The sequence below is a fragment of the Ruegeria arenilitoris genome (assembly GCF_013032445.1).
GTDB lineage: Bacteria > Pseudomonadota > Alphaproteobacteria > Rhodobacterales > Rhodobacteraceae > Ruegeria > Ruegeria arenilitoris_F.
On the sequence record NZ_WQCA01000009.1, the window covers coordinates 167,646 to 222,487 of the forward strand.

The following is a 54,842-nucleotide window of genomic DNA, read 5'->3' on the forward strand; positions in this document are numbered from 1 at the left end:
GACCTGCATATCAAAGGTCAGTTGTTCGGTCGCGCGGCCGGTGACCAGATGTAGATGAGAGCGGACGGCCCAAATGAAATCTTCGGCCTTTACGAAGGTTTCGAATTCCTCAGGTGTGAAGAGTCCCAAAGGAACCAGTTCGGCCACATCCTGAACACCATAGGTATATTTTGCGATCCAGTAGAGTGATTGCAGATCGCGCAGCCCGCCCTTGCCCTCTTTGACGTTGGGCTCGACCATATAGCGCTGGCCTTGCTTTTTGTGGCGCTCGTCCCGTTCCTGCAGCTTGGCTTCGATGAATTGCCGCTCGCTGCCCTTGAACAGGTCGGCTTTCAGACGGGTTTCCAGTTCAGCCCCTAGGTCCTTGTCCCCCGCCAGATAACGCTGTTCCAGCATGGCGGTGCGGATGGTGAAATCCTCGGCCCCGAGACGCAGGCAGTCTTTGATGGTGCGCGACGAATGCCCGACCTTCAGCCGCAGATCCCACAGGATGTAGAGCATGGATTCGATGACGCTCTCGGCCCAGGCGGTGATCTTGTACGGTGTCAGGAACAGCAGATCGACATCCGATGACGGGGCCATCTCTCCCCGCCCGTAGCCTCCAACTGCCATTACCGCCATTTTCTCACCCTGCGTCGGCGTCGCCAACGGGTGCAGATACACGCTCGAGACTTTCATGGCAGCACAGACCAACCCGTCGGTAAGATAAGTATAAGAATGGGTCAGTGGCCGCGCATCAAAGGGGCGTTTGGAAAAAGCATCGGCAATGGCCTGACGCCCGGCTTTCTGAGCATCACGCAGAACCCGCACAGTTTCATTGCGTCGCGCGGCATTGTCCGAGGTATTGTCGAAGGCTTCCGACAGCTGTGCCATGACGGCGGCGCTGTCGAATATTTCATCGGCCGGGCAAATCAGCTCACCCTTTGGGGTGAGCGTCAGCACCGTTTGATCAGAAACCGGCGCCTGAGAAGCTTTGTGGGGCAGGGTCAATCACTACTACCTGTTTATTCTGGATCGTGGCCACAGCCAGACCACGTTCATTCGTACCGTTCGGACGCAGGCGGAAGATGCCACCGACGCCCTGGAAACCGGCGTTCTGTGTCAGCGCCGAGGCGGTCAGCGCGTTGGATTTTCCCTGACCAACCAGCGCAGCGATAGCTGCTATACCGTCATAAGCCAAGCCGCTGATTGGGTGTGGAGCCTCGCCATAGGTGTTGTTGTACCGCTGGCGGTAGGCCTGCGCCTTGGAAGGATCAGGCAACGCGAACCAGCCACCCTGTACACCCGGCAGGTCCAGTGTTTGTGGCGGGATGTCCCAGCGCGTCAGGCCAATATACTGGGTGTTTGTAGGGGAAACGCCCGCTTCGGGCAGCAATTGAGTGAAAAGCGGTAGCGCTCCTGCCGTGGTCGCTGTCAGGAACAGAGAATCAGCGCCTGAGGCGTCTACGGTCGCTTTGACATTTGGTACAGAGTTAATGACGCCTTGTTGCGACCGATCGTAGCCGATCGAACCAGCGTTGTTCACCCGGCTGCTGCTCAGCGCATTTGCAATGGCGGTCTGACCCAATTGCCCCGCACTATCGTTGCTGTGGACTATGACCATATTGCTCTTGCCCTGCGACCCGGCAAAGCTGACCAGTCGATTGGCCGTGTTGTCAAAGGTCGGGCCAAGCACGAATACATTGCCGCCTGCAATGCTTGTGTTGTTTGAAAAGGACAGCACGTTGACGTTGTTGTTCAACACTGCAAGGCCAGCTGAATTCGCCGCTTGCGCATAGACCGGTCCCAGAATGATTTTTGCCCCATCGGCAACCGCGCGTTGCGCAACTTCGGCCGCTGTATTCGAGCTGCCGCGCGTATCATAGACACGCAGATCGATTTTGACATTCTGCAGATCGGCCATCGCCAGACGAGCCGCGTTTTCAAGGCTGCGCGCCAGTGCTGCGTCGCCAGCCTGTCCCGATCCTGCGGGTACCAGAAGGGCAACAGGGACGGGTTCGGATGTGTCAATCGACGGTCCTCCGCCGATACCTGTGGTTTCACACGCGGTCAGAAAGGCGGCGGTTGCCAGCACGGCGGCGGTACGCGCCAGCTTGCGAACGGGCTTGCAAACGGTAAACATCTGAATGAAAACTCCCTGTCCCGGCGGCTTGGGGTGCCACCTATCTATTGCGCCGCGATAATAAACGTCACGCTGTGAGGGTCCAGCTTTGAATTTCCAAAAAGTCAGATTGGGCGCCGGCCTGTATTTTGTTGCCACTCCGATTGGAACGGCCCGCGATATTACGCTCAGGGCGCTGGACGTGCTGGCATCGGCGGACGTGATCGCCGCCGAGGATACTCGAAGCCTGCGCCGGTTGATGGAGATTCACGGCGTTCCGCTCGAGGGGCGGCGCATTCTGGCCTATCACGATCACAGTGGCGCGGGTGCACGCGGAAAGATTCTGGATGCTTTGGCTGAGGGAAAATCGGTTGCCTACGCGTCCGAAGCGGGAATGCCTCTGATCGCTGACCCTGGATACGATTTGGGGCGGCAGGCCGCCGAGGCCGGGCATGTGGTGACCTGCGCGCCGGGGCCGTCGGCGGCTTTGATGGCTCTGACTTTGGCGGGTCTGCCGACGGATGCGTTCTTTTTCGCGGGCTTTCTGCCCAATGCGTCCGGTGCGCGTCGGTCGCGAATTGAGGCATTGCGGGATGTGCCCGGCACGCTGGTATTCTACGAATCGCCGAAACGTGTGGCCGCCTGCCTGTCGGATCTGGCCGAGGTGTTGGGGGAAAACCGCCCTGCCGCGATGTGTCGCGAGTTGACCAAAAAGTTCGAAGAGGTCCGGCGTGGGTCTCTGGGCGACCTCGCGGCAGAATTGCAAGGGCAGACGGTCAAAGGTGAAATCGTCTTGCTTGTGGATCGTGGTCATTCGGAAACTGTTAACGAGTCCGATGTAGAAGAGGCTCTGAAACGGGCTTTGGAAACGCATTCGGTGCGGGATGCGGCGGATTTAGTGTCAGAAATGTATAAAATGCCGCGTCGTCCGATCTATCAGAAGGCCCTGAAAATGGGAAAGGGATGACATGACCGCGCGATCTGTCCGAAGTTCGGTTTCTTATCACGCCGGACAGGCGGCGGAGCAGCAGGTGGCATCCGACTACGAGCGGCGCGGGTTCTCAATCGCGCATCGTCGCTGGCGCGGGGCCGGGGGAGAGATCGACCTGATCGCCCGCAACGCGGATGGCGTCGTTTTCATCGAGGTCAAGAAAAGCACCAGTTTTGAGATGGCCGCGGCCCGGATCAGCCGCCGCCAGATGGATCGAATTTATGCCTCTGCCGCTCAGTTTCTGGAAACCGAACCCGGCGGACAACTGACCAACGCCCGGTTTGATGCCGCCTTGGTGGATGCCTCGGGGGCTGTTCAAATCATCGAAAACGCCTTTGGCCAGGCCTGACCCCCATTGAACCCATGGCCCTGCTGGGCCATGTATCTGGCGTGAAACTGAGGGACACGCCATGAAAATCGCCTTTCAGATGGACCCGATCGGGGCCGTGGATATCAATGCAGACAGCTCATTCCGCTTGGCCGAAGAGGCGCAAGCGCGCGGGCACACGCTGTTTTTCTACGGGCCAGATCAACTGGCCTATCAGGAAGGGCGCATCACCGCGCGCGGTCATGACATGAAGGTGCAGCGCGTAGCAGGTAACCCGGCAGAGCTGAGGCCAGAGCGCGAGGTTGATCTGGCCGAGTTCGACGTGATCTGGCTGCGTCAGGATCCTCCGTTCGACATGCATTACATCACATCGACCCACCTGCTGGACCGTCTGAAAGGGCAGGCGCTGGTGGTCAACGATCCGTTTTGGGTGCGCAACTACCCCGAAAAACTGCTGGTTCTGGACTTCCCTGACCTGACGCCTCCGACAACGATTGCGCGCGACCTTCAGACGATCAAGGCGTTCAAGGAAAAGCATGGCGATGTCATCCTGAAACCGCTCTATGGTAATGGTGGTGCGGGGGTGTTCCGGCTGGACGCAAATGACCGCAACCTGACCTCACTGCATGAGCTGTTCACTGGTTTCTCACGCGAGCCGCTGATCGTTCAGAAATTCCTGCCCGATGTCAGCAATGGCGACAAAAGGGTGATTCTGGTGGATGGCGAACCGGTCGGCGCGATCAACCGCGTTCCGGCAAAAGGTGAAACCCGATCGAACATGCATGTGGGTGGCCGCCCCGAAAAGATCGGCCTGTCCGAGCGTGATCTTGAGATTTGTGCCGCGATTGGCCCCCTGCTGAAAGAAAAGGGTCAGGTCTTCGTCGGAATCGACGTGATCGGGGACTATCTGACCGAGATCAACGTGACTTCACCCACCGGCATTCAGGAGCTGGAGCGGTTTGACGGCAAAAATATCGCCGAAAAGATTTGGCAGGCGATTGAGGCCAAGCTCTAAGCCGCGACCTTAGCGCTGATGCGAAAGCTCAGCGCCTCGGCCACGTGGGGGCGTCTGACATCCGCTGTGCCCTCCAGATCGGCAATTGTGCGCGCCACCCGCAGAATGCGGTGAAAGGCGCGGGCCGACAGGCCGAAACGCTCGGCGGCCTTCAACAGCAACTCCTTGCCCTCGGGGTCCGGGGCTGCGATCTCTTCCAGAATCGTACCTTCGACATCGGCGTTTTGCCGGGTCGACGTACCCGCAAAACGGTCTGCCTGAATTTCACGAGCTGCCTCAACGCGCGCCGCAACCGTGGCCGAGCTGTCGCCTGAGGGTGGCAGATCAAGGTCCGTAAAGCCCACCGGCGGGACCTCAATCCGCAGATCGAAACGATCCATCAACGGGCCGGAAATCCGCCCCAGATAATCCTCACCGCACACAGGTGCGCGCGAGCAGGCGCGGGCCGGATCGGTCAGGTAACCGCATTTGCAGGGATTGGCGGCGGCCACCAGCATGAAGCGACAGGGATATTTCACATGTGCATTGGCGCGGGCGACCATGACCTCTCCGGTCTCAATCGGTTGGCGCAGGGTTTCCAGTACGGTGCGCGGGAATTCGGGGAACTCGTCCATGAACAGAACGCCATTGTGAGCGAGCGAGATTTCCCCCGGTTTCGCTCCCTTGCCGCCACCGACGATAGCCGCCATCGAAGCCGTATGGTGTGGTTCGCGAAATGGGCGGGTTCGGCTGATGCCACCTTCGTCCAGCAATCCACACAGCGATTGGACCATCGAGGTTTCCAAAGCCTCGATCGGGGTCAGCGGTGGTAGAATACCGGGCAGGCGCGCGGCTAGCATGGATTTGCCTGAGCCGGGCGTGCCAATCATGATCAGATGGTGACGCCCTGCGGCAGCGATTTCCAAAGCACGTTTAGCCCGTTCCTGTCCCTTCACATCGCGCAGATCGCGGGCGCTAGGCGCAAGACTCACCTCGCCCGGTTTGGCGACGGGTAGCGGGGCTTGGCCCGAGAAATGCCGTACCACATCGCCCAGTGACCCGGCCCCGATCACCTGAGTGGCATCGACCCATGCGGCCTCGGCACTGGAGGCGCGGGGGCACAGCAGAGTGCGATCCTCGGCGGCTGCGGTCATGGCGGCGGGTAGGGCACCGACAACCGGCACCAAAGAGCCGTCCAGTGACAGTTCACCCAGCGAAACAGCGCCTTCGGCGGCGTCGGGCGGGATAATTTCCAACGCTGACAGTAAAGCCACTGCGATGGGCAGGTCGAAATGGCTGCCCTCTTTTGGCAGGTCGGCAGGGGACAGGTTGATGGTGATCCGTTTCGATGGCAGGGCGATGGCCATCGAACTCAGTGCGCTACGAACGCGATCGCGGGCCTCGGACACCGCCTTGTCGGGCAGGCCGACGATGGAAAAGGCGGGCAGACCCGGCGAGACGGCACATTGCACCTCGACCGGGCGGGCATCGACCCCTTGGAAAGCAACGGTATGAGAACGGGCGACCATGAACGACCTTTTTGGTTAACAGGTCGTTGCTGCCATGATCGCGGTTTAAGAATCGTTAACGGCGCTCACCATTGCGGTGAATTTCGGCCATGCCCCCGGGTCTGCGACGGTTTTGTCGCGGCAGAACGCGTTGCAGAAGCCCCAACGCTGCCCATCAAGTTCCAGAAAATGAGTGACCGGTTTACCGGAATAGGGGCATTTGGCATTGACCGAGGGGCCGTCTTCGACAGGGCGTGCGTCCGAAGGCTCGCCGATTGGCCATGGCAGTGATGGCAGGTCCAGCGCATAGGGAAAGGGATCATAGGTCAGGGTCAGCCCCATCGCGCGCCATTGCCGAACCGGCGTGTCCGCGAGCAACTCAACACAGTAGGCGCGGTTGGCATCGGAAACCGGCAGGCCATACCCGATGATCCGCGCGGCCACAGGCGTATAGAACACATCCGCCAAGGAATAATAACCGAAGAGCGGGCCACTTTCTGCACCGGATACCGCGCGGGCATGTGCCCAGAGCGTTTCGATACGGTTCAGATCAGCCAGCGTCTCGGGCGACGGGTCAAACCCCTGCCAGCAATGTTTCAACTGCATCGGGCATTCCCCGCGCAAGGCGGTGAACCCGGCGACCATCTCGGCACAGAGCCACCGGGCGGTGGCGCGTGCAGCGGGATCAGTGGGCCACAACCCAGTCTCGGGGTGACGCTCGGCAAGGGTCTCGGCCATGGCGAGGCTTTCGCCAACGACCATGCCGTCCGGCAGGCGCAGGGCGGGCACGAGGCGCGCGGGGGCAAGGGCGCTCATATCCTCGGCCATGGTGCCGGAATAGAGGCCGATCATATGGCTTCGATAAGGCAGGTCGAACTTTTCCAGCATCAGCCAGCCACGCATGGACCAGCTGGAAAACAGGCGGTCTCCGATAAACAAATCATAGGTCATGGTGTAACGATGGCGCGGCAGAACCGATCCGTAAATCAGTGATTTGTGCGGGGTATGATCACGGGAGGTGATTGATCCGCCCTACCGACCAGCGGTCGCCGTGATGGGTAATGTCGGTGACCGAGAGGTTGTCGATCCGGTGGCTGAACGCCTCTTGTGCGTCGATGTCGAGGGCGCGCTGAACCTGCGTCAGGATCACGCCGAAATGGGCGACGATAACCAGATCGCGCGCGGTGTGGTCCGTGATGAGGCGGTCGATCGCGGCATCGACACGGGCGCGCACCTCGTTCCAGCTTTCGCCCTCGGGCGGGCGCACGTCGCCGGGGTTGTCCCAATAGGCAAAGGCCAGTTCGGGGTCTTCGGCCTCAATGTCTTTGAAGCCGCGCAGTTCCCATGTGCCGAAATGAATCTCGCGCAGGTCGCGGTGATGCGGCAGGCGCTGACGCGTCCCCTGAATGGCCGAGGCGGTGTCGGCGGCACGGGAAAGGTCGGAGGAAACAATCAGAGCACCGTCTGGCAGGTGATCATGCAACCGCGCAATGGCCGCCTGATCGCTGAGGTCAGCGGGGATGTCGGACCAGCCGACCATGGTTTTCGCATGGGTTGGGCCGTGACGGACAAGATGCAGGCGGGTCATGGCAATTGACCCTTTAGAACCAGCGGAAGTCCGGCGGTGACCTGCACGGCCAGATCGGCCTGCGCTGCCAGGCCGATATTCAGTCGCCCCTGCGCCTCGCGGAACCGGCGGGACAGGGCATTGTCGGGCACGATGCCGTGGCCGACCTCGTTCGAGACAATGACAATCGGGGCACGGCAGGATTTAAGCGCCTGCAACAGTGCGGACTGCGCCTGTTCCAGATCGTTTTCGGCCAGCAGATGGTTGGTCAGCCACATGGTTGCGCAGTCGATCAGACAGATATGGTCTGGCGTCAAGTCAGCCAGCGCAGGCCCCAGATCAAAGGGGGCCTCAACAGTTTCCCAACCTTCGCCTCGCTGGACAATGTGGCGTTGGACCTTGTCGCGCATCTCGTCATCAAACACTTGTGATGTGGCGATGTAGATACGATTTTTATTAGATAAAACAACAAGTTGCTCGGCAAAAGCCGACTTGCCAGAGGCTGCGCCGCCCAACACAAAGGTTAAATCAGGATACACTGTGATTACCTTTCATGTGATCCACCCGGCTTTGTTCTGCGTATCGACCTTAGGTCGGCAAGGCAAGTCCGGCCCGCGCCTGTGAAAAGGGGAGATTTCTATGGCACTGGACAATGCGAACGATTTTTCGATGTCCCGGCAAGCGATGAAGGCCGAACTGCTGGACGCGGAGACCGAACTGAAACTGGCTTACGCGTGGCGCGATGAGCGTGACGAACAGGCGCTGCACCGGTTGATCACAGCCTATATGCGGCTGGCGATTTCGATGGCGGCCAAATTCAAACGCTATGGCGCGCCAATGAACGATCTGATTCAGGAGGCCGGTCTGGGCCTAATGAAGGCTGCTGACAAGTTCGACCCCGACCGAGGCGTGCGATTTTCGACCTATGCGGTTTGGTGGATTAAGGCGAGCATTCAGGACTATGTGATGCGCAATTGGTCAATGGTGCGAACCGGGTCGACCTCCTCGCAGAAATCCCTGTTTTTCAACATGCGCCGAGTTCAGGCGCGCCTTGAACGCGAAGCTGCGACCGAGGGCATGGATCTGGATCGCCATCAACTGCACCAGATGATTGCTGCCGAGATTGGTGTGCCCCTGCGTGATGTAGAGATGATGGAAGGGCGGCTGTCCGGCTCTGATTTCTCATTGAACGCGGTGCAGTCGGCCGATGAGGACGGGCGCGAGTGGATTGACGCGTTGGAAGATGAACGCGCGCAGGCCGCTGAGACGGTCGAAAACAGCCATGACACCGAACAATTGCGCGAATGGCTGGTGACGGCCATGCAGGCTTTGAACGACCGCGAAAGGTTCATCGTGCGTGAACGTAAACTGCGTGAACCGTCACGCACGCTGGAAAGCCTTGGGCAGGAACTTGGGTTGTCCAAAGAGCGTGTGCGGCAGCTTGAGGCGGCGGCGTTCGTTAAAATGCGCAAGAACCTTGAAGCTCAATCGCGCGAGGTGCAACACTTCATCGCATGAGACAGCTTGCGATTCTGCTTTGTGCACTAGTGGTTATGGCCCAGCCCGGCCATGCCGAAGACCTTATCCCCGATGACGTCCTTGCTGCGATGACCTCGGCAGACGTGGTCATTCTGGGTGAGATCCATGACAACCCGCAGCACCACGTCATTCAGGCCGAGGCATTGAAGGCCATAAAACCATCAGCCGTTGTCTGGGAGATGGTGACCGAAGAAAGTGCGCAGCGTCTTGCGGACAAGGCTGTATCCGATCCCGAAGAGCTGGCGCGCATACTGGATTGGATTGAATCCGGCTGGCCGCCGCTCAGCATGTATTATCCGGTGTTTCAGGCCTCGGACGCGCCGGTTTATGGTGCCATGGTGCCGCGTACCGCAGCCCGTGCCGCAATGGAGCGGGGCGCAGCGACTGCCTTGGGCGCCGATGCGGCACGCTATGGTCTGACCGTTCCTTTACCGGCTGACGAACAAGCCGCGCGTGAGGCTGATCAACTGGCCGCCCATTGCGATGCGATCCCTGAAAGTTCGTTGCCGCAGCTGGTGGCGATTCAACGGCTGCGCGATGCGGTTTTGACCCGTGCCATTCTGCGGGCCACCGATGAAACCGGCGGACCGGTTGCGGTTATTACGGGCAATGGCCACGCGCGAAAGGATCGGGGCATTCCAACATTTCTGTCTCGGATGCGTCCGGGCTTGAAAGTGTTTGTACTGGGGCAATCCGAGGATGGCTTGGTGAACGGAGAGTTTGACGCTGTCATCGACAGTCCGAGTATCGAACGCGAAGATCCCTGCTTGGCGTTTAAGACATCTAATTAACCGCTGGAACTGTCCGGTCTGCTTGCCTAATGTCGGGGCCGACCGGGACGGGAAGGGCTCAACATGCTGGCATCGAAACGCATTCTGCTGATCATCGGCGGTGGGATCGCGGCGTATAAATCGCTGGACCTGATCCGGCGTTTACGGGAACGCGGCGCGACGGTGACACCGGTGCTAACCCGCGCAGCTGAGGAATTCGTGACACCCCTGTCGGTGTCTGCTTTGGCCGGAGAAAAGGTGTACCGCGATCTGTTTGACCTGACGGATGAGGCAGAGATGGGGCATATTCAATTGTCGCGCTCGGCCGATCTGATCGTTGTGGCCCCGGCGACAGCTGACTTGATGGGCAAGATGGCAGGGGGTCTGGCCAATGATCTGGCCTCGACCCTGCTGATGGCGACCGATACGCCTGTCCTGTGTGCCCCTGCGATGAACGTACGGATGTGGGATCACCCCGCCACGCAGCGCAACCTGACACAGTTGCAGGCGGATGGCGTCCGTTTTGTTGGCCCGAACGAGGGCGATATGGCCTGCGGTGAATACGGTCCCGGACGCATGTCGGAACCGCTTGAGATCGTCGCCGCGATTGAGGCGGAGTTGGGTGGCGGTCCGCTGAACGGCAAACGAGTGCTTGTGACCTCGGGGCCGACGCATGAACCCATAGACCCGGTACGCTATATCGCTAATCGGTCCTCGGGGGCGCAGGGCGCCGCAGTGGCGCGGGCGCTTACCGCGTTGGGCGCCGAGGTGGTGTTTGTAACCGGCCCTGCAGATGTGCCGCCGCCCGACGGGGTGCAGGTTGTGACGGTTGAAACTGCCCAACAGATGTCCGACGCGGTGGACGCCGCGCTGCCCGTTGATGCAGGTGTGTTTGCGGCAGCGGTTGCAGATTGGCGCGTTTCCAGCGCCTCGGACAAGAAACTGAAGAAAAGCCGCGATGGTTTGCCGGTGCTTGAGTTCGCCGAAAACCCCGACATTCTGAAACGTGTCTCACATATGGAAAAAGGTCGCCCTGCGTTGGTCGTCGGATTCGCGGCCGAGACGGATAATGTGATCGAACACGCCACTGCCAAACGAGGGCGCAAGGGCTGTGACTGGATCGTGGCGAATGATGTCAGCCCGGCAACGGGGATCATGGGTGGGTCCGAGAATGCGGTGATCCTGATTTCGGACGCCGGTGCCGAGGAATGGCCGCGCATGGGCAAGGACGAAGTGGCCAAGCGGCTGGCGACCAGAATCGCCGACGCGCTGAGCAGCTAAACCAAAGGAGCAGTGATGGTTGCTATTCGTGTGATCCGAGAGGAGGGGTTCGATCCGTCGGTTCCTCTGCCATCCTATGAAACCTCCGGGGCGGCCGGAGCGGATGTGCGGGCGAACCTACCGAAGGGGGCCTCGATCACGCTGGAACCGGGACAACGCGCTTTGGTGCCAACGGGCCTGCGTATCGAAATCCCGCAGGGGTTCGAGGTTCAGGTGCGTCCCCGCTCGGGTCTGGCGTTGAAACACGGCATCACCCTGCCCAATACCCCCGGCACGATCGACAGTGATTATCGCGGCCCGTTAGGCGTGATCGTCCTGAACGCCGGGCAAGAGGCGTTCGAAGTCACCCATGGCGAGCGCATCGCCCAACTGGTTGTTGCCCCCGTGGTGCAGGCCGCGTTCGAGCCGGCGGAGGCGCTCAGCGACACCGCACGCGGCGCGGGTGGTTTCGGCTCAACCGGGCGCGGCTGATGCTGCTGGTCCTGCTCCTGGCTGCGGGTCTGTGGGGGATCGGCTATCTCGCCGGGGTTTCCCGGGCTGCGCGCATGACCTCGGTCGGGGTTCTGCTGCTGGGCGTGATTACGGCCCAACTGGTCCTGCCTGACGGGCATCCGTTGCGCGAGGCGACTGGCGGCTCTGCAGCGCTGTGGCTGATCTTGGGTGGCGTGGCCATTCTGGTTCTGGTTTACGGAAAGGCGTTGAAAGCGCTGCGAAACCGCGCAGCCCCTGCCGCCGCCAAGGAGCCCGCCATGCCATCCGACCAATTCTCTGAGACCGAACTGGAGCGCTATGCCCGGCACATCGTTTTGCGTGAGTTGGGCGGGCCGGGTCAGAAGAAAATGAAAAAGGCCCGCGTGCTGGTCATCGGCGCAGGCGGGCTGGGTGCGCCTGTCCTGCAATTTCTGGCGGCGGCTGGCGTGGGCACAATCGGTGTAATCGACGATGATGAGGTTGAAAACGCGAACCTGCAACGGCAGGTGATCCACCGCGATGCCGATATCGGGGTGCCCAAGGTGTTCTCGGCGCAGCGGGCGATGGAGGCGCAGAACCCCAACGTCACTGTTCTGCCCTATCACCGTCGCCTTACCGACGAGATTGCCCAAGACCTTTTTGGCGACTTCGATCTGATCCTCGACGGCACTGATAATTTCGACACCCGCTATCTGGCCAACCGAACAGCGGCGGCGCTGGGCAAGCCCCTGATCTCGGGTGCCCTGTCGCAGTGGGAAGGGCAACTCAGCGTCTTTGATCCTGCCAATGACGCGCCTTGCTATCAGTGCATCTTCCCCGAGGCTCCGGCCCCCGGTCTGGCCCCCTCTTGCTCTGAGGCGGGTGTGATTGGTCCGCTGCCCGGTGTGGTGGGGTCAATGATGGCGGTTGAGGCGATCAAGGTGATCACCGGGGCCGGGCAGGCTCTGCGTGGCGAGATGCTGATTTATGACGCGCTTTACGGCGAAAGCCGCAAGATCACCCTGTCGCGCCGTGCCGATTGTCCGATTTGTGGGGCCGGGGCGTAACCCTGCTCTGGATCATCCGGCCTGCCGTTCCTAACTCTGTGGTCGAAGGAGACTTGTATGACCAATCCAATCCTGTCCGACTGGACCACGCCGTTTGAAATCGCACCCTTTGCCGACATCGCGGATGACGATTTCGCCCCTGCTCTGGATCAGGCGATGCAGGCCCATAACACCCAGATCGATGCGATTGCAGGAAATCCGGACGCGCCCACCTTCGCCAACACGATCGAGGCGCTTGAGGCCGTGGGCGAGGAAATGGACAAGGTCCTGTCGGTGTTTTTTACCGTTGCCGGAGCGGACAGTAATCCGGCGCGTGAAGAGCTGCAGCGTGAGTTCTCTCCCAAGCTGGCGGCGCATTTCTCGGGGATTTCCTCGAACAAAGCGTTGTTTCAGCGCGTGGCCGATCTTTGGGCGCGAACGGACGCGCTGGACCTGACCGACGAGCAAGCGCGGGTTCTGATGCTGACCCATCGGGGATTCGTACGCTCAGGCGCGGCGCTGACCGGTGATGATGACGCTCGGATGCAAGAGATCAAGGCGCGGTTGGCTTCGCTGGGAACGTCCTTCACTCAGAACCTGCTGGCCGATGAGCGCGATTGGTTTATGGACCTGTCCGAGGACGATCTGGAAGGTCTGCCGGATTTCGTGGTGGATACCGCCCGTGCGGCCGGGCAGGAAAAGGGCGCAGAGGGTCCCGTTGTGACTCTGTCCCGGTCTCTGATCGTGCCCTTCCTGCAATTCTCGCCCCGCCGTGATCTGCGTGAAAAGGCCTATCTCGCCTGGACTGCGCGGGGTGCCAATGGCGGAGGGACAGACAACCGCGAAATTGCCGCCGAGATTCTGCAGTTGCGCGAGGAACGGGCCAAGTTACTGGGCTATGACAGTTTCGCCGATTACAAGCTGGAAACAGAGATGGCCCGCACACCGGACAAGGTCCGAGACCTGTTGATGCAAGTGTGGGAACCCGCAAAGACCCGCGCCGATGCGGACGCGGAAATCCTGACGCAGATGATGCAAGACGACGGTGTCAATGGCCCGCTGGCAGCGTGGGACTGGCGCTATTACGCCGAGAAGCGCCGCAAGGCCGAACATGATCTGGATGAGGCCGCGCTGAAACCATACCTGCAGCTGGATCGTATGATCGAGGCGTCCTTTTCCTGCGCCAACCGCCTGTTCGGCCTGGAGTTCGCCCCGCTGGACGTGCCGCTCTACCATCCCGATTGCCGGGTGTGGGAGGTCACGCGCAACGGTCATCATGTCGCGGTGTTCATTGGAGATTACTTTGCGCGCGGATCGAAACGGTCCGGGGCGTGGTGCAGCGCGATGCGGTCGCAGGCCAAGTTCCCGAAAGTGCAGGCTCCGGTCGTGATCAATGTCTGCAATTTTGCCAAGGGAGACCCAGCGCTGCTGTCCTATGACGACGCGCGGACTTTGTTCCATGAATTCGGTCACGCGTTGCACCAGATGCTGTCGAATGTGACCTATGAAAGCATCTCGGGCACCAGCGTTGCGCGGGACTTCGTGGAACTGCCCAGCCAGTTGTACGAACACTGGTTGGAAGTGCCAGAGGTTTTGGCCGAATTCGCTACCCATGCCGAAACCGGCGAGGCGATGCCGCAGGACATGCTGGACAAAGTACTCAAGGCTGCCAGTTTCGATCAGGGGTTCCAGACGGTGGAATACGTCGCCTCGGCGCTGGTCGATCTGGCGTTCCACGACGGCGCGGCCCCGGCCGATCCAATGGCGAAACAGGCCGAGGTTCTGGCCGGGATCGGGATGCCGCAAGCCATCGGGATGCGCCATGCGACGCCGCATTTCGCGCATGTCTTTGCAGGCGACGGCTATAGCTCGGGCTACTACAGCTACATGTGGTCCGAGGTCATGGACGCCGACGCCTTTGCCGCTTTTGAAGAGGCCGGAGGAGCCTTTGACCCGGAGCGCGCCAAGGCGCTGGAGGAGAACATCCTGTCCACGGGCGGTTCGCGTGAGGCAGAGGAGCTGTATCTGGCGTTCCGGGGCCGGTTGCCGGGTGTTGAGGCCTTGCTGAAAGGCCGGGGGTTGATCGCCGCTTAATACCCCAGGTCGCGGTCGACGAGGTGCAGGAAGGGTTCGCCTTCCTCACCCCGCCGGATGTTGTCGCAGATCACCTGTGCCGCCGTGGCGGGGCGGGTTTCCGAGGCGATATGCGGTGTCACCGTTACGTTCGGATGCCGCCAGTAAGGATGGTCCGCTGGCAGCGGCTCAACCCGGAATACGTCCAGCGTTGCGTGGTCGACCTGACCTGAATTCAGCGCGCCCAGCAGGGCCTCATCGTCGATCAGAGGTCCGCGACCGGGGTTGATGATGCGAGCGCCATTGGGCAACAGGGCCAGTGTTTCTGTGTTCAGCGTATTGGTCGTGGCAGGCGTGTCAGGCAACAGCAGCACCACGATCTCGGCCTGTGACAGAGCAGCGTGCAGCCCGTCTGCGCCGTGCAGGCATGTGATGCCGGCAATCTCTTTGGTCGAGCGGCTCCAGCCCGTGACGTCGAAATTCAACGCGGCCAATGCGCATGAAACCGCCTCGCCCAACGCGCCAAGGCCCAGAACGCAAACCCGGCGTTCGGTGGCCAAAGGCGGCGCGTCAGGTGCCCAGACTCCATCCTGAACGGTGATGTGTTGATCCATCCCAAGGTGATAGCGCAACACATGGCCCACCACCCACTCGATCATGCCTTGGGTCAGCCCATGATCCACCATCCGCGCCAAAGGGACGGTTAGGGTTTCGTTTCCTGCGATCTTCTCGACCCCGGCCCACAGGCTGAGCACGGCTTTCAGCCTCGTGTAGGGGGTGAAATCCAGCAACCCTCCGTTCGGGGCATAGACGACGTAGTCTACCTGATCCGGCTCGAAATCGGTGCTTAGGCGGAAATCCAACCCGGCCTCAGTCAAACCCTTGGTAAGCAGCGGCTCGTATACGGGCCACAGGGCAGGACGCGCGGAAAACAGGACGTTCACGGGCATGTTGGGCCTTTCGGATCAGCGGGGACGGTGGATATGAGCGCTTTGGACAATGCCGAAGGCGGCCATCAAAACCAGCATGGCCGATCCGCCATAGCTGACCATCGGTAGAGGTACGCCCACAACCGGGGCTAGGCCCATCACCATCGACATGTTGACGGCAAAGAACAGGAAGAAGTTCAGCGCGATGCCCAGCGTCACCAGCGACGAGAACCGGTCCTTGGTTGAAAGCGCCGTCACCAGACAGAACACCAGTATCAGACCATAAAGTGTCAGGAGAGTTATGCCGCCGACAAAGCCGAATTCCTCGGCCAGCGTGGTGAAGATGAAGTCGGTGTGTTTCTCGGGCAGGAAGTTCAGGCGTGATTGCGTGCCCTGCATGAATCCGCGCCCGTTCCAGCCCCCCGAGCCCAACGCAATCTTGGATTGCGTGATGTGATACCCCGCGCCCAGCGGATCGGTTGAGGGATCTAAGAACGTGTCAATCCGGCGGAACTGATAGTCTTTGAGCAACTGCCACTCGGTTCCCCGGCTGTTGAACACGGTGGCGATCAGACCAACCACGGCCGCGATGACGGCAGCGAAATAGGCCCAATGGACACCGGCGAGGAACATCAGGCCGCCCCCAGCGGCCAACAACAGGATCGAAGTACCCAAATCGGGCTGTTTCAGAACCATAGCTGTGGGGATCAGGATCAAAGCGACCGGGATCAGCACCCACAGCGGGCGTGAGGTTTTGTGGGATGGCAGCCAATCGTAGTAAGCAGCCAATACCATGACCAGCGCAACTTTCATGACTTCGGATGGCTGCAGGCGCATGAAGCCAAGATCGATCCAGCGCTGGGCGCCCATGCCGATGGTGCCGAAAAGTTCAACAAATATCAGCAAAACGATAGAGCCGAGATAAGCCACGACGGACATGTTGCGCCAGAACCAGATCGGTACCAGCGCGATGATGAACATTACCGTCAAGCCCAGTCCGAAACGTTCCAGCTGCGGTTCAGCCCACGGCATCCACGACCCGCCCGCAACCGAGTACAGCATCAGGAACCCGGCGCTGGCCACGCTGATTAACAGCAGGGTCAGTGGCCAGTTCATATACAAGAACTTGCGAAACCCCGAGGGCGTGGATTTGACGGTATACTCAAGATAGCTCATGCGCGATCCTTCTCGGTCGGACGCGCTTTGGGGCGGCGGTCGCCTTCCAGCCGTTTTTGCTGTTCCTTGATCCGGTCCCGGTCGGCAACCGGGTAGGCCTCGAGCGGCGGGGTACCGTTATAGAGCGCCTGCAGCATGATATCGCGAGCCACAGGGGCTGCCGCTTTGGAGCCGCCACCGCCATGTTCCACCACCACGGCAACAGCGTATTTCGGGTTGTCATAGGGCGCAAAGCTGACGAACAGCGCGTGGTCGCGGCGCTCCCACGGCAGGTCTTCGTTGCGGATCACGCCGGCGGCCCGTTCGGCCTTGGTGATGTTGCGCACCTGGCTGGTGCCGGTTTTGCCCGCCATTCTGAAATCATCAGCGATGATGCGACTGCGATAAGCCGTGCCGCGGCGGTCATTCGAGACCGAGAACATTGCCTGACGCACCTGTTCCAGATTGTTGCGGTTCACCGCCAGCGGTTCACCCGCGCCCGAAGGTTGTTCCACACCGTCTACTGACCGCACCAGACGCGGACTTACGGCACGCCCGGTCGCGATACGTGCTGTCATCACCGCCAGTTGCAGCGGCGAGGCAAGCATAAAGCCCTGACCGATCGAGGCGTTTGCGGTATCACCCACCAACCAGTCCTGCCCGTGCACGCGCTGCTTCCATTCCTGGTTCGGAGCCAGCCCGGCAGCTACAGCAGACATTGGAATGTCGTGCTTGACGCCAAGCCCGAAAATGCGCGCCATGTCCGAGATTTTGTCGATGCCCACCCTCAAGGCCACGTCGTAATAATAAACGTCGCAGCTTCGTTTCAGCGAGGTTTCAAGATCGACCATGCCATGCCCGCCCCGTTTCCAGCAGTGGAAGCGGCGGCTGCCCACCTTCAGGTGGCCGGGGCAGTAAACGGTGTTGGACGGTCCGATCACCCCGGCCTCAAGCGCGGCCATGGCGGTGATCATCTTGAAGGTCGAACCGGGCGGATAGGTACCCTGCACGGTTTTGTTCGCCAGCGGGCGGTAATTGTCCTGTGTCAGCGCCCGGTAATCAGCGACCGAGATTCCACGTACGAACAGGTTCGGGTCGAAACTGGGGGCAGAACTGATGGCGCGGATATCACCGGTTTCGCAGTCGATCACCACGGCGGCGGCGCTTTCACCGGCCAGACGCGCCTGTGCGTATTGCTGCAGGTCCGCGTCGACCGAGAGCTGAAGATCGGCCCCGGCGGTTCCTTCCTGCCGGTCCAGTTCACGCATTACGCGGCCGGTGGCGTTGACCTCGACCCGCTTGGCCCCAGCCTTGCCGCGCAAGCTGATTTCCTGTTTTGCCTCCAGTCCGACCTTGCCAATCTGGAACCGGGGGATGCGCAGGACGGGCTCGGGGTCTTCGATCTGGCTGAGGTCGTAGTCGCTTACCGGGCCGACATAACCGACTACATGAGCGAAATCCTCGTAGCGCGGGTATTGCCGGGTCTGTCCCACTTCGGGAATCACGCCGGGCAGGGCCGGGGCGTTGACGGCGACCTTCGAGATATCCTCCCACGTGACCTGATCGGCCAGTGTCACCGGCAGGAACGGGGCCGAGCGGCGCATCTCGGTTTTGGCGCGTTCGATTTCGTCAGCTGTCAGGGGGATCAGCTTTGACAGCTTTGCGATAACCTCGTCCACTTCTCCCGCGTCCTCGCGCACCATGACGATGCGGTATGAGGGTGAGTTCTGGCCGATGATCTCTCCGTTCCGGTCATAGATCCGGCCACGGGTCGGCGGGATCAGGCGGATGTTGATCCGGTTTTCCTCGGCCAGCAGGCGGTATTCATCTGCCTGATCCACCTGCATGAACCGCATCCGGGCGGCCAGGCCACCGACAAAAGCGGCCTGCAGCCCACCCAGAATCAATGCTCTGCGGGGCAGACGTTTATAGGCGAGGCCCGTGGCCTTGGGTTTGCGTTGCTTCATCCGCGTGCCCCCAATGCACCGGTTTCCGCGCTGGACTTGCGCCGCACTCCGAGTCCGTTTTGCGTGAACAGAACGATCAAAGGATAAACTGCTATTGTCAGAACCACTTGGATCACTACCGGCCCCAAGGCTGCTTGTTGTACCGACAGGATAGCAAGAATGACGCGGTTCAGCAGGAAAATAGTCGTGATTACTGCGGCGACAGTGGACCATTCGCCGACAAAACCCGAGTCCCGCAAGCCAAATGCAGCGGATCGCAGGTAAGTAGCCCCCAGAACCACAAGAGCCGCAAGCAGGCCGGGCGGGCGTTGCAGCAGCAGATCGGCCATCAGCATGACGAAGGCGACCAGCAGAGTTGGAACGAATTCGGGCCGCCGGAGCACCCAGACGAAGGTCAGCGCGATCAGCAGGTCCGGAAACGGCCAGCGGTCCGGTTTTGTATCCAGTGGCAGCAAGTGCAAGAACAGAATAAGAGCCGCGAGAAACAGGTACAGGCCTCGCTTGAGCCAAAGCTGTGAGGTCTGACTATCCATCACCAACCTCCATCGGAGGTAGCGCCGCCGCGGGTTGGGTCGGGCCTACGATGCTGCCCGGGTCCCGAATGGTGGGGGCCGACTGATATCGCAGCACACGCAGGAATTCGAGCCGCTCGAAATCTGCCGACAGACGCACGCGCAGGCGACCTCCGGGATCGGCGGTGATCTGACCGATCAGCAGGCCGGCCGGGAATACGCCACCATCGCCCGATGTCACAACACGGTCACCGGGACGGACCAGTTCGCGGTTCTCCAGAAACTCGACGGCGGGGGCTGGGGTGTTGTCGCCTGTGATCAGCGCGGTTTGGCCCGAGGGCTGAATGGTTGCCGGGATCGCGCTGGAGGCGTCGGTCATCAGGATCACCCGCGCCGTATCCGGTCCCACGCCAGAGATACGCCCAACCACGCCGATCCCATCCATCGTAGCCCAGCCATCGGTGATGCCGTCGCGTTCACCCACATTCAGCAGCACAGACTGCCGAAAGGGCGAGCCGCTGTCGGCCATCACAACCCCGGTGATATAAGTCAGACGCGGATCAAGGCGTACATTGTTGAGGTCCAGCAGCCGGGCGTTTTCCTGCTCTAGCTGCAGCGCGGCCTCTTTCCAGGCGCGCATCAGGCGTAGCTCACTGCGCAATTCCTGGTTCTGTTCACTCAGGCGCTGATAGCTTTGAAAATCTCGCGCCAGATTGACCATGGCGGTGACCGGAACCATCGCCCATTCCATTGACGGCACGACCCGGTCGACGACCTGAGCGCGGAACCGTTCCACCCGTGGGCTGTCGATGCGCCAGACCAGAAAGATGGCCAGCAGACACAGCACCACGATCCCCAACAGCAGGCGGCGCAAGGGGGTGGTGTATTCGTCGCGCTGAGATCGGTCTTTTGCCACAGGTTACCTTCCCGTGCTGCTCGTGCCGAGTTTACCCTATCTGCAAAGGGTGCGCGCCTTAGCTTTCGTAGTCAATCGCGTGGCGCAGTTGTTTTTCGTATTCCAGCGCCTTGCCGGTGCCCAAAGCCACACAATTCAGGCTTTCATCGGCAATCGACACGGCCAGACCAGTCTGTTCGCGCAAGGCGAGGTCCAGATCGCCCAGCAGCGCACCTCCACCGGTCAGCATAACGCCCCGGTCCACGATATCCGCGGCCAGATCGGGCGGCGTGGTCTCCAGCGCGGTCATCACCGCCTCGCAAATCTGCTGGACGGGTTCGGACAGAGCCTCGGCCACTTGGGCCTGGCTGATCTCGATTTCCTTGGGAACGCCGTTCAGTAGGTCGCGACCACGGATATGCATCGACTGGCCGCGCCCATCGTCCGGCATCCGAGCGGTGCCGATGGTGGTCTTGATGCGTTCGGCGGTGGATTCACCGACCAGTAGGTTTTGCTGGCGGCGCAGGTACGAGATGATCGCCTCGTCCATGCGGTCGCCACCAACGCGGACCGAGCGGGCATAAACGATGTCGCCCAGCGACAGAACCGCGACCTCGGTTGTGCCGCCGCCGATATCAACGACCATGTTTCCGGTCGGATCAGTGATTGGCATCCCGGCGCCAATTGCTGCAGCGATGGGTTCCGCAATTAGACCCGCGCGGCGCGCACCTGCGGACATAACCGATTGACGGATAGCGCGTTTCTCGACCGGGGTCGCGCCATGGGGGACGCAAACAATGATTTTGGGTTTCGAGAAGGTCGAGCGTTTGTGCACTTTGCGAATGAAGTGCTTGATCATTTCCTCGGCAGTGTCGAAGTCTGCGATGACACCTTCACGCATCGGGCGGATGGCTTCGATCGAACCGGGGGTTCGGCCCAGCATCAATTTAGCGTCTTCGCCAACAGCAAGCACTTTTTTGACGCCGTCCTTAACGTGATATGCCACCACCGAAGGTTCAGACAGGATAACACCGCGCCCCTTGACATAAACCAGCGTGTTCGCCGTTCCAAGGTCGATAGCCATGTCCGCTGTGAACAGGCCGCCAAGATTGCCAAAGATCCCCATGTTTCCCCTGATCCTGTATGTCAGTTTTTTCTACTGCCCGCGACTCGACGGTTCCGGGACGGATGACTTATAGGGTGCCAACACGCCCGGTAAAAGGGCTGATTCCGCGACAATCAGCACCTTTCCGCCTTATTGACGGGGACTTTAGAAGGCAAAATGCTCTCTTATCAACACATTTACCACGCTGGGAATCTGGCTGATGTGCAAAAGCACGCTTTATTGGCATCTGTGCTGGACTATCTGACCCGCAAGGACAAGCCGCTGACTTATCTGGAAACCCATTCGGGGCGGGGCTTGTACAAGCTGGACGCGGTCGAGGCGGTGCGCACGGGTGAGGCGGAGGCCGGTATCCGGCGCGTCCAGCAGGCCAATTGGTTTGACGTGGATCATCCGCTGGAACGGGCGATCCGCGCGGTTCAGCAAAGGCACGGGGCTGAGGCCTATCCCGGCTCACCACTGATCGCCGCCAGTTTGCTGAGAGATCAGGACAGCTTGCACTTTGCCGAGTTGCACCCGCAGGAACATTCCTCTCTGGCCATGGCGATGTCGCCCTATGGGGCCAAAGTGTATCGGCAGGATGGGTATGAGGTGGCGCAGTCTCTACTGCCACCGACGCCACGGCGCGGAGTTATGCTGATCGATCCAAGCTATGAGGTGAAATCAGAATATGATCGCCTGCCAGGAATAATCGGCAAGCTGCATCGCAAATGGAACGTAGGTGTGCTTGCGCTGTGGTACCCGATCCTTACAGATGATCGTCATGGTGCGATGATTTCCGCTTTAAAATCTCAGAACTTTCCGAAAAACCTGTGCCACGAAGTCAGCTTCGCCCCTGTGAGGGAAGGGCATCGCATGGTGGGGTCGGGTATGTTCATCATCAACGCGCCCTTTGGCCTTGAGGGTGAAATGGCCCACCTGACGACGCTGTTCAAAAAGCTCAGAGCTTAATTTAAAAAAGGGTGAGGCTCCCGCCTCGCTTGCCCGCATCAGAGATGCAGCCAACCGAGTTGGGCCCGGCAGCGCGCCGTAGGCGCGCTGCCGGGCCCAAAACCCAAGAAGGGTCGGCGAAGCCGGGCCACCGCGGGTGCGGGAGCCCTTTTCCGTCGTTTAAGTCAGGTCTTTGTAGCTGATCTCGCGCGCGTCGGCACCGGGGCCGGTTTTCTCGCGGCGCACGATCAGGCGGTTCAGCGCGTGGATGTACGCCTTGGCCGAGGCCACCACCGTATCGGTATTGGCGGATTGACCGGTGGCAATCATACCGTCCTCTTCCAGCCGCACCGACACGGTAGCCTGCGCATCGGTGCCTTCGGTCACCGCGTGCACCTGATACAGTTGCAGCCGGGCGGTGTTTGGATGGATTGCGCGGATCGCCTTGAAGGTGGCATCCACCGGGCCGTCGCCGTGTTCTGTCGCGATCTTGTCCTGACCGTCCACTTCCAGTTCCACTGTCGATTCCGCCTGGCCGCCAGTGCCGCAGGTGACTTTCATCGACACCAGTTGCAAGTGGTCGTTGCCCTCATCATCATCCAGCGTCATCAACGCGATGAGGTCGTCGTCGAACACCTCTTTCTTGCGGTCGGCCAGATCCTTGAACCGGACGAAGATGTCCTTGAGCTGGTTGTCTCCGACCTCATACCCCAGCGTCTCGAGCTTATCACGCAATGCCGCACGACCCGAGTGTTTGCCCAAGGGCAAGGATGTTCCCGACAACCCGATATCCTCGGGGCGCATGATCTCGAAGTTTTCGCGGTTCTTCAGCATCCCGTCCTGGTGGATGCCGCTTTCATGGGCAAAGGCGTTTTTGCCGACGATGGCCTTGTTGAACTGCACGTTGAAGCCCGACACTGTCGCCACCCGGCGCGAGATATGCATGATCTTGGTGGTATCGATGCCCGTATTCCACGGCATGATGTCATTGCGGGTGCGCAGCGCCATGACGACCTCTTCCAAGGCCGTGTTGCCGGCGCGTTCGCCCAAACCGTTGATGGTGCATTCGATCTGGCGCGCTCCGCCTGCGACTGCGGCCAGAGAGTTCGCGGTCGCCATGCCAAGGTCGTTGTGGCAGTGGGTGGCAAAAACCACCTCATCCGCGCCCGGAACCGTCTCGATCAAGCGCTTGATCAGGTCCGCCGATTCCAGCGGTGCAGTGTAGCCGACAGTGTCAGGAATATTGATCGTAGTCGCCCCGGCCTTGATGGCGATCTCGATCACGCGGCACAGGTAATCCCATTCCGTCCGGGTTGCGTCCATCGGCGACCATTGCACGTTTTCGCACAGGTTGCGCGCGTGGCTGACTGTTTCGTGGATCTTTTCGGCCATCTCATCCTGTGTCAGGTTCGGAATGGCGCGGTGCAGCGGAGATGTGCCGATGAAGGTGTGAATACGGTTTTTCCCGGCGTGTTTCACCGCCTCCCAGCAGCGGTCAATATCGGCGAAATTCGCGCGGGCCAGTCCGCAGATGCGACTGTTTTTCGACCGTTGGGCGATCTCGGATACGGCCTTGAAGTCACCTTCAGAGGCGATGGGGAAACCGGCTTCGATGATGTCGACGCCCATTTCGTCCAGCAACTCGGCAATTTCGAGCTTTTCGTCATGGGTCATGGTTGCGCCGGGGCTCTGCTCGCCGTCGCGCAAAGTGGTATCGAAGATCAAGACGCGGTCTTGGTCGGTCACGTTGGTCATGGGATTCTCTTTCTTCTTCTGTCCTAAAGCCTATGGCGCGCGGGCGTCCTCCTCTGAGCGGGCGCGCCGGATGGCACGCTCAGAGGCGGATTAGGATCAGTAGGCCACGCAGAGACGCACCGCGAAGGGCGGTGTCGGCAACAAGGGTATCTGCGCGGTTGATCATGGGAATGAGGTTATACAGAGCCGCCCCGGAATGAAAAGACCAATTTGTGACTAACGGCAGTTGAGTGGTTTCTTTTCCCTGCCGCATTGATCCGTTCGGGTAGGCGGCTAGGTGCATTGGTATGGAAAACGCATTGATCATCGGCGCTTCTGGTGGAATCGGACAGGCTGTGTGTCAGCGCCTGAGGGAGCAGAGCGTGGAGGTGACAGCCTTGTCACGTTCGGCAGACGGATTTGACCTGACCAAGCCGGATGGTGTGGACCATGTATTGAGCTCTCTGCCAGGGCCGTATGATCTGGTTCTAGTTGCCTCAGGTGCTTTGGAGATTGATGGCGCGGCACCGGAAAAGACCATCCGCGCTGTATCTGCGCAGGCGATGATGGATCAGTTCGCGTTGAATGCCGTGGGTCCGGCTTTGGTTCTGAAACACGCGGCGCGCCTATTACCACGAGACCGGCGCGCGGTTTTTGCCGTGCTGTCGGCGCGCGTCGGGTCGATCGGGGACAACCGATTGGGCGGGTGGGTCAGTTATCGGGCGTCAAAGGCGGCTGTGAATCAGATCGTTCGCACAGCGGCCATCGAACTGGCCCGAACCCATAAACACGCGGTCTGCGTCGCCTTGCATCCCGGTACGGTCAAAACAGAGTTCACCCGAAAATACCTTGGACGTCATCCCGCGGTTGCATCGGAAGAGGCCGCTTCAAATCTGCTGCACGTTATGGCGCAGCTAACCCCGGCCGATACCGGCGGGTTCTATGATTGGGCTGGAAAACAGGTGCCGTGGTAGCAGTTTCGCCTCAGCCGTCTGAATTGTCAGTGTCAGAAGGCGGTGTTTCGGTGGCCGCTTCAGGTGCAGTCTCGCTGGCTGTTGCCAGCGCACCGTTTTCCCAAACCCCTGTCTCTTCTTCGCCGTTGGCGTAGCGCATTGTTCCGTTGCCTTGACGTTTTGCGTCGACAAAACTGCCTTCGTAAACATCGCCACTTGGGTAGGTTGCAACTCCGTCGCCGGTGATTTTGCCTTCGGTCCACTGACCAGAATAGCTAAAGCCGTTGGCCATCACGATTTCACCTTGCCCGTGGCGCTTGCCCGCCTGGAACTCACCGGAATAGACTGTTCCATCGGGATAGGTGGCCATGCCCTCGCCCTGACGCAGGCCGTCGATCCAGTCGCCGACATAGCTGTAGCCGTCGGCTGACGAAAGGATGCCTTCGCCGTGGTTTTTGGCGTTCTTGAACTCTCCCTTGTAGACCGTTCCGTTTGGATAGGTTGAAACACCACGGCCCTCGATCACGCCGGCGATCCAGTCTCCATCATAGCTTGATCCGTCCGTATAAGTGATGCGACCTTTGCCTTCGGCCAGATCGGCCTTGAAGTCACCGACATAGATCGAGCCATCGGGATAGGTTACTTCACCCAGCCCTTCGATCAGGCCGTCGGTCCATTCGCCGGTATAAACGTACCCGTCAGTACCGGTATAAGTGCCCTGCCCATGGCGCAGATCGTCGGCATAGAGGCCCTCGTAGACATCACCGTTGGAATAGACCACCTTGCCCTTACCCTGGCGGCGGCCATCAACCAGCGCGCCTTCGTAGACATCCCCGTTGACATATGACAGACGCCCGGTACCGGTGATGCGGTCCTCGGCCCATTCGCCTGTATAGGTCATTCCATCAGGTAGGGTCAGGGTGCCTTGCCCATGGCGCTGGCCGTCCTTGACCTCTCCCTCATATACGCCGCCTTCAGCATAGGTGATCTTGCCTTTGCCTTGTTTAACGCCGTCAACCCAGTCCCCGTCAAAACTGTACCCGCCAGGGTCGGTCATCACGCCCTTGCCGTGATAGCGGGCGTTCTGGAACCCACCTTCATAGCGCGCGCCATTCGCGTAGTTTGCGATGCCAGTGCCATTGATCGACCCGTTGGACCATTCGCCGTCATAGCTGCCGCCATCGGCGTAGACGATCTTGCCGCGCCCTTCGGGCTGACCTTTGGCAAACATCCCCTCGTAGGTCGACCCATTGACGTAGCGGGCTACGCCCTTGCCCTGAATCTCTCCCTCGACCCATTCGCCGCTGTATTCGAACCCGTTGGGCAGGCGGTAGGTGCCGGTCCCATGGCGCAGTCCGTTTTCAAAGGTGCCTTCATAGACGCCTCCGACCTCGTCATCTTTGGTGATCACCTGACCATCCTGCGCGGAGGCTCCTGCAGTGATCAGGGCCAACACGGATACGGCAATTGAAAAACGGAAAGCGTTCATGATCGGTCCTGCCTGTCCGGGGTTCATCCTTTTGCGCAAAACTACGGCACGCGCATGGGCAGAGCAACGGGTTTCGCCGCATTTGCCTTTCACTCGCGCAATGATCTGCTAAATGGCAGTAAGACTGACGAGGGCAAGAGGGCAGCATGGCCGACCGTTTCCGCATCACTCTGGCGCAACTCAACCCCACCGTGGGGGATATCGAAGGCAATGCCGCCAAGGCGTTGGCCGCTTGGGAACAGGCGCGCGAGGCCGGGGCCGATCTGGTGGCGTTCCCCGAGATGTTCATCACTGGCTACAACACGCAGGATTTGGTGATGAAACCTGCATTTCACCGGGCAGCGATGTCCGCGGTCGAGAAGTTGGCCGCCCAATGCGCCGATGGTCCGGCGGTGGCGATTGGCGGGCCATGGGTTGAAGATGACAGCCTGTATAATGCCTACCTGATCCTCAAGGGCGGTCGGATCGGCAGCAAAGTGCTGAAGCATCACCTTCCCAATGAAACGGTGTTCGATGAGGTGCGCTTGTACGATGCCGGGCCTCTGGGCGGGCCCTACGCGGTTGGCAACACGCGTATCGGCAGTCCGATTTGCGAAGACGGCTGGCACCCTGACGTGGCCGAAACGCTTGAGGAAACCGGGGCTGAGTTTCTGTTGATCCCCAACGGTTCACCCTATTTTCGCAACAAATACGACATTCGCCTGAATCATATGGTGGCTCGCGTGGTCGAGACCGGCCTGCCGGTGATCTACCTCAATATGGTGGGTGGGCAAGATGATCAGGTTTTTGATGGGGCCACCTTCGGCCTGAACCCGGGCGGAGAGCTGGCGTTCCGGATGCCGGTTTTCGACGAGGCCGTAACCCATATCGACCTTGAGCGCGGCGATGACGGCTGGCGAATCGTGCCGGCCGAGATCGTGCCACAGCCCGATGAATGGGAGCAGGACTATCGCGCGATGGTGCAATCCCTGCGCGACTACATGGGCAAGACCGGGTTCAAAAAGGTTCTGCTGGGCCTTTCGGGCGGGGTCGATTCCGCACTTGTTGCAACGATTGCTGTGGATGCCCTCGGCGCCGAGAATGTACGCTGCGTGATGCTGCCGTCCGAATACACCAGCCAAGGCTCACTGGACGATGCCGAGGCCGTCGCTAAGGCGCTGGGCGTTCACTACGACTACGTGCCGATCTCGGACAGCCGGGCGGCGGTGACAGAGACTTTGGCCCCGCTTTTTGCCGGTCGCGATGAGGACCTGACAGAAGAAAACATCCAATCCCGCCTACGCGGATTGTTGCTGATGGCGATCTCGAACAAGTTTGGCGAGATGTTGCTGACCACCGGTAACAAATCCGAAGTCGCGGTGGGCTATGCCACGATCTATGGCGACATGAACGGCGGCTACAATCCGATCAAGGATCTGTACAAAACCCGCGTGTTCGAGACCTGCCGCTGGCGCAACGCCAATCACCGCGGTTGGATGATGGGTCCAGCGGGCGAAGTGATCCGTCCCTCGGTCATCGACAAACCCCCCAGCGCCGAACTGCGCGAAGATCAGAAGGACAGCGACAGCCTGCCCGATTACCCGGTACTGGACGCGATTCTGGATATTCTGGTCGATCAGGAAGGCTCGATCGCTGACTGCGTAGCCGCTGGATTCGACGAGGCTGACGCGCGGCGGGTCGAGAATCTGATCTATATCAGCGAGTACAAGCGCTTTCAGTCTGCCCCCGGAACGCGCCTGACCAGCCGAGCGTTCTGGCTGGATCGCCGATATCCGATTGTGAACCGCTGGCGGGATCGGGCCTGAGCCTTCGACACTCGAATTGGGGGAGGGATCGTTTCCGGTCTGTCTCATTTACTGGGTTGTGCTGATGCATTGTTTCCCAATGGTGAATAAATCCCTGATTTTCTTGGGGTTTGGGAAACTGACAGCTTGAACCCGAGACATTTTTTTGCCACATTTTAGCTTAGTTGATGCCCCATGTGGGGCGGGGTGACCTCAATTCGATTTCAGGAACTGTGGCGCACCCAGGTTTGGATGTCTGAGTTAACGATTTGGTGTTGTTATGTATAAGGGTTACGATAAGCCTCTTCACCCGCCGCTAAGGTACAAAGCCATGGAGTCCGAAGCGCGCGTTTTGGACGAAGCCAAGCTGGATTCGGCAATTGCAGATCTTCTTCGGGAAGAAGAGCTGGAAGACCCCGAACCCAAGCCGAAATCTGCGAAAGCCCTGGCCCTTTTCCCTGAACTGCCTGATCAGGCAGAGATGGATAAAGAGGCTCAGAAAAGAGATTCAAGTTTGTCAGCGTCGCTTCGCCAGAAATGGGCCGGGTTGAGAGGGGCAGCTTAAAATTCAGGTCAATTCGACTTGAAAGTGCGAGTGTTCTCAGACTTTTTGGCGTATTCGCCACAGCACGTAAAAATCATCGACCCTGCGACAGAAGACATGTTGCCTGTGCGCCTGCTCCAAGCCTTCATTGCGATCCGAGCCATGAAGTTACGAGCGGTCGATGCCAGGTCCCAAACCAACCCCCGTTGAGCCCGATCTGCACCTGCCTAAAACCGTGGACGTAGTTGTCATTGGCGGTGGTATTGTAGGGGCGTCAACTGCTTTGGAGCTGTCCGAACGTGGTGCCTCGGTTCTGCTGTGTGAAAAAGGGCAGATCGCGGGCGAGCAAAGCTCTCGCAACTGGGGGTGGGTCCGATTGGGAATGCGCGACCCACGAGAGATTCCGCTGATGGTCGAGTCGTTACACCTGTGGCAGGGGCTGGATCATCGCATCGGGCGGGAAACCGGCTATACGCGTGCGGGTATTTTGTTTGGTGCTTCGGGCAAGCGGGGCAGTGGTAATCTGGAACGGTGGCTGCGCCGTGTTGACGGGCTGCAGACTGGCGCAAGGATCGTCGCAGGGGCCGAGTTAAATGCGCTTCTGCCGGGCAATCAAACCCCCTACGACTGCGCCCTATACATGCCGCAGGACGGACGGGCGGAACCGCAACTGGCCACGCCCGCAATTGCCGAGGCTGCGCGTGATCGCGGCGCTGTTCTGATGACCAATTGTGCCGTCCGCAGCGTCGATACCGGGGAAGGCCGGATCACGGGGGTTTTCACCGAACGCGGCCGCGTGGCCTGTGACTATGTCGTGCTGGCCGGGGGCGCCTGGTCGCGTCTTTTTGCAGGGAATGCAGGCATAGAGCTGCCGCAGCTCAAGGTTTTGAACACGGTGTTGCGAACCTCGCCGACCGAAGGGCCAGAAGCGGCGCTATGGTCCAACGATTTTGCCATACGTAAACGGGCCGATGGGGGCTATTCCATCGCGTCGGGGAATGAAAACACGGTGGACATTGTGCCTGACAGTTTCCGGCTGGCGCGGCAGTTTCTACCTGCATTTGCACAGGAATGGCGGTCGCTGCGGTTTCGTCTGTCAAAATGCTGGGGCGTCGAAGCGCAGCAGGACAGAACTTGGCTGCCTACGGATGTCACCCCGATCGAACGTTGCCGCGTGCTGGACCCTGAGCCATCCCCCAAGGCACTGCGGCAAGCCTGGGCCGCGGCACGCAAAAGTTTCCCGGTATTGGAACAGGCCGAACTTGTCCAAAGTTGGGCGGGTCTGATTGACGTCACACCGGACGCTGTGCCGGTGATCTCGGGGGTGGATCAGATTCCCGGCATGTTCATCGCAACAGGTTTTTCGGGTCACGGGTTTGGCATTGGCCCAGCGGCAGGCCGCTTGATGGCCGATCTGGTCGCCGAAACTGCGCCTTGCGTCGATCCGGCCGCCTTCCGCCTGTCCCGTTTCACGGACGGCTCAAAGGTGCGACCGGATCCGGGGTACTGAACGTCTAGCCCATCATCTGATAGCTGACCGGTACAAAGCGGAACCCGTCGCCGCGGGTTTCGACATAACCTGCGGCTGGGAAGGGCATGTGATAGCCGATCATCGGCACCTTGTCGGCGGCCAGCATGCCAAGCACGTTGCGGCGTGATGCCGTCGCGGCCGCTTTGTCCATGTCAAAACGCACTTCCCATTCCGGGTGGGCAAAGGACCAGACATAGTGGTTCGCCAGATCGGCGGTCAGAACCAACCGCTGACCATTGCTTTCCAAATGATAGACCGTATGGCCGGGCGTGTGCCCATAAGCTGCGACAGCAGTAATGCCCGAAGCAACTTCGCCGCCGTCTTCGATAAAGGTCATCTTTTCAGCCAGCGGGGTCACCTTGGCGGCCACCAGATCGCCGACGCGATTGCCTGCCTCTTGCGCGGCCCAGAAATCATATTCGGGCGAAGCGGTGACATAACGTGCATTGGGGAAGGTCGGCGCGTCATTCGTGGTCATGCCACCGATATGGTCGGGGTGCATGTGAGTGATGACGACAACGTTGATCTGATCCGGCGTGACACCCGCATCCGCCAGCGCGGCCTGAATGCCACCTTGACCCAAGCCGGTGTCGAACAGCACCAGTTCGGAACCGGTATTGACCAGCGTCGGGGTAAAGAAGAACTGCGCCACGTCCGGAGAGATGAAGTTGTCGGCCGAAACCTTGGCGAAATCCTCATCCGAGGCGCCACCGCCGAAAATCTCTTGGGCACCGTCGCGAGGCAGGCTGCCATCCAGGAGCGTGGTGACGGTGAAATCGCCCAGCGTAAACGACTTGGCGATAGTCGAGTTTGCCTTGGTCGCGGCTCCGGCGGCCAAAATCGGGGTTGCGGCAGCGGCAAATGGCAATGCAGCCGCGGAACCCAGTGCGGCGCGGCGTGTGAATTTGATGGTCATTGTGGTTCTCCCTGTCAGAACACCTGGGGGTGAAGTAGCTCGGCGCGACTCTCTTGCCAGACTATACCCCTATGAAGTGGGCTGCGTGGATGAACATGTCGTGTTAATTTTTGTTCATGCCGCGATCAGAAAACAAAACCGTCCCTACCAAAGCAAGCGTTGCGCGCTTTTTGTCGATCGTTGAGCCGGCGTCAAAAGCTGCCGACGCTCAGGCACTGGACGCACTGTTTCGCGAAACGACCGGGTTCGAGCCGGTCATGTGGGGCGGGTCGATCGTTGGCTATGGCCGCTATCACTATCGCTACAAATCCGGGCGCGAGGGCGATTTTCTGGCCACTGGTTTTTCGCCACGCAAGGCGGCGTTGTCGATCTATATCATGCCCGGCTACGCGGATTTTGGGGATATCCTGTCCCGGTTGGGCAAGCACAAGCTTGGCAAGTCCTGTCTCTATGTGAACAAGCTGGCGGATATTGATCTGGATGTCCTGCCTGAACTTATTCGCGCCGGGCTTGAGGACCTGAACCGGCGCTGGCCGGTCGAGCCCACCTGAACGCCTCTGCTGGACAAAACGTCCATCCTGTGACATGAGCCGCGCCAACAGGAGAACTCCATGACCACCACCCGTTTTGCCCCGTCGCCCACCGGTTACATCCATGTGGGCAACCTGCGCACCGCCTTGATGAATTATCTGATCGCCCGCAAGGCGGGCGGCACGTTCATCCTGCGTATCGATGACACTGATCCTGAGCGGTCCAAAGAAGAATATGTCGATGCCATCAAGCAGGATATGGAATGGCTGGGCCTGCATTGGGACCGGATCGAGCGTCAGTCGGACCGGCTGGACCGCTATGCCGAAGCCGCTGACAAGCTGCGCGAGATGGGCCGGTTCTATGAGGCGTTCGAGACGCCGACCGAGCTGGACCTGAAGCGCAAGAAACAGCTGAACATGGGCAAGCCGCCGGTCTATGACCGCGCCGCACTGAACCTGTCGGACGCCGAGAAAGAAGCCCTGCGGGCCGAGCGTGGCAATGGCGTCTGGCGCTTCAAGCTGGATCACGAGCGGATCGAGTGGAACGACGGCATTCTGGGCGACATCTCAATCGATGCGGCTTCGGTGTCCGATCCGGTGCTGATCCGCGGAGACGGTCAGGTTCTTTATACGATTGCGTCCGTGGTCGATGACACCGAGATGGGCGTGACCGATGTGGTGCGCGGCTCGGACCACGTGACCAACACCGCGACACAAATCCAGATCATCGAGGCGCTGGGCGGCACCTGCCCGCGTTTCGCACACCATTCGCTGCTGACCGGCCCGCAGGGTGAGGCGCTTTCGAAACGTCTTGGCACTCTGGCCTTGCGTGACCTGCGCGAACAGGGCGTGCAGCCGATGGCCCTGCTGAGCCTGATGGCGCGCCTTGGTTCGTCTGATCCGGTTGAGCTGCGCTCGGATATGGCCGAACTGATCGACGGCTTCGATGTGAACCGTTTTGGCGCGGCGCCGACCAAGTTCGACGTGCAGGACCTGTTCCCGCTGACAGCAAAGCACCTACAGTCGCTGCCGCTGGCAGACGTGGCCGATGCCGTCGCCGAGGCTGGCGTCCCGGCTGAGCTGGCCGCACCCTTCTGGGCCATGGCGCGCGAGAACATTACCACTCTGGCTGACCTCAAAGGTTGGTGGGAACTTTGCCGCGACGGGGCGGAACCCCTGATCGACGACGAAGACCGAGAGTTCATCGCCGAGGCCGTCGCTTTGCTGCCCGAAGGCCCGTTCGATAGCGAGACCTGGGGTATCTGGACCAAAGCCGTGAAAGAGGCCACGGGCCGCAAGGGTAAGGGCTTGTTCATGCCATTGCGCAAGGCGCTGACAGGCATGGAGCGTGGGCCAGAAATGGCGGCTCTGCTGCCGCTGCTTCAGGTGATCCGCGCGCGCGGCTGACCGCAACAGCACAGAATTCAGAAAGGCGGGGTTCAATGACCCCGCCTTTTTCTATGCGGTCTGTACGATAGACACCGACAAACGATTCAGGCGGTCATCGACAAATTCGGTCTCGACCGGTTTCAACTGCTGGTGACGCGGATAGCGGGGTTCGGCCCGGTCGTTCAAAATCGGCGCCTCCCATCCATCGGTCGAGGCAAAGAACCGGTCCGCACCGTCCTCGCCAAAAGTGCGCAGGTACCCCTGTACAACCACGTCGATATAGCTGAGCAGCAGCGGATGGCGATTGCTGGGCTCGGTGTGGCGGCCCTGCGGCACTGCGTAGACGGCGATTTCGACCTCATGCGTCAGGGGATGTGTGACGGCGTGGGTCGTGGGCACCCGGTCATAGGCCCATTCTCGTTCGTCCAGCGCCGCCCAGTCGTTTTTCGGAACATGGGCGATCATTCCTTCGATCTGAGACTCAGGGTCCGGGATAGCGGTCAGAAAGGCCACCGGGCGCAGGTCGGTGTGCCGCCATGCGCGCCGCCATCCCTTCAATTGCGCCGGATGTGGGTTGGGGAAATCGTGCGTCGCAAGGTTCACGAGGCTGCCATAGCCAAAGAAATAAGGGTCTGCCATGCGCCGTTAGTTCCTTTCCAAGCGATTGATGTATGTCAAACCGCTTTTTTGCCGGACATGCAATAAGGTCGCATCTTGAAATTTGGGAGGTCTCGATGAGGATTACCAAACGGACAAATATCGCGGTGCGCCTGCTGATGTATTGCGCGGCGCATCAGGATCGGCTGGTGACCAAGGCCGAAATCGCCGATGTGTGCAACATCTCGGAAAACCATCTGGCGCAGGTGATCAACCAGTTGAGCCAGCTTAACTACCTGAGCACGCAACGCGGCCGCAATGGCGGCATGGCGCTGGCGCGTCCGGCGGTTCAGATTCGCATCGGCTCGGTGTTCCGCCATGTCGAAGGCAACTTGCCGATCGCCGAATGCTTTGCCGATGCCGACAACACCTGTCCTCTGACAGATGCCTGCCGGTTGCGGCTGGCCCTGCAGGACGCGGCTGAGGTGTTCTATGCCTCGCTGGATGAAATCACGCTGGATGCGCTAGTGTGCGACAACGACCAGTTGCTGCAAATCCTGCAACCGGTCGCCTGCGTGCGCTGAGATCAGTCGCTGGCCCGCAGGATGCGGGCCGGACGTACGGCTAGGGGACGCAGGGCAAAGGCAAGGCCCGCGCCCAGGGTCACAAAGATACCGGCCAGAACGATGCTTAGGGCTGAGGTCCAGATGACCGAGAATCCTGTGTCGAAGATGTAGGTGGCGACCGCCCATCCCCCCAGAATGCCGGTCAGCAGGGCAACACTCCCCGCCGCTGCGCCCAGCAGGACCGAGCGCAGAGCAAAGCTGATCAATATGCGCCGCCGGTCTGCGCCCAGCGTCTTCAGGATCGCGGATTCGTAGCGGCGCGCGGTTTCGCCTGCGGCGGCGGCTCCGATCAGAACAAGAAAACCGGTCAGCAAGGATATCCCCGCCCCGTAGGACGTTGCTGCCGCCAGCCCGGCCAACAGGCCCGAGACGCGGTCAATAGCGTCGCGCACCCGGATTGCGGTGATGTTGGGGAACTGGCCCGCCAGATCGCGCAGGATGGCGGCTTCGGCCTGTTCCTCGGCATAGACGGTTGCGATGAAACTGTGCGGCGCGCCCGCAAGTGCTGAAGGGTTCATCGACATGATGAAGCCAATGCCTGCGGTCGAAAAATCGACCTCGCGCAGAGAAGTGATTTCGGCGGTGATGTCGCGTCCCAGGATGTTCACGGTTAAATTGTCGCCAAGGGACAGGCCCATCTCCTCGGCCTCTTCAGCGGCGAAACTTACTTGTGGCGAGCCGGAGTAATCCTCGGGCCACCAGGTCCCTGCAGTGACGCGAGCGTTTTTGGGCGTGGCGGCGGAATAGGTCACGCCCCGATCCCCGTCCAGCACCCAGTGATCACCGGCGACGTCGCGGGCGGGTTTGCCGTTGATCTGCGTGATGATCCCCCGCAGCATCGGAGCGCCTTCGATGCGGCTGACAGCGGGGTCTGAGTCCAGCCGTTTGTTGAAGCCGGGCATCTGGTCTTTTTGAATGTCGACAAAGAAATACGATGGGGCCACGTCAGGCAGGTTGCCTGAGATCGCATTGCGCAGGGTCCCGTCGATCTGGCCAACAGCGGCAAGCACCGAAAGGCCCAAACCCAAAGACAGCACGACCGACGCAGCCCCCTCTCGCGGGTCTGAGATCGCGGAAAGGGCCCATCGCAAGGCAGGGCGGCCACGGGCGGCTGTTGTGCTGATGCGTGCCAGTTTGCGGATCGCAAGGGCGGACAGGGACAGCAGCACCAGCGCGCCGACTAGCCCTGTGGCGGTCCAGAGGGTTAGGCGCGCCGAACCGCTGAACCACGCGGCAGACGCGATCAGCAGGGCCAATCCGATTCCGGTCGCAACCACGAAAGCTGTGCGTGGAAGCGCACGCGCCGATGACAGCGCGTCGCGGAATAGGGTCGCGGCGCGGACCTCCTCGGTTCGGGCGAGGGGCCAAAGGGTGAAGAGGAACGCGGTTAGCAGGCCGTACAGCGCAGCCTCGGCCAGAGGGCGGTGATAGAGCGTGAAAACAGCCGGAACGGGCAGGCGGGCCTCGATCAGCGGGGCCAGCAACAGGGGCAAAATCGCCCCGAGCGCAATCCCTAACGTGATGCCGATCCCTGACAAAACCCCGATCTGTATCATGTAGGTCTGGAAGATCGTCGCACGGTCCGCGCCCAACGTACGCAGCGTGGCGATGGTTTCGGTTTTCTGCGCCAGATAGGCGCGTACAGCGGCCGATACGCCGATACCGCCAACCGCCAGTCCGGACAGACCGACCAAAACCAAAAACGCACTTAGACGCGCGACAAACTCTGCAATCCCCGGCGCGCCGTTGCGCGCATCGGTCCAGCGCATTCCGGTGCCTTCGAAGCTTTGTTTGGCCTCAGCGGAAAGGGCCTCAAGATTGGCGCCCGGCGGCAGGTTCAGCCGGTATTTGGTGGAAAACAATGTCCCCGGCGCCAACAGGCCGGATGCCTGCAGATCCTCGGTCCGGACCAGAGTACGTGGCCCTAAACCAAACCCGTCCGCCGCGCCGTCCGGTTCATGGATCAAAGCCGCCGATAGCACGAAGTTCTGCGTGCCAAGCGCGAAGCGGTCTCCGACAGAGAGGCCCAATCGGTCCATCAGCACCGGGTCCATGACCGCTCCGGGCAGACCATTCTGGCCGTCCAGAGCTGTAGGCAGTGATTGGCTGGGCTCCAGCTTGGGTGTTCCCAGCAACGGATAGGCCGCGTCCACTGCCTTTACCTGTGTCAGGGCGCGCTGGGATTGCCCGTCCTGCTGCACAACGGCCATCGAGCGGAAATCGACCACTTCGGACAAATCGGTCGCGGCTTGCTGCATCCATGCGCGTTCGTCGTCGCTGGCGAAGCGGTAGGTGAATTCCAGCTGCGCGTCCCCGCCCAGCAGCGCTGCGCCCTGCTGCGTCAACCCGGTCTGGATCGCGGACCGGACCGAGCCGATGGCCGCAATGGCAGCCACCCCCAGCGCCAGACAGGCTAAAAACACGCGAAAGCCGCGCACTCCGCCGCGCAGTTCCCGGCGCGCCAGACGACCGGAAAGACGCAGGCTCATTCCGCAGCCTCTTGCTTTGCGTCTTCCGCGATTGTGCCATCCCGCAAGCGGATCACGCGGTCGCATTTGCGCGCCAGGCTATGGCTGTGGGTGACCAGAACCAGCGTGGCGCCGTGCCGGTCACGCAAACCAAACAGCAGATCGACGATGGCCGCACCGGTGGTTTCGTCCAGATTTCCCGTCGGCTCGTCCGCCAGCAGGATCTGCGGACGCGGAGCAGACGCGCGCGCCAATGCAACCCTTTGCTGCTCACCCCCCGACAATTGCGCCGGGTAGTGGTCGCATCGATGAGACAGTCCGACCGCGTCCAGTTCGGCCTCGGCGCGGGCAAAGGCATCCGTATGCCCGGCCAGTTCCAGCGGAGTGGCCACGTTTTCGAGCGCAGTCATGGTCGGGATCAGGTGGAAGTTCTGAAACACAACCCCCATCGTATCGCGCCGGAACCGGGCAAGGTCGTCTTCATCCATTCCGGTCAGGTCACGGCCCAAAGCGGTGATTTCACCCCCGGTCGCCTGTTCCAGCCCGCCCATTAGCATCAACAGCGAGGATTTTCCGGACCCAGATGGCCCAACCAGTCCCAATGTTTCACCTTTGGATACGGTCAAAGAGATGTCATGCAGGATATTCACCCGGCCGGCATTGCCATCCAGCGACAAAGCAGCATTTTGGAGCGAAAGAACGGGTGTCGTCATGAGGTTTTCCGGACGGGGGCAGTCATTTGGGATATGGAGCGGTTCTGATGTTGCGCAAGGCTTTGATGTCGATGCTGTTTATGTTCTGCGGCTTTGCGGCCACAGCCGAGCAGGTGGTGATCGCAGCTTTAGGGGATTCGCTGACCCATGGCTATGGGCTGCCTGAACAGGATGGCTTTGTGCCTCAGTTGGATCGGTGGCTGCAGGCGCAGGGCGCGGATGTGCGCCTGATCAACGCCGGTGTGTCCGGAGACACTACGGCAGGCGGCGCGGCGCGGGTGGATTGGACGTTGACGCCAGAAGTGGACGGGATGATCGTGGCGCTTGGTGGGAATGACCTTTTGCGAGGGATCGACCCGGCAGTGTCGCGTGCCAACCTTGAGGCGATTGTCAAAACGGCGGGCGCGGCGGATGTCGAAACCCTACTGGTCGGTATGCAGGCACCGGGGAACTATGGCGCCGATTATAAAGAAGCGTTTGATTCCATCTATCCGGATCTGGCGGAGCAATATGAAACCGGCTACGCCCCCAGCTTTTTCTCGGGCCTGAATGCTGAAGGCGATCCCGATGCCGCTCGTCGCTATATGCAGCCGGACGGCATTCACCCAAACGCCGAGGGCGTGGCTTTGATCGTTGAAAACCTGGGACCTTACGTGCTGGAGCTAATCGCCGCGGTCCAGCAATGATCAGACGACGGTCACGACGGTCCCGATCGGGACACGTTCATAGAGATCGATAACGTGTTCGTTCATCATTCGGATACAGCCGTTTGAGACCGCATGACCGATGGTTTGTGGCTGCGTTGTACCATGAATGCGGAAATAGGTATCGACGCCATTCTGGAACAGGTACAGCGCCCGCGCGCCCAGAGGGTTGTCACCGCCACCGGGCTGAACATAGTCATTGTCCTTGAACCGCGCATAGGTGACCGGTTCGCGCTCGATCATCTCGTCGGTGGGGCGCCAGGTCGGCCACTCTTTCTTGACGTCGATTGTGGCAGTACCGGTAAATTCCAGCCCGGCCTTGCCCACTCCGCAGCCATAGCGGACCGCCTTGCGCGGCTCGGTCACGTAATAAAGGTAGAATGATCGCGGTGCGACCAGCAACTGACCCGGCTGAAACTGCTTTTTGATGCGGACAAATTGCGGTGTGGGATCGTATTCGACAGCTTTCTTCTTTGCCGCAGCAACGCCCGGCACAAGTGTGGCGGCAGCGGTCGCTGTCAGAAAGGTACGGCGCGTGAACATGGCAGCTCTCTTCAAAACAAAAGACAAATCTTGAACCCAATGTCGGAATGATAGCCGATCCGGTCAATCGCCGGGATTACATAACGTAAACGTGATGTATTCTGCCTGCCACACATGCCGCGGCAGGAAGGTGAAAGGGTGAGGAAATCCCCTCACCCTTTCAAAAGCTTAGGCCAGCTGAATGTCAGAGGCGCTTTCGCGGCCGTCACGACCTTCGCGCAGCTCGTAAGTGACTTTCTGGTTGTCGGCCAGACCGGTCAGGCCCGAGCGTTCCACGGCCGAGATGTGAACGAAGATGTCTTTGCCGCCATCTTCGGGTGCAATAAAGCCGTAGCCTTTGGTGGTGTTGAACCATTTTACGGTGCCTGCGGGCATATCCGTTGTCTCCTGTTTGGTGCTGCCCACGTGGATGCGGCAGCCTGGCGTCGTAGTCTGGATCGAGTGACTGAGCGCCGTAAAAGGAGACAGTAGGTCGAAATAGAAAAACGTTAGCCCCTTGGATATGGCATTGAGGTGGGCGTGTGGCAAGGGTGGAATGCTTAGACCAGCGCGCGCCCAAAGATAAAGTCGCCAAGCATTCTAAGCATCGCTATGTAATGCGCTGATAGTCTTTGCGGTCGTTTTTCAGCCGGGAGATTTGAATCCGTGTTTCGTCGTCAAGCCCAAGGTCGGCCAAGCTGTGGATTGGCTTAAGACCTTTCGGGACGATTTTACCATCCCGGGCACTAAGAAAAACAGGGCTCAGTTCCTTTAAGTATCTAGTTTCAGTTAAGCTATATGTTCTCTCGTCTTTTCTGACTGACAAGAACATAGCGTTTGCGCCTATGTCAGCCAGAGACATCAAAAGATCATCTTTTTTCTTCACGGCAGAAATTGAAAACCGGTCAATGTTCCGTATTGGCAAAGCGCGTTCATCAAGAGGAGTGCTTTGAATTGAATGCAAGAGTGAGAGCAAGCTACTATATTGCTGTTCTCTAGCCTCAATGCATATTCTCACTTTGTCTTTTGAAATGTTGAACTCACCCAGTGCCTGTCCGATCCGCTCGAATAAATACTGAGAAACCTTATTATAATAATGCGTTGGAGTTTTTTGAGCTTCTTTTAAGTAGTCTAATAAAGTTAGTTTGTTGGATATTACTCCAAGCATGCCTATCGGTAGCGTTGCTATGGTTCTGCAGAGATTCACACGCTCAAAGTGACCCAGGTTTGTAGCATGAATTCTGCCTTTCCTATCTCGAAAGTCGGAAAGCCGGTCTGTTATTTGGTCGCGGTTTTCTTCATTGAAAATTGCCGCACACATACAAAAATACTGAGTCGGCCCAGAACTTGGGTCAGCTTGCAAATTCTTTAAACCAACATCGCCAGATTCATCTATAACGATAGTATACATAAATTTTGGGTAGAAAAACAAAAGCGGCGGGTCAAGACCCGCCGCAAATGAATCTCACCGCGCAAACTTCTTGTGCTTCAACCGCTTGGGCTCCAGCGCGTCTGGTCCCAGGCGACGCTTTTTGTCCTCTTCGTAGTCTTCGAAGTTGCCCTCGAACCATTCCACATGGGCGTCGCCTTCGAACGCCAGAATATGCGTACAAATCCGGTCAAGGAAGAAGCGGTCGTGCGAGATGACCACGGCGCAGCCAGCGAAATCGACCAGCGCGTCTTCCAGCGCGCGCAGGGTTTCAACGTCGAGGTCGTTGGTCGGTTCGTCGAGCAGCAGGACGTTGCCGCCCTCTTTCAACAGGCGGGCCATGTGGACGCGGTTGCGCTCACCACCCGACAGCAACGAGACCTTTTTCTGCTGGTCTCCGCCCTTGAAGTTGAAGGACGAGCAATAGGCGCGGGAATTGACCTGCGCGTCGCCCAGCTGGATGATCTCGGCACCACCGGTGATCGCCTCCCAGACGGTGTCGTTGTCTTTCAGGTCGTCGCGGGACTGGTCGACATAAGATAGCTCGACCGTGTCGCCCAGCGTGATGGTGCCGCTGTCGGGCTGTTCCTGACCGGTGAGCATTTTGAACAGGGTCGACTTACCGGCACCGTTGGGGCCGATGACGCCGACGATGCCGCCGGGGGGCAGGGCAAAGTCCAACCCTTCGATCAGTTGCTTGTCGCCCATGTGTTTCGACAGCCCCTCAACCTCGATCACCTTGCCGCCAAGGCGCTGGCCGTTTGGGATGACGATCTGGGCGCGAGTCAGTTTTTCGCGTTCGGACTGCTCGGCCAGCTCGTTGTAGGCGTTGATCCGGGCCTTGGATTTGGCCTGACGGGCCTTCTGACCCTGACGCATCCACTCCAACTCGCGTTGCAGGGTCTTCTGCTTGGATTTGTCCTCGCGGGCTTCCTGCTCCAGCCGTTTGGCCTTTTGCTCCAGCCATGCAGAGTAGTTGCCCTCGTACGGAATGCCGCGGCCGCGGTCGAGCTCCAGAATCCAACCGGTGATGTCATCCAGAAAGTAACGGTCGTGGGTGACGATCAGGATGGTGCCCTTGTAATCGATCAGGTGCTGTTGAAGCCAGGCGATGGTCTCGGCGTCCAGGTGGTTGGTCGGTTCGTCGAGCAGCAGCATGTCGGGCGCTTCCAGCAGCAGCTTGCAGAGCGCCACGCGGCGTTTCTCGCCACCTGAGAGGTTGGCGATGTTAGCGTCGTCCGGCGGGCAGCGCAGCGCCTCCATCGAGACGTCAATCTGGCTGTCGAGGTCCCACAGGTTTTCCGCATCAATCGCGTCCTGCAGGGTGGTCATTTCCTCCATCAGCTCGTCCGTGTAATTCTCGGCGATCTCCATGGCGATTTCGTTGAACCGGTCGACCTTGGCCTTTTTCGCGGCCACGCCCAGCATGACGTTTTCGCGGACGGACAGCGATTCATCTAATTGCGGTTCCTGCGGCAGATAGCCAACCTTTGCACCCTCGGCCGCCCATGCCTCGCCGGTGAAGTCGGTGTCGAGGCCCGCCATGATCTTCATCAGCGTCGATTTACCCGCGCCGTTTACGCCGACAACACCGATTTTCACACCGGGCAAAAAGCTCAGGTGGATGTTTTCAAAGCACTTCTTGCCACCGGGATAGGTCTTGGAGACACCCTGCATGTGGTAGACATATTGATAGGCGGCCATATCGCGTCCTCTGGGTCGGAGAAATTGGGTTAAACCGCTAGATATCCAAGCCGGGCGGGCGGGGCAAGCTGGTGGTTTTGTGAATTTCGCATCGATACAGCCTCGGTTAGATTGGCGCAGTTGGACGCGGGGGACGGTTTGTCGGAACTGGCAGAGTTGATAGCGGGCTGGGCGCAGCCCGGTCGGGTGGAGTGGATTGGCCTTCGGCCTGAGCGTCGGGCGCAAATGGTTGCTGTGGACGCGGCTATGATGTCAGCCGATGGGCTTTCCTGCGACCGTGGCCGCGCGGGCAAGCGGGCGGTGACTCTGATCCAACAGGAACATCTGTCGGCGATTGGCGCGTATCTGGGGCAGGGGCCTGTCACACCTGACGTTCTACGGCGCAATCTGGTGGTATCTGGGATCAATCTGGCGGCCCTCAAGGGTCGCCAGGTGCGGGTAGGTGAGGCCATTCTGCGCCTTACCGTCATCTGTGCGCCTTGCAGCCGGATGGAGGAAGCGTTGGGCAAGGGGGGCTATTCAGCCGTACGCGGCCATGGGGGCTGGTGTGCCGAGGTAGTGCAATCCGGGCGGGTTCGGTTGGGCGATTCTGTACAACCTGTTGATTGACAAGCCGCTTGAGTTCTGAACATCAGCAAGGGATGTTGCGCAGCGTTATACCATATGCACGACCCGGGCAGGTCATTGGGCTGTTCGGCGGGTCCTTTGATCCACCGCACAAGGGGCATGTACATGTCACGCTTGAGGCGATGAAAGCGTTTGGGTTGGATAGCGTGTGGTGGTTGGTGTCTCCGGGCAATCCCTTGAAGGAGCGCGGTCCCGCGCCGTTAAAGCGGCGGATCGAGGCGGCACGAGACGTAATGCAGCACCCGCGTGTCGAGGTGACGGATATCGAAGCGCTGACCGGAACGCGTGCAACGGCAGACACGCTGGCAGCGTTGCAACAGCTTTACCCGCAGGTGAAGTTCGTCTGGCTGATGGGCGCCGACAATCTGGCGCAGTTCCACCGCTGGAAGGATTGGCGCCGGATCATGGACAGCGTTCCGGTCGGTGTGGTGGCGCGGCCGGGGGATCGGATCTCGGCCCGGATGTCGCCCGCGGCCCGGCTTTATGCGTGCTATCGCATCGACGGCCAGGCGCGGCATCTGTTGGGCCGGGCGCAGGCCCCGGCGTGGTGTTTCGTGAATGTACCGATGGTCGATGTCAGTTCGACCGAGTTGCGCACGCGAGGTGAATGGGGCGACGGAGTGTTGCCTGAATAGCCATGATCGGCGCATAATCACATTCAATGGTTGTGTGTATTTGATCTCTGGGATTTTAATTGACCCATGGTTGATCGTCTTTCGCGTCGTCTGTTTCTTGCCGGATTGGGGGCATCGGTTCTAGCTGGCTCGGCTCTGGCTGAAGCCCCTGTGAAATCGTTGCGCCCGCAACTGCGGGGCGAACTGCCCAGCGGAGCTGAGCGACTCATTCAGGCCGCAGGGCTTAGGGGCGAGGTTGCCTTTGCCGTCGCTGATGCGAAGACGGGTGCTCAGCTCGAAGCCTTTGATGGCGATCAGGGACTGCCCCCTGCAAGTGTCGCCAAGGCTTTGACTGCGCTTTATGCGCTGGACGTTCTCGGGGCCGAGTACCGGTTTGAAACAGCCTTGATGGCCGATGGTCCAATAGAGAATGGCGTGCTGAAGGGTGACCTGATCCTTGTGGGTGGCGGAGACCCACTGCTGGACACCGATGATCTGGCCGGAATGGCGGCCAACTTGCGTGAGGTCGGGATTGTCGAAGTGCGCGGCGCTTTTAAGGTTTACGACGGCGCGCTTCCTTACGTGTTCAGCATCGATCCCGGGCAACCGGATCACCTGGGATACAGCCCCGCCATCAGCGGCATTTCTCTGAATTTCAACCGCGTTCATTTTGAATGGAAGCGTGGGAGCAACGGATACAATGTGAGCATGGATGCCCAAACGGCCCGTTACAGGCCATCCGTGGATATGGTATCAATGCGGGTCGAAAAGCGAAGCTTGCCTATTTACACCTATCAGGCCAGCGCCCGACAAGACCGCTGGACTGTTGCGAGAGGTGCACTGGGCGATGGCGGTGCGCGCTGGTTGCCTGTTCGTAAACCGGCTCTTTATGCCGGGGACGTGTTCCGGACCTTGGCGCGCACGAACGGTATCGTTTTGGGTCGCGTACAGATCACACGCGAGGCGCCGACGGGCACTGTTCTTGTGGTGCATCAGAGTGATCCACTGGAAAGCATTTTGCGGGGTATGCTGAAATACTCGACCAATATAACTGCCGAAATGGTTGGAATGGCGGCCTCGAAGGCGCGTGGCGCGGATATCCAAAGTCTGGCTGACTCTGCGGCCGAGATGAATCGTTGGGCCTCAGACACCTATGGTGTGAACGGGATCGCAATGGTGGACCACTCGGGGCTTGGCGATGCATCACGCGTCGCGCCCGCAGATCTGGTTACGGCACTGGTAGCGGCCAAAAAAACTGGGGGGCTACGGCCGTTACTGAAAAAGTTCACTTTAGCAGACAGTCAGGGGCGGCTGGTCAAGGACCATCCGATCAGGGTGGACGCCAAGACCGGGACGCTGAATTTCGTGTCCGGGCTGGGCGGGTTCATCACTGCGCCGGATGGATCAGAACTGGCCTTTGCCATTTTCACCGCTGATGTTGATCACCGCGCGACCATCCCCCGTGCACTACGCGAGCGGCCAGATGGCGCGCGCAGCTGGAACAATAGATCGCGCAGGCTGCAACGCGCTCTGATCGAACGCTGGGGGATGTTGGCAGGCAGTTGAGATCAGGTCGTGTGACGCGCCCGTGCACCACGCTCGATCGCGGCGGCGTGCAGGCGGTCGATGTTCAATTCGTATCGGATTTCTTCCAGCAGGCGCAGCTCGGTTTCCGCAAGCGTTCCGTCGGCCGCAGCCACGTCACAGGCCAGCGCATAAGCGGTTTCGTGCAGCCGCTCGGGCAGGTTATCACGGATCAGACCGAACAGGGCGTCCAGACCATCCTCTTGTTCGAACAGGTCGAACACGGTTTGTGATACGCGACGGGTGCGGTCGATGTCATATTCGGCAAAAACCGGCAGCATGTTGACCGCGCCTTCGATCTTGACCAGCTCGGCGGTGCGGATGGTTTCATCTGAGGCAGAGACCGCAACCATGATCGCGACAAGGCAATCCTGTGGGGACATCGGGTGGGGTACTTGTTCGGTCATGGTCTCGTCCTGATTAGGCTTTCTGCGCCCGCACGATAGGAGGGCTGGCGCGCAGGTTCAACGGGTTTTGCCGGATTGGTTCACAGAATGGGTAGTGGGCCTCGCGTTTTGGTCTGTCGCAACACGAAATTGCTGCGGGTGTCGCGCACCAGCCCTGACTTCAGCAGCCGTTGCATGATGAAATGCTCAAGGTCTTCGGGGGTTTTGGCATAGACCTTCAGGATGAAGTCATGATCCCCTGTGATCGAGGCGCATTCGACGATCTGCGGCTCGGTCTCAACCAGCCGCAGGAACGCGGTGATGTTGTCCTCTTGATGGTCTCGCAAGGCGACGTGGACATAGGCGATGGCGTCCAGCCCGACGGACTTGGCCCGCACCTGCGCGATATACCCAGAGACCACACCGGATGCCTCCAGTTCGCGCACTCGCCGCCAGCATTGCGAAGCCGACAGGCCGGTGCGGTCGGCAAGCTCCTGCATCGACAGGCGTCCATCGGTCTGCAACTGCTGCAGGATGGCAATATCAGCGGGTTGAAGCGTTTGTTTCACAATTGATGCCTGTGCGATACGTATTTGCCAAATTAGCCGCAAATTTCCGATAAACCAAATAAAACAGTCAGTTCACATGGCTATACTTTTCCTAAGGAGGAAAAAGTGATGCCAAAATCGACCAAATACGTCGCCAAGATAGCTGATGCGCGCGGCCATATCGCCTATACGGCTGAGGAAGACGCGGTTTGGGCCGATCTCTATGCTGCGCAAGAGAGAAACGTGCAGCGCTACATGGCCCGCGATTACCTTGCAGGGCTGGAACGTCTTGAGCTGCCAAAAACCCGTGTACCGTCCTGCGCCGATATCTCGGAGCGTTTGATGGATATGACCGGGTGGCGGGTGCAGCCGGTGCCTGCGCTGATCGGTTTCAAGACCTTCTTTGGCATGTTGGCTGACCGGGTCTTTCCCGCCGCATCCTTCATCCGGTCGCGTGAGGATTTCGATTACATCGAAGAGCCAGACATCTTTCATGAGATTTTCGGCCACACGCCTTTGCTGAGCGATCCGCGCTTTGCGGCCTTTAGCCATGCCATCGGCAAGGCCGGCGTACAGGCGAGCGACAAGGATTATTCCTGGCTGATCCGACTATATTGGTTCTCGATCGAGTTCGGCCTGCGCCGACAGGATGGAGAGATCAGAGCATTGGGGTCTGGCCTCGCGTCCTCGCCAACTGAATTGGTCTATGCCGTGGAGAGCCACATTCCTGATCGCGATCCGTTCGATGTTCTGACGATTCTGCGTACGCCCTACCGGATCGACATGCACCAAATGGGCTATTTCGTGCTAAACTCGCCCGAGGAACTGTTTGCCGCCGCCGACCGAGATTTGCTGGCGGATGTGCGTAAGGCGCAATCTCTTGGGTTGCTGCCGAACAAGTTCCCGGAAAAAGCAACCGCAGCGGAGTGAACGGATCATGACCACATCAGGAGAAACCTGCAGCCTTTCGGACCGAACCTGTGTGCCTTGTTCCGGAGGTGTCCCGGCTTTGACCCGGGACGAGGCCAATACCCACATGGCCGAACTCTCGTCCGACTGGAAGCTGGATACTGAGGCGAAAGAACTCAGCCGTCACTACACGTTCAAGGGCTTTGCCAAAGCGACCTATTTGGCCAATCTCTGCGCCTGGCTGGCCGATCAGCAGGGGCATCACCCGGATGTCTCGTTCGGCTGGGGTTATGTGGACGTCAAACTGACCACCCATGAAATCGGCGGTCTCAGCGAGAATGACTTTATCTGGGCGGCCAAACTGGACCAATTGACCGCGTAAATCGGCCTTCCCATCAGGAAAAACCCCGCAGTTTATTGACTCATGCTGCACCGGCACAATAGGAGGGGCCGGTCGGTTGCAAAGGGCGACCGGCGCTGTTTTTCCCGATGGAGCAAATCTGATGTCTGAACTGCGTGAAACCGCGATGTCGTCCAAGGCCTGGCCTTTCGAAGAGGCGCGCCGGTTGCTCAAACGCTATCAGAAGGGTGCTCCAGAAAAGGGATACGTGCTGTTCGAAACCGGCTATGGCCCCTCGGGCCTGCCGCATATCGGCACCTTTGGTGAGGTTGCGCGGACCACGATGGTAAAGCGTGCATTCGAGGCATTGTCGGATATCCCGACCAAGCTGATCTGTTTCTCGGACGATCTGGATGGGATGCGCAAGGTGCCGACCAATGTGCCGAATCCAGAAATTCTGGAACAGCATCTGCAACGTCCACTGACCTCGGTGCCAGACCCGTTTGGCGAATACGACAGCTTTGGCGAGCATAACAACGCGATGCTACGGCGTTTTCTGGACACCTTTGGGTTCGAGTATGAGTTCTACTCGGCCAAGGAGTTCTACGAATCCGGGCAGTTCGACGAAATCCTCAAGCGCGCGGTTGAACGCTATGACGAGATCATGGCGATCATGCTCAAAAGCCTGCGCGAAGAGCGTCAGCAAACCTATTCCATCTTCCTGCCTCTGCACCCCGAGAGCGGGCGGGTGATGTATGTGCCAATGAAAAAGGTCTGCGCCGAGACCTACACCGTGACCTTCGATGATGAGACGGGCAAGGAATGGACCGTTCCGGTCACCGGTGGCAACGTGAAGCTGCAATGGAAGCCGGATTTTGGCGCGCGCTGGGCCGCGCTGGGCGTTGATTTCGAGATGTACGGCAAGGAACACGCCACCAACGAGAAAATCTATGACGCGATCTGCCGTGCACTGGGCGGCCGTGCGCCCGAGCATTTCTCGTATGAGCTGTTTCTGGATGAAAACGGTCAGAAGATTTCCAAATCGTCCGGCAATGGTGTGTCGATCGATGAATGGCTGACCTATGCGCCAACCGAGTCGTTGGCCTATTTCATGTATCAGAAGCCCAAGACCGCCAAGCGAATGCATTTCGATGTGATACCCAAGGCGTATGATGAGTATCATCAACAATTGCGTGCTTATCCGGGGCAGGACCTGAAGGCTCAGTTGAACAACCCCGTTTGGCATATCCACGGCGGCAATGTTCCGGAATCCACTCTGATGGTGCCGTTTGCGATGCTGCTAAACCTCGCCTCAGTTTCCGGGGCCGAGGACAAAGAAGCGCTGTGGGGTTTCATCCGCCGTTATGCACCTGAAGCGACAGCAGAAAGCCATCCCGATCTGGATCAGGCGGCCGGTTTCGCCGTGCGCTACTTCAACGACTTCGTCAAGCCGACCCGTAAGCATCGCGCACCCACTGATCAGGAACGCGAGGCGCTGGAAGCGTTGAAAGCCGCGCTAGAGGCTTATGACGGTCCGATTGAAGACGAAGCACTGCAATCGGTGGTCTACTCTATCGGACGAGAGCGTTTCGATCCGATGCGCGGTTGGTTCACGGCTTTGTACGAAGTGCTGTTGGGTGCCTCGCAAGGCCCGCGCTTCGGTGGTTTCATTGCGCTTTACGGCGTACCGGAAACCATCGCTCTGATCGACAAGGCTCTGGCCGGAGAGCTGGCCTGATTTGACCTGATACCGCGTGGGGCTACCCTTTCATCAGGAGGTGGCCCCATGCGTCGTCTATTGCTTGCTATATCCCTGAGCGCCGGTTTGGCCTCGGGCGCGTTTGCCCAAAGCGCTGAGATCGAGGCCAATATCTCGGCGCAGATACAGGCTTTCAAAGCGGATGACTTCGCCACCGCTTTCACCTTTGCCAGCCCGACAATCCAGCAACTGTTCCAGACGCCCGAGAACTTCGGCGTTATGGTCAAACGCGGTTATCCGATGGTCTGGCGGCCCGCGGATGTGCGCTTTTTGGAGTTGCGTGAAGTGGCCGGTTCACTGTGGCAGAAGGTCATGGTCACCGACGGCGCGGGCCGGGTGCATATCCTTGACTATCAAATGGTGCCGCTTGAAAATGGCTGGAAGATCAACGGTGTGCAACTTCTGGGGAACTCTGATCCAGCCGCCTGAAGCAACACCACCGTCACGGTGACATGAGTGGCGGTTAATCCCTTTTCGATACTCAGGCTTTTGCGTTCGGGGCGCGTGATCCCGGGCACTGGGTTTATGCGCGTGGCGGCTCGCCGCTCGTGCGATTGGGAAAGGGATCTCTATGAACAAGGCAATCACCGACGGCATCGTGTTCATGCCGCCAGCATTCGCAAACGGTCTGAATGTGTGGTCCAGCGGCGACGGAACGCCGGGCTCGCCCACCTATGACGGGTCGGGTACAGGCGCGTTTGTCCCGGCCGACGCGGATTTCGGCGGCTGTCTGGAAATCCTGAAGGTCAGCGCCACGCAGCGTCTGCGCTATATGAGGCAGACGCCGCTGCTGCCGGGATGTTACCTCCAGATCAAGGCACGGGTGAAAGCGATTAGTGGTCCGTTGCCCGAAGTGCGCATCGCGGGTTGGGCCGGTGGTGCCGGAGACGTGCAGGTTACTGGCGTGGCCGAGCAAGGACCGGCAACGCAGCTGTCCGGTTATGGTGCGGTACATGAGATCACCGCCATTGTCGGCACCGGACAGCGCCCTGGTGTGGACATGCCTTGGGGCGTTCAGGCGCTGTATGGGCATTTCGGGCTGGATATCGACGGTGCAAACGGGGCTGTCGTAAGGGTCGATGACATCGAAATCACTGATGTCACCAGTGTGTTCCTGCGCAATCTGATCAGCCTTGTCGATGTGCGCGACTTCGGTGCCATTGGTGACGGCGTGGTGGACGACTCTGCGGCGTTTGAGGCGGCGGATCAGGCCGCGAACGGGCGCACGGTTTTTGTACCAGAGGGGACATACTTGCTGGCTCAAAACACGTCGATGGCGTCCGAGATCGACTTTGAGGGCACCGTTACGATGCCTGACGACAAAATGCTGCTGCTGACCAAGAATTTCGATTTGCCCACCTATATCAACGCCTTCGGCAATGAAGCGTTGGCCTTCAAAAAGGCGTTTCAGGCCTTGCTGAACAACTCGGACCATGAATCTCTTGATCTGGGTGGCCGCAAGATTTCCGTGAGTGAGCCGATCGATATGGCCGCGGCGGTGCCGAACCGACAAGGCGGGTTTTCTACCCGCCGCGTGATCCGCAACGGCCAGTTTGACGTCCAGAGCAGTTCGGCCTGGGATACCGAGACTTTCACCTCGGTCGCGACCTACGACCCTGACGATCCCAGACGCTTGGTGAATGTTGCCAACATTGCCAACATTCCTGTCGGGGCACTGGTACAGGGTAGCGGGGTTGGGCGTGAGATCTATGTCCGCTCCAAAAACGAGGGCGCGGGTGAAATCACGCTGAACGCGCCGATGTATGATGCCGATGGCACGCAAACCTTTACCTTTTTGTCCTTCAAATACCTGCTGGACTTCAGCGGTTTCAGCACGCTGCGCAAGTTCGGCATGGAAGAGATCGAATTCCAGTGCAATGGCCGCAGCAGCGGGATCCGTCTGGCCCCGTCAGGCAGCACCTTTGCCGTGACGAACTGTTTCATCAGTCGTCCCAAGGACCGGGGGATCACATCAATCGGGACCGGATGTCAGGGCATGCTGATCGACAATTGTCAGTTCCTGTCCACCGAAGAATCCTACGATGTATCCGATCGCAAATCGATTGCCTTGAACTCAACCGCCAATGACATCAAGCTGCGCCACAATCGGGCGGTGCGTTTTCTGCACTTTGCTGTTTTGGGTGGTACCAACAACTTGGTCCAGGGTAACCACTTTTTCCAGGGCGACAGCATTCCGCAAGGTGTTCGCAGCGCCGGGTTGGTCATGATCGGCACATACAATACCTCGACCATTTCAGGCAACTATATCGATAACTGTTTCGTCCAGTGGACCAATGAACGGGACGCAAAGCCTGTTTACACTTCGGGATACTCGTTCAGTTCGATGGCCATCACTGACAATATTTTCTACTCCAGCCAAGTTGCTTCCTGGTTTAGCTATATTGTTATTCGCCCTCATGGTGGGGGCCACTTTCTGAACGGTGTGGTTGTAACCGGAAACAAGTTTCGCTCCTCAAGTGGCAGCATCACTCGAGCAGAGCGAGTGGACACATCATTTGCGGATCTAAACAAAAGTGCGCATCGAAACGTAATGTTTGAGAACAATAGCTTCCACGGTGTGGATAAACGAGTTTCGAACGCGCTACGGGTCAGACGCTCGCAAGGGTCAACATCGCAGGCATGGACTGTCTCGACTTCAGGGCAACTGCCGTTTGGTGGTCGTGCGCGCAGCTGCGATGCGGTCACGGTATTGGGACCCTTGAGAACGGTGTTCGGAACAACGGCTTTTGCCAACCCTTATGTAGAGCTTGAGCGGGGCTCATCTAGGGATGCGATTACCCTACGATGGCCTCAAGCCGTACGCGGCGAAGTCTCCGCGACTGTGCGAATGGAACGCTGACTTTCCGACTGGCCGCCCTGTAACTGGGCGGCCAATTCGCCGATTTCAGAATTCGTTCCAGATTGCCAGCTTAAGACCCGTGTCGTTTTGAGTGTTATTACGTTCAACACCCAACACCCACGTAGTCGAACTGTTCTTTGTCCGGATCATGACCGAGGGCCTGGCTCTCCAATACAACGAATGGTCTGGCGCAAAGGCCGTTTCTATCTGTATCAAAGGGTTAAGCAGTCGATCCCCGGAAAGACCAGCGGTGACATCGATTTTGCGAAGCAGGACGTCATGTGTGCGGTATTCCAAAGCAGTATCGATGGCCACCCAGCTGTTGCCCCAACCGGTACGGAACCCTTTGCCGTACGAGAGGGTCAGCTTGTACATCGCCCAGGCATCTCGGTATCGGTGATGGGCACCGGCACCCAACTCTGCTGCAAATCGTCCCCACTTGTCGAATTCTGCGACCGGGAACCGGGCAAACAAGAGTGCGTGGCCGTAAAGGTCGCGATTCTCCTCGATATCAAGCCCGATTGTCAGTTTCGGTCGGTATCCGAATTCGGCGTAAAGCCCTGTTTTGTAGTCATACGTGCCGTCGGGGTCCTTGAAGGCAGTGACCGAGGTCGCAGTGAACGCCGAACCCTTTTCCCGCAGCCACGCCCCGGGCCATGCCGGGGCGGCGGCAAGCAGAAAGGACAAAAGAAGGACGATCCGGCACATGCGCGCAGAATCCCCCAGCATGGTTAACGGAGGGTTAGTAATTTGTTCATTTTTTGGAAACCGACAAAGAGGTCTCGCCCGCAAAGGAAACACGAGACCTTTGCAATTCCTGTGTTAAGCTTGTGAAACGATAAGGAGAATCCAGATGCCGAAGATTTCCAAGAGCGCGAGCGTCCAGACAGTTATCACCACCTTTGAAATGACGCCGGGTACCTGCCACGATCTGCTGGAGGCACTGACCGACGCCTATGCCGAGTTCATCTCGAAACAGCCGGGATTTGTTTCGGCTGGGTTGCATGTGAACGATGCTCAGACGCGGATTGCAAACTATTCCCAGTGGGAACGCCGCGAGGATTTTCTGGCCATGCTGCGCACTCCGGAAATGCGCGACCGCAACCGCAAGATCAACGAGCTGTGCAAAAGCTTTGAGCCGGTGATGTATGACGTGGCCGAGACTTTTGGCAGTTCCTGACTTGGATCAAAGCATCAACGCCCAGCCCCGCGCAACATGGGTGCGGGAAAACGGAGGCGCGCGCCATGTATCATAACATTCTTATACCCATTTCTTTCGATGCTGAACGGGATATTTCCGGGCCGCTGAAGCTGGCCGAGATCCTGTCGACACCGGACGCCCAAGTGACTTTGTTGCATGTGGTCGAACACATCCCGAACTATGCGATCTCTTACATGCCGCCCGAATACCTGAGCGAAGCCCGCAAGGCGATCCAGACCGAACTGGACGAGTTGGCAGCGAAACTGCCCAACGCGACGGGCGTGGTGATCGAAGGGCATTCGGGGCGCACCATTCTGGACTGGGCGGAAACCCACAAGCCGGACCTGATTGTCATGGCATCGCATCGACCGGGTATGCAGGATCTTCTGTTGGGCTCAACCGCGAACCATGTGGTTCGCCACGCAGCCTGCGCGGTTCACGTGGTGCGTTGATCGGGCACAAGATCGGCGGATGCAAGGCGCCAGGCCTTGCCAAAACCACCGTTCAACACGGCCTCTGAAATCTCAAAATGAACAAAGCCGAAATCGGTGAAATCGACATAGAGCTTCGCTTTGGGGCGCAGGGCCAGATACCGTGTGCGGAGGGTACCGTGTTCCGCACTGTCGCGCGCAACGAACCGGGCCTCGGCGTGCAAAGTCAAACGTGGATGGGTCAGGGGATCGCCGGCCTCTCCCGGTTCTCCGATCAGCAGGGCGCAGGCCGGATTGGCGTGCAAGGCCCGCGTATGATCCGCCAGGGTCGAGATCAGGGTGATCAGCCCGCCAGCCTCATCCGTTGCCAGCGCGATACGCGACACCGACGGCACCGCTTTGCCCGGTTGCAAGGTGGCGAGTGCGCCAAAGGTTACGCTCTCAATCAGGTCGCGGGCCAAACCGCGGGCGGTGTCATCGACCGGGCGAAAGGGGGTGGTAAGACTCATGACAAACGTGTTTCCAAGGTGGCTGCACCCTTTGAAGGATAGCTGCATCGCCCACCCGGTGCGAGGGCTTGTTTCGGCTCGCTAAATGGCGGGGTTTGGGTCTCGGTTTCGCCATAAACTCGGGTTAGTGGAAGGGTATGCCGATCGACACATCCGAAACAGATTCGACACTCACTAAGACATCGAAGCGCCAGAGGCGGGCAGACGCCTTGCGTAAGCGCGCGCTGTCACCGGTTCGGATCCTGATCATGGTCCTCATGCTGCCTGTGACAACGATGGGTATCGCCGTGGGTGTTTATCTGCGAACATCCGACTTTGAACGCGAAGAGGCCTTGATCCATTTGATTGCTCTGGCGGGGTGCGACGCGGTTAAAAATGTTGCGCCGGGGCCATTTCTGACCGGAGGGCCGGGGTATCATCCGCGTAATGATCCAGATGGCGATGGCGTTGCCTGCGACACTATCGCGGCCGCCCCCGTTGCCGACGCGGTCCCGCAGCAGACCGGAACGCGCCCATCCCGGACGGTCGGAACCGCCAAGTTCGTTCGCCCCTGATTGGTCCTTGCGCGGGCTCTGCGCGATTCACCGATGCTGTGTTACACTGCGCCGGACGTGCCGCTTACGGCCGTCTTTGGGGGATTTCGCCCTGAAAGGGAGGAAAGAAATGTTTGCACGTATTACGCAGTTCAAAATGAAGCCCGGCATGCGGGATGCCGCCGAGGCAAAAATGAATGAGCTTAAAGATCAGATTATGGGCATGAACGGGATGCACAGCTTTACCAATGCCATGAACGAGGACGGTACCGGTTACGTTGTTGCGGTTGTCGAAAGCGAGGAGACATCGAACGCGAACGCGCCCAAAGTGGCCGAGTTGTGGGGGAATTTCGCAGAATTCCTTGAGGTCCCGCCGTCCCCTGCCGGGTTTGACGTGGTCGTCCACTGGGATAAAGCCCTTTAAACGCTTGCATATTTTCGGGTGATCGCCGAGATTCGGGCGATGACCCGCGATGATTTCAACGCCTTTTGCGCCGGCCTCAAAGCCACCAGCCATGTGGTGCAATGGGGCAATGCGGATGTGTGGAAAGTGGGCGGCAAGGTGTTTGCAATCTGCGGCTGGAACGATGGGCGCGATGCGTTCACTTTCAAGGCGACCGATCTGGCGTTTGAGGTTCTGGGCGATGAGCCCGGCATCCGCCCAGCGCCTTACCTTGCCTCGCGCGGGATGAAATGGCTGCAGGTTTATGAGGAACGTGGCATGTCCGACGCATCCCTGCGCGAACATA

At 59.4% G+C, this 54,842-nt stretch carries 57 protein-coding genes (2 of these 57 cut by a window edge); 31 read left to right on the forward strand and 26 right to left on the reverse strand.

The window, feature by feature from the left end:
- Both GOW98_RS14905 and GOW98_RS14910 read right to left on the reverse strand, forming a co-directional pair.
- Positions 1-990, reverse strand: the 5' end (the start) of a protein-coding gene (locus GOW98_RS14905; protein WP_170333426.1) for a [protein-PII] uridylyltransferase. The gene continues 1,830 nt to the left of window position 1, outside the view; only the first 990 of its 2,820 coding nucleotides appear in the window; the start codon lies at positions 988-990; its stop codon lies beyond the left edge, outside the window.
- Positions 950-2,122, reverse strand: a complete 1,173-nt coding sequence (locus GOW98_RS14910; protein ID WP_170333428.1) for a penicillin-binding protein activator — start codon at positions 2,120-2,122, stop codon at positions 950-952. Before GOW98_RS14910 ends, GOW98_RS14905 begins: the two co-directional genes overlap by 41 nt.
- 88 nt (positions 2,123-2,210) lie before the next feature.
- Here GOW98_RS14910 and rsmI point away from each other — a divergent pair, with 88 nt between their 5' ends.
- From rsmI to gshB, 3 genes are all read left to right on the forward strand, one after another.
- On the forward strand, positions 2,211-3,068 hold the full coding sequence (gene rsmI / locus GOW98_RS14915) for a 16S rRNA (cytidine(1402)-2'-O)-methyltransferase (RefSeq protein WP_170333430.1): 858 nt from the start codon (positions 2,211-2,213) through the stop codon (positions 3,066-3,068).
- 1 nt (position 3,069) lies between these two features.
- On the forward strand, positions 3,070-3,441 hold the full coding sequence (locus tag GOW98_RS14920; protein WP_170333432.1) for a YraN family protein: 372 nt from the start codon (positions 3,070-3,072) through the stop codon (positions 3,439-3,441).
- 61 nt (positions 3,442-3,502) lie between these two features.
- Complete coding sequence (gshB, locus tag GOW98_RS14925) at positions 3,503-4,435, forward strand: glutathione synthase (protein WP_170333434.1); 933 nt, start codon at positions 3,503-3,505, stop codon at positions 4,433-4,435.
- Here gshB and GOW98_RS14930 read toward each other — a convergent pair.
- From GOW98_RS14930 to cobU, 4 genes are read right to left on the reverse strand one after another with little or no spacing between them, the layout of a single operon-like run.
- On the reverse strand, positions 4,432-5,943 hold the full coding sequence (locus GOW98_RS14930) for a YifB family Mg chelatase-like AAA ATPase (protein WP_170333436.1): 1,512 nt from the start codon (positions 5,941-5,943) through the stop codon (positions 4,432-4,434). The two genes, gshB and GOW98_RS14930, sit on opposite strands and share 4 nt — an antisense overlap.
- Before the next feature lie 45 nt (positions 5,944-5,988).
- Positions 5,989-6,873, reverse strand: a complete 885-nt coding sequence (locus tag GOW98_RS14935; protein ID WP_170333438.1) for a glutathione S-transferase — start codon at positions 6,871-6,873, stop codon at positions 5,989-5,991.
- Positions 6,874-6,931: 58 nt separating this feature from the next.
- Complete coding sequence (locus tag GOW98_RS14940) at positions 6,932-7,510, reverse strand: histidine phosphatase family protein (RefSeq protein ID WP_170333440.1); 579 nt, start codon at positions 7,508-7,510, stop codon at positions 6,932-6,934.
- A complete protein-coding gene (gene cobU / locus GOW98_RS14945) occupies positions 7,507-8,028 on the reverse strand; it encodes a bifunctional adenosylcobinamide kinase/adenosylcobinamide-phosphate guanylyltransferase (RefSeq protein WP_170333442.1) in 522 nt (173 codons plus the stop codon). The genes GOW98_RS14940 and cobU overlap by 4 nt, the downstream gene beginning before the upstream one ends.
- 100 nt (positions 8,029-8,128) lie before the next feature.
- On the opposite strand from cobU, the gene GOW98_RS14950 reads away from it, so the two are divergent.
- The 6 genes from GOW98_RS14950 (at position 8,129) to GOW98_RS14975 (ending at position 14,669) form a co-directional block, all read left to right on the forward strand.
- Positions 8,129-9,007, forward strand: coding sequence for an RNA polymerase factor sigma-32 (locus tag GOW98_RS14950; protein WP_170333444.1), 879 nt, complete (start codon positions 8,129-8,131; stop codon positions 9,005-9,007).
- The gene (locus GOW98_RS14955; protein ID WP_170333446.1) at positions 9,004-9,819 is read left to right on the forward strand and encodes a ChaN family lipoprotein; all 816 of its coding nucleotides are present in this window, start codon (positions 9,004-9,006) and stop codon (positions 9,817-9,819) included. Before GOW98_RS14950 ends, GOW98_RS14955 begins: the two co-directional genes overlap by 4 nt.
- A 63-nt stretch (positions 9,820-9,882) precedes the next feature.
- The gene (coaBC, locus tag GOW98_RS14960) at positions 9,883-11,079 is read left to right on the forward strand and encodes a bifunctional phosphopantothenoylcysteine decarboxylase/phosphopantothenate--cysteine ligase CoaBC (protein WP_170333448.1); all 1,197 of its coding nucleotides are present in this window, start codon (positions 9,883-9,885) and stop codon (positions 11,077-11,079) included.
- Positions 11,080-11,091: 12 nt separating this feature from the next.
- Positions 11,092-11,550: a dUTP diphosphatase gene (gene dut / locus GOW98_RS14965; RefSeq protein ID WP_170333450.1), complete on the forward strand. Its 459-nt coding sequence runs from the start codon at positions 11,092-11,094 to the stop codon at positions 11,548-11,550.
- On the forward strand, positions 11,550-12,596 hold the full coding sequence (locus GOW98_RS14970; protein ID WP_170333452.1) for a HesA/MoeB/ThiF family protein: 1,047 nt from the start codon (positions 11,550-11,552) through the stop codon (positions 12,594-12,596). The genes dut and GOW98_RS14970 overlap by 1 nt, the downstream gene beginning before the upstream one ends.
- 57 nt (positions 12,597-12,653) lie before the next feature.
- Positions 12,654-14,669, forward strand: coding sequence for a M3 family metallopeptidase (locus GOW98_RS14975; RefSeq protein WP_170333454.1), 2,016 nt, complete (start codon positions 12,654-12,656; stop codon positions 14,667-14,669).
- Here GOW98_RS14975 and GOW98_RS14980 read toward each other — a convergent pair.
- The 6 genes from GOW98_RS14980 to GOW98_RS15005 are packed head-to-tail and all read right to left on the reverse strand — an operon-like array spanning position 14,666 to position 21,232.
- Positions 14,666-15,598 (reverse strand): 2-hydroxyacid dehydrogenase, encoded by a 933-nt coding sequence (locus tag GOW98_RS14980; protein ID WP_170333456.1) that lies wholly within the window; start codon positions 15,596-15,598, stop codon positions 14,666-14,668. The two genes, GOW98_RS14975 and GOW98_RS14980, sit on opposite strands and share 4 nt — an antisense overlap.
- A gap of 15 nt (positions 15,599-15,613) precedes the next feature.
- Positions 15,614-16,753, reverse strand: a complete 1,140-nt coding sequence (gene rodA, locus GOW98_RS14985) for a rod shape-determining protein RodA (protein WP_170333458.1) — start codon at positions 16,751-16,753, stop codon at positions 15,614-15,616.
- Positions 16,750-18,699 carry a penicillin-binding protein 2 gene (mrdA, locus tag GOW98_RS14990; RefSeq protein ID WP_170333459.1) on the reverse strand — a complete coding sequence of 650 codons (1,950 nt, stop codon included), beginning with the start codon at positions 18,697-18,699 and terminating at the stop codon, positions 16,750-16,752. The genes rodA and mrdA overlap by 4 nt, the downstream gene beginning before the upstream one ends.
- Positions 18,696-19,232, reverse strand: a complete 537-nt coding sequence (locus GOW98_RS14995) for a rod shape-determining protein MreD (protein ID WP_170333461.1) — start codon at positions 19,230-19,232, stop codon at positions 18,696-18,698. Before GOW98_RS14995 ends, mrdA begins: the two co-directional genes overlap by 4 nt.
- Positions 19,225-20,127 carry a rod shape-determining protein MreC gene (mreC, locus tag GOW98_RS15000; protein ID WP_170333463.1) on the reverse strand — a complete coding sequence of 301 codons (903 nt, stop codon included), beginning with the start codon at positions 20,125-20,127 and terminating at the stop codon, positions 19,225-19,227. Before mreC ends, GOW98_RS14995 begins: the two co-directional genes overlap by 8 nt.
- Positions 20,128-20,185: 58 nt before the next feature.
- Positions 20,186-21,232, reverse strand: coding sequence for a rod shape-determining protein (locus GOW98_RS15005; RefSeq protein WP_170333465.1), 1,047 nt, complete (start codon positions 21,230-21,232; stop codon positions 20,186-20,188).
- Positions 21,233-21,388: 156 nt separating this feature from the next.
- Here GOW98_RS15005 and GOW98_RS15010 point away from each other — a divergent pair, with 156 nt between their 5' ends.
- Positions 21,389-22,180: a 23S rRNA (adenine(2030)-N(6))-methyltransferase RlmJ gene (locus tag GOW98_RS15010; RefSeq protein ID WP_170333467.1), complete on the forward strand. Its 792-nt coding sequence runs from the start codon at positions 21,389-21,391 to the stop codon at positions 22,178-22,180.
- A 159-nt stretch (positions 22,181-22,339) separates the two neighbouring features.
- Here the strand turns inward: GOW98_RS15010 and GOW98_RS15015 are convergent, their stop codons facing one another.
- The gene (locus tag GOW98_RS15015; protein ID WP_170333469.1) at positions 22,340-23,914 is read right to left on the reverse strand and encodes a 2-isopropylmalate synthase; all 1,575 of its coding nucleotides are present in this window, start codon (positions 23,912-23,914) and stop codon (positions 22,340-22,342) included.
- A 287-nt stretch (positions 23,915-24,201) separates the two neighbouring features.
- Here GOW98_RS15015 and GOW98_RS15020 point away from each other — a divergent pair, with 287 nt between their 5' ends.
- A complete protein-coding gene (locus tag GOW98_RS15020; RefSeq protein ID WP_170333471.1) occupies positions 24,202-24,867 on the forward strand; it encodes an SDR family NAD(P)-dependent oxidoreductase in 666 nt (221 codons plus the stop codon).
- A 10-nt stretch (positions 24,868-24,877) separates the two neighbouring features.
- On the opposite strand, the gene GOW98_RS15025 is transcribed toward GOW98_RS15020, so the two are convergent.
- The gene (locus GOW98_RS15025; protein WP_170333473.1) at positions 24,878-26,335 is read right to left on the reverse strand and encodes an MORN repeat-containing protein; all 1,458 of its coding nucleotides are present in this window, start codon (positions 26,333-26,335) and stop codon (positions 24,878-24,880) included.
- A gap of 146 nt (positions 26,336-26,481) precedes the next feature.
- Between GOW98_RS15025 and GOW98_RS15030 the strand changes: the two genes are divergently transcribed.
- From GOW98_RS15030 to GOW98_RS15040, 3 genes are all read left to right on the forward strand, one after another.
- The gene (locus GOW98_RS15030) at positions 26,482-28,140 is read left to right on the forward strand and encodes an NAD+ synthase (protein WP_170333476.1); all 1,659 of its coding nucleotides are present in this window, start codon (positions 26,482-26,484) and stop codon (positions 28,138-28,140) included.
- Between the two features lie 331 nt (positions 28,141-28,471).
- A complete protein-coding gene (locus GOW98_RS15035; RefSeq protein ID WP_170333477.1) occupies positions 28,472-28,684 on the forward strand; it encodes a hypothetical protein in 213 nt (70 codons plus the stop codon).
- Positions 28,685-28,844: 160 nt separating this feature from the next.
- Entirely contained in the window at positions 28,845-30,173 is a 1,329-nt protein-coding gene (locus tag GOW98_RS15040; RefSeq protein ID WP_170333479.1) for an NAD(P)/FAD-dependent oxidoreductase, read from the forward strand.
- A 4-nt stretch (positions 30,174-30,177) separates the two neighbouring features.
- Here the strand turns inward: GOW98_RS15040 and GOW98_RS15045 are convergent, their stop codons facing one another.
- Positions 30,178-31,110 carry an MBL fold metallo-hydrolase gene (locus GOW98_RS15045; RefSeq protein WP_170333481.1) on the reverse strand — a complete coding sequence of 311 codons (933 nt, stop codon included), beginning with the start codon at positions 31,108-31,110 and terminating at the stop codon, positions 30,178-30,180.
- A 116-nt stretch (positions 31,111-31,226) separates the two neighbouring features.
- On the opposite strand from GOW98_RS15045, the gene GOW98_RS15050 reads away from it, so the two are divergent.
- The gene (locus GOW98_RS15050) at positions 31,227-31,661 is read left to right on the forward strand and encodes a DUF1801 domain-containing protein (protein ID WP_170333483.1); all 435 of its coding nucleotides are present in this window, start codon (positions 31,227-31,229) and stop codon (positions 31,659-31,661) included.
- A gap of 60 nt (positions 31,662-31,721) precedes the next feature.
- Positions 31,722-33,047 carry a glutamate--tRNA ligase gene (gene gltX / locus GOW98_RS15055; protein ID WP_170333485.1) on the forward strand — a complete coding sequence of 442 codons (1,326 nt, stop codon included), beginning with the start codon at positions 31,722-31,724 and terminating at the stop codon, positions 33,045-33,047.
- Positions 33,048-33,098: 51 nt separating this feature from the next.
- On the opposite strand, the gene GOW98_RS15060 is transcribed toward gltX, so the two are convergent.
- Positions 33,099-33,668: a gamma-glutamylcyclotransferase family protein gene (locus GOW98_RS15060; protein ID WP_170333487.1), complete on the reverse strand. Its 570-nt coding sequence runs from the start codon at positions 33,666-33,668 to the stop codon at positions 33,099-33,101.
- Positions 33,669-33,763: 95 nt separating this feature from the next.
- Here GOW98_RS15060 and GOW98_RS15065 point away from each other — a divergent pair, with 95 nt between their 5' ends.
- Positions 33,764-34,210, forward strand: a complete 447-nt coding sequence (locus GOW98_RS15065; RefSeq protein WP_170333490.1) for an RrF2 family transcriptional regulator — start codon at positions 33,764-33,766, stop codon at positions 34,208-34,210.
- Between the two features lie 2 nt (positions 34,211-34,212).
- Here GOW98_RS15065 and GOW98_RS15070 read toward each other — a convergent pair whose 3' ends face one another.
- Both GOW98_RS15070 and GOW98_RS15075 read right to left on the reverse strand, forming a co-directional pair.
- Positions 34,213-36,741 carry an ABC transporter permease gene (locus GOW98_RS15070; protein ID WP_170333492.1) on the reverse strand — a complete coding sequence of 843 codons (2,529 nt, stop codon included), beginning with the start codon at positions 36,739-36,741 and terminating at the stop codon, positions 34,213-34,215.
- On the reverse strand, positions 36,738-37,433 hold the full coding sequence (locus tag GOW98_RS15075) for an ABC transporter ATP-binding protein (protein WP_170333494.1): 696 nt from the start codon (positions 37,431-37,433) through the stop codon (positions 36,738-36,740). The genes GOW98_RS15070 and GOW98_RS15075 overlap by 4 nt, the downstream gene beginning before the upstream one ends.
- Positions 37,434-37,480: 47 nt before the next feature.
- Here GOW98_RS15075 and GOW98_RS15080 point away from each other — a divergent pair, with 47 nt between their 5' ends.
- A complete protein-coding gene (locus tag GOW98_RS15080) occupies positions 37,481-38,119 on the forward strand; it encodes an arylesterase (protein ID WP_170333497.1) in 639 nt (212 codons plus the stop codon).
- On the opposite strand, the gene GOW98_RS15085 is transcribed toward GOW98_RS15080, so the two are convergent.
- From GOW98_RS15085 to ettA, 4 genes are all read right to left on the reverse strand, one after another.
- Positions 38,120-38,680, reverse strand: a complete 561-nt coding sequence (locus tag GOW98_RS15085; RefSeq protein WP_170333499.1) for a L,D-transpeptidase — start codon at positions 38,678-38,680, stop codon at positions 38,120-38,122.
- Between the two features lie 168 nt (positions 38,681-38,848).
- Entirely contained in the window at positions 38,849-39,055 is a 207-nt protein-coding gene (locus tag GOW98_RS15090) for a cold-shock protein (protein ID WP_170333501.1), read from the reverse strand.
- A gap of 214 nt (positions 39,056-39,269) precedes the next feature.
- The gene (locus GOW98_RS15095) at positions 39,270-40,070 is read right to left on the reverse strand and encodes a DUF3800 domain-containing protein (RefSeq protein WP_170333503.1); all 801 of its coding nucleotides are present in this window, start codon (positions 40,068-40,070) and stop codon (positions 39,270-39,272) included.
- 54 nt (positions 40,071-40,124) lie between these two features.
- Complete coding sequence (gene ettA / locus GOW98_RS15100; protein ID WP_170333505.1) at positions 40,125-41,792, reverse strand: energy-dependent translational throttle protein EttA; 1,668 nt, start codon at positions 41,790-41,792, stop codon at positions 40,125-40,127.
- Between the two features lie 111 nt (positions 41,793-41,903).
- Between ettA and GOW98_RS15105 the strand changes: the two genes are divergently transcribed.
- The 3 genes from GOW98_RS15105 (at position 41,904) to dacB (ending at position 44,599) form a co-directional block, all read left to right on the forward strand.
- Positions 41,904-42,401 (forward strand): MOSC domain-containing protein, encoded by a 498-nt coding sequence (locus GOW98_RS15105; RefSeq protein WP_437436861.1) that lies wholly within the window; start codon positions 41,904-41,906, stop codon positions 42,399-42,401.
- 32 nt (positions 42,402-42,433) lie between these two features.
- Positions 42,434-43,054, forward strand: coding sequence for a nicotinate-nucleotide adenylyltransferase (locus tag GOW98_RS15110; RefSeq protein WP_170333507.1), 621 nt, complete (start codon positions 42,434-42,436; stop codon positions 43,052-43,054).
- Between the two features lie 66 nt (positions 43,055-43,120).
- On the forward strand, positions 43,121-44,599 hold the full coding sequence (dacB, locus tag GOW98_RS15115; RefSeq protein ID WP_170333509.1) for a D-alanyl-D-alanine carboxypeptidase/D-alanyl-D-alanine endopeptidase: 1,479 nt from the start codon (positions 43,121-43,123) through the stop codon (positions 44,597-44,599).
- A 2-nt stretch (positions 44,600-44,601) separates the two neighbouring features.
- Here dacB and GOW98_RS15120 read toward each other — a convergent pair whose 3' ends face one another.
- A complete protein-coding gene (locus tag GOW98_RS15120) occupies positions 44,602-45,024 on the reverse strand; it encodes a tellurite resistance TerB family protein (RefSeq protein WP_170333511.1) in 423 nt (140 codons plus the stop codon).
- 80 nt (positions 45,025-45,104) lie between these two features.
- Positions 45,105-45,572: an Lrp/AsnC family transcriptional regulator gene (locus tag GOW98_RS15125; protein ID WP_367646854.1), complete on the reverse strand. Its 468-nt coding sequence runs from the start codon at positions 45,570-45,572 to the stop codon at positions 45,105-45,107.
- A gap of 108 nt (positions 45,573-45,680) precedes the next feature.
- Between GOW98_RS15125 and phhA the strand changes: the two genes are divergently transcribed.
- The 5 genes from phhA (at position 45,681) to GOW98_RS15150 (ending at position 51,419) form a co-directional block, all read left to right on the forward strand.
- Complete coding sequence (phhA, locus tag GOW98_RS15130; RefSeq protein WP_170333513.1) at positions 45,681-46,481, forward strand: phenylalanine 4-monooxygenase; 801 nt, start codon at positions 45,681-45,683, stop codon at positions 46,479-46,481.
- Positions 46,482-46,488: 7 nt separating this feature from the next.
- Positions 46,489-46,842, forward strand: a complete 354-nt coding sequence (locus GOW98_RS15135; protein ID WP_170333515.1) for a 4a-hydroxytetrahydrobiopterin dehydratase — start codon at positions 46,489-46,491, stop codon at positions 46,840-46,842.
- Positions 46,843-46,963: 121 nt separating this feature from the next.
- Positions 46,964-48,538 (forward strand): lysine--tRNA ligase, encoded by a 1,575-nt coding sequence (locus tag GOW98_RS15140; protein ID WP_170333517.1) that lies wholly within the window; start codon positions 46,964-46,966, stop codon positions 48,536-48,538.
- A 48-nt stretch (positions 48,539-48,586) separates the two neighbouring features.
- Positions 48,587-48,988 carry a DUF4864 domain-containing protein gene (locus GOW98_RS15145; RefSeq protein WP_170333519.1) on the forward strand — a complete coding sequence of 134 codons (402 nt, stop codon included), beginning with the start codon at positions 48,587-48,589 and terminating at the stop codon, positions 48,986-48,988.
- Between the two features lie 142 nt (positions 48,989-49,130).
- Positions 49,131-51,419, forward strand: a complete 2,289-nt coding sequence (locus tag GOW98_RS15150) for a glycosyl hydrolase family 28-related protein (RefSeq protein WP_170333521.1) — start codon at positions 49,131-49,133, stop codon at positions 51,417-51,419.
- Positions 51,420-51,464: 45 nt separating this feature from the next.
- Here the strand turns inward: GOW98_RS15150 and GOW98_RS15155 are convergent, their stop codons facing one another.
- Positions 51,465-52,148, reverse strand: coding sequence for a hypothetical protein (locus tag GOW98_RS15155; RefSeq protein ID WP_254438018.1), 684 nt, complete (start codon positions 52,146-52,148; stop codon positions 51,465-51,467).
- Between the two features lie 124 nt (positions 52,149-52,272).
- Here GOW98_RS15155 and GOW98_RS15160 point away from each other — a divergent pair, with 124 nt between their 5' ends.
- Together GOW98_RS15160 and GOW98_RS15165 are read left to right on the forward strand one after the other, a co-directional pair.
- On the forward strand, positions 52,273-52,599 hold the full coding sequence (locus GOW98_RS15160; RefSeq protein WP_170327094.1) for an antibiotic biosynthesis monooxygenase family protein: 327 nt from the start codon (positions 52,273-52,275) through the stop codon (positions 52,597-52,599).
- Between the two features lie 65 nt (positions 52,600-52,664).
- Positions 52,665-53,072 (forward strand): universal stress protein, encoded by a 408-nt coding sequence (locus tag GOW98_RS15165; RefSeq protein WP_170333523.1) that lies wholly within the window; start codon positions 52,665-52,667, stop codon positions 53,070-53,072.
- Here the strand turns inward: GOW98_RS15165 and GOW98_RS15170 are convergent.
- Positions 53,057-53,560, reverse strand: a complete 504-nt coding sequence (locus GOW98_RS15170) for a HugZ family protein (protein WP_170333525.1) — start codon at positions 53,558-53,560, stop codon at positions 53,057-53,059. The genes GOW98_RS15165 and GOW98_RS15170 overlap by 16 nt on opposite strands.
- Before the next feature lie 248 nt (positions 53,561-53,808).
- On the opposite strand from GOW98_RS15170, the gene GOW98_RS15175 reads away from it, so the two are divergent.
- The 3 genes from GOW98_RS15175 to GOW98_RS15185 form a co-directional block, all read left to right on the forward strand.
- Positions 53,809-54,114 carry an excalibur calcium-binding domain-containing protein gene (locus GOW98_RS15175; RefSeq protein ID WP_254438019.1) on the forward strand — a complete coding sequence of 102 codons (306 nt, stop codon included), beginning with the start codon at positions 53,809-53,811 and terminating at the stop codon, positions 54,112-54,114.
- Between the two features lie 109 nt (positions 54,115-54,223).
- On the forward strand, positions 54,224-54,517 hold the full coding sequence (locus GOW98_RS15180) for a hypothetical protein (RefSeq protein ID WP_170333530.1): 294 nt from the start codon (positions 54,224-54,226) through the stop codon (positions 54,515-54,517).
- Positions 54,518-54,556: 39 nt separating this feature from the next.
- Positions 54,557-54,842 carry the 5' portion of an MmcQ/YjbR family DNA-binding protein gene (locus GOW98_RS15185; protein ID WP_170333532.1) on the forward strand. The gene runs 68 nt beyond the window's last position, so 286 of the gene's 354 nt are visible here — the first part of the coding sequence; the start codon lies at positions 54,557-54,559; its stop codon lies off the right edge, out of view.

What these genes read in the sequence shown, in the direction of transcription:
- GOW98_RS14910 (WP_170333428.1), bottom strand. Translation starts at nt 2,122, where the DNA reads ATGTTTACCGTTTGCAAGCCCGTTCGCAAGCTGGCGCGTACCGCCGCC.
- GOW98_RS14920 (WP_170333432.1), top strand. Translation starts at nt 3,070, where the DNA reads ATGACCGCGCGATCTGTCCGAAGTTCGGTTTCTTATCACGCCGGACAG.
- gshB (WP_170333434.1), top strand. Translation starts at nt 3,503, where the DNA reads ATGAAAATCGCCTTTCAGATGGACCCGATCGGGGCCGTGGATATCAAT.
- GOW98_RS14930 (WP_170333436.1), bottom strand. Translation starts at nt 5,943, where the DNA reads ATGGTCGCCCGTTCTCATACCGTTGCTTTCCAAGGGGTCGATGCCCGC.
- GOW98_RS14935 (WP_170333438.1), bottom strand. Translation starts at nt 6,873, where the DNA reads ATGACCTATGATTTGTTTATCGGAGACCGCCTGTTTTCCAGCTGGTCC.
- GOW98_RS14940 (WP_170333440.1), bottom strand. Translation starts at nt 7,510, where the DNA reads ATGACCCGCCTGCATCTTGTCCGTCACGGCCCAACCCATGCGAAAACC.
- GOW98_RS14950 (WP_170333444.1), top strand. Translation starts at nt 8,129, where the DNA reads ATGGCACTGGACAATGCGAACGATTTTTCGATGTCCCGGCAAGCGATG.
- GOW98_RS14955 (WP_170333446.1), top strand. Translation starts at nt 9,004, where the DNA reads ATGAGACAGCTTGCGATTCTGCTTTGTGCACTAGTGGTTATGGCCCAG.
- coaBC (WP_170333448.1), top strand. Translation starts at nt 9,883, where the DNA reads ATGCTGGCATCGAAACGCATTCTGCTGATCATCGGCGGTGGGATCGCG.
- GOW98_RS14970 (WP_170333452.1), top strand. Translation starts at nt 11,550, where the DNA reads ATGCTGCTGGTCCTGCTCCTGGCTGCGGGTCTGTGGGGGATCGGCTAT.
- GOW98_RS14975 (WP_170333454.1), top strand. Translation starts at nt 12,654, where the DNA reads ATGACCAATCCAATCCTGTCCGACTGGACCACGCCGTTTGAAATCGCA.
- GOW98_RS14980 (WP_170333456.1), bottom strand. Translation starts at nt 15,598, where the DNA reads ATGCCCGTGAACGTCCTGTTTTCCGCGCGTCCTGCCCTGTGGCCCGTA.
- rodA (WP_170333458.1), bottom strand. Translation starts at nt 16,753, where the DNA reads ATGAGCTATCTTGAGTATACCGTCAAATCCACGCCCTCGGGGTTTCGC.
- mrdA (WP_170333459.1), bottom strand. Translation starts at nt 18,699, where the DNA reads ATGAAGCAACGCAAACCCAAGGCCACGGGCCTCGCCTATAAACGTCTG.
- GOW98_RS14995 (WP_170333461.1), bottom strand. Translation starts at nt 19,232, where the DNA reads ATGGATAGTCAGACCTCACAGCTTTGGCTCAAGCGAGGCCTGTACCTG.
- GOW98_RS15005 (WP_170333465.1), bottom strand. Translation starts at nt 21,232, where the DNA reads ATGGGGATCTTTGGCAATCTTGGCGGCCTGTTCACAGCGGACATGGCT.
- GOW98_RS15010 (WP_170333467.1), top strand. Translation starts at nt 21,389, where the DNA reads ATGCTCTCTTATCAACACATTTACCACGCTGGGAATCTGGCTGATGTG.
- GOW98_RS15015 (WP_170333469.1), bottom strand. Translation starts at nt 23,914, where the DNA reads ATGACCAACGTGACCGACCAAGACCGCGTCTTGATCTTCGATACCACT.
- GOW98_RS15020 (WP_170333471.1), top strand. Translation starts at nt 24,202, where the DNA reads ATGGAAAACGCATTGATCATCGGCGCTTCTGGTGGAATCGGACAGGCT.
- GOW98_RS15025 (WP_170333473.1), bottom strand. Translation starts at nt 26,335, where the DNA reads ATGAACGCTTTCCGTTTTTCAATTGCCGTATCCGTGTTGGCCCTGATC.
- GOW98_RS15030 (WP_170333476.1), top strand. Translation starts at nt 26,482, where the DNA reads ATGGCCGACCGTTTCCGCATCACTCTGGCGCAACTCAACCCCACCGTG.
- GOW98_RS15040 (WP_170333479.1), top strand. Translation starts at nt 28,845, where the DNA reads ATGCCAGGTCCCAAACCAACCCCCGTTGAGCCCGATCTGCACCTGCCT.
- GOW98_RS15045 (WP_170333481.1), bottom strand. Translation starts at nt 31,110, where the DNA reads ATGACCATCAAATTCACACGCCGCGCCGCACTGGGTTCCGCGGCTGCA.
- GOW98_RS15050 (WP_170333483.1), top strand. Translation starts at nt 31,227, where the DNA reads ATGCCGCGATCAGAAAACAAAACCGTCCCTACCAAAGCAAGCGTTGCG.
- gltX (WP_170333485.1), top strand. Translation starts at nt 31,722, where the DNA reads ATGACCACCACCCGTTTTGCCCCGTCGCCCACCGGTTACATCCATGTG.
- GOW98_RS15060 (WP_170333487.1), bottom strand. Translation starts at nt 33,668, where the DNA reads ATGGCAGACCCTTATTTCTTTGGCTATGGCAGCCTCGTGAACCTTGCG.
- GOW98_RS15065 (WP_170333490.1), top strand. Translation starts at nt 33,764, where the DNA reads ATGAGGATTACCAAACGGACAAATATCGCGGTGCGCCTGCTGATGTAT.
- GOW98_RS15070 (WP_170333492.1), bottom strand. Translation starts at nt 36,741, where the DNA reads ATGAGCCTGCGTCTTTCCGGTCGTCTGGCGCGCCGGGAACTGCGCGGC.
- GOW98_RS15075 (WP_170333494.1), bottom strand. Translation starts at nt 37,433, where the DNA reads ATGACGACACCCGTTCTTTCGCTCCAAAATGCTGCTTTGTCGCTGGAT.
- GOW98_RS15080 (WP_170333497.1), top strand. Translation starts at nt 37,481, where the DNA reads ATGTTGCGCAAGGCTTTGATGTCGATGCTGTTTATGTTCTGCGGCTTT.
- GOW98_RS15085 (WP_170333499.1), bottom strand. Translation starts at nt 38,680, where the DNA reads ATGTTCACGCGCCGTACCTTTCTGACAGCGACCGCTGCCGCCACACTT.
- GOW98_RS15090 (WP_170333501.1), bottom strand. Translation starts at nt 39,055, where the DNA reads ATGCCCGCAGGCACCGTAAAATGGTTCAACACCACCAAAGGCTACGGC.
- GOW98_RS15095 (WP_170333503.1), bottom strand. Translation starts at nt 40,070, where the DNA reads ATGTATACTATCGTTATAGATGAATCTGGCGATGTTGGTTTAAAGAAT.
- ettA (WP_170333505.1), bottom strand. Translation starts at nt 41,792, where the DNA reads ATGGCCGCCTATCAATATGTCTACCACATGCAGGGTGTCTCCAAGACC.
- GOW98_RS15110 (WP_170333507.1), top strand. Translation starts at nt 42,434, where the DNA reads ATGTTGCGCAGCGTTATACCATATGCACGACCCGGGCAGGTCATTGGG.
- dacB (WP_170333509.1), top strand. Translation starts at nt 43,121, where the DNA reads ATGGTTGATCGTCTTTCGCGTCGTCTGTTTCTTGCCGGATTGGGGGCA.
- GOW98_RS15120 (WP_170333511.1), bottom strand. Translation starts at nt 45,024, where the DNA reads ATGACCGAACAAGTACCCCACCCGATGTCCCCACAGGATTGCCTTGTC.
- phhA (WP_170333513.1), top strand. Translation starts at nt 45,681, where the DNA reads ATGCCAAAATCGACCAAATACGTCGCCAAGATAGCTGATGCGCGCGGC.
- GOW98_RS15135 (WP_170333515.1), top strand. Translation starts at nt 46,489, where the DNA reads ATGACCACATCAGGAGAAACCTGCAGCCTTTCGGACCGAACCTGTGTG.
- GOW98_RS15140 (WP_170333517.1), top strand. Translation starts at nt 46,964, where the DNA reads ATGTCTGAACTGCGTGAAACCGCGATGTCGTCCAAGGCCTGGCCTTTC.
- GOW98_RS15145 (WP_170333519.1), top strand. Translation starts at nt 48,587, where the DNA reads ATGCGTCGTCTATTGCTTGCTATATCCCTGAGCGCCGGTTTGGCCTCG.
- GOW98_RS15150 (WP_170333521.1), top strand. Translation starts at nt 49,131, where the DNA reads ATGAACAAGGCAATCACCGACGGCATCGTGTTCATGCCGCCAGCATTC.
- GOW98_RS15155 (WP_254438018.1), bottom strand. Translation starts at nt 52,148, where the DNA reads ATGCTGGGGGATTCTGCGCGCATGTGCCGGATCGTCCTTCTTTTGTCC.
- GOW98_RS15160 (WP_170327094.1), top strand. Translation starts at nt 52,273, where the DNA reads ATGCCGAAGATTTCCAAGAGCGCGAGCGTCCAGACAGTTATCACCACC.
- GOW98_RS15165 (WP_170333523.1), top strand. Translation starts at nt 52,665, where the DNA reads ATGTATCATAACATTCTTATACCCATTTCTTTCGATGCTGAACGGGAT.
- GOW98_RS15170 (WP_170333525.1), bottom strand. Translation starts at nt 53,560, where the DNA reads ATGAGTCTTACCACCCCCTTTCGCCCGGTCGATGACACCGCCCGCGGT.
- GOW98_RS15175 (WP_254438019.1), top strand. Translation starts at nt 53,809, where the DNA reads ATGGTCCTCATGCTGCCTGTGACAACGATGGGTATCGCCGTGGGTGTT.
- GOW98_RS15180 (WP_170333530.1), top strand. Translation starts at nt 54,224, where the DNA reads ATGTTTGCACGTATTACGCAGTTCAAAATGAAGCCCGGCATGCGGGAT.